The 57,671-nt window shown below is 53.9% G+C and carries 46 protein-coding genes (1 of these 46 cut by a window edge); 17 read left to right on the forward strand and 29 right to left on the reverse strand.

Annotated elements, in window-relative coordinates; translation table 11 throughout:
* Window positions 1-7: 7 nt before the first annotated feature.
* From OR573_15235 to OR573_15275, 9 genes are all read right to left on the reverse strand, one after another.
* Window positions 8-310, reverse strand: coding sequence for an urease subunit gamma (locus OR573_15235; protein ID XGA79812.1), 303 nt, complete (start codon window positions 308-310; stop codon window positions 8-10).
* A 27-nt stretch (window positions 311-337) separates the two neighbouring features.
* Window positions 338-1,228 carry an urease accessory protein UreD gene (locus tag OR573_15240; protein ID XGA79813.1) on the reverse strand — a complete coding sequence of 297 codons (891 nt, stop codon included), beginning with the start codon at window positions 1,226-1,228 and terminating at the stop codon, window positions 338-340.
* A gap of 284 nt (window positions 1,229-1,512) precedes the next feature.
* Window positions 1,513-3,195, reverse strand: coding sequence for a putative DNA binding domain-containing protein (locus OR573_15245; protein ID XGA79814.1), 1,683 nt, complete (start codon window positions 3,193-3,195; stop codon window positions 1,513-1,515).
* A 314-nt stretch (window positions 3,196-3,509) separates the two neighbouring features.
* The gene (gene urtE / locus OR573_15250; protein XGA79815.1) at window positions 3,510-4,217 is read right to left on the reverse strand and encodes an urea ABC transporter ATP-binding subunit UrtE; all 708 of its coding nucleotides are present in this window, start codon (window positions 4,215-4,217) and stop codon (window positions 3,510-3,512) included.
* Window positions 4,217-5,053: an urea ABC transporter ATP-binding protein UrtD gene (gene urtD / locus OR573_15255; GenBank protein XGA79816.1), complete on the reverse strand. Its 837-nt coding sequence runs from the start codon at window positions 5,051-5,053 to the stop codon at window positions 4,217-4,219. The genes urtE and urtD overlap by 1 nt, the downstream gene beginning before the upstream one ends.
* Window positions 5,050-6,186: an urea ABC transporter permease subunit UrtC gene (gene urtC, locus OR573_15260; GenBank protein XGA81766.1), complete on the reverse strand. Its 1,137-nt coding sequence runs from the start codon at window positions 6,184-6,186 to the stop codon at window positions 5,050-5,052. The genes urtD and urtC overlap by 4 nt, the downstream gene beginning before the upstream one ends.
* 12 nt (window positions 6,187-6,198) lie before the next feature.
* Window positions 6,199-7,806, reverse strand: a complete 1,608-nt coding sequence (gene urtB, locus OR573_15265; GenBank protein XGA79817.1) for an urea ABC transporter permease subunit UrtB — start codon at window positions 7,804-7,806, stop codon at window positions 6,199-6,201.
* 97 nt (window positions 7,807-7,903) lie between these two features.
* Window positions 7,904-9,184: an urea ABC transporter substrate-binding protein gene (gene urtA / locus OR573_15270; GenBank protein XGA81767.1), complete on the reverse strand. Its 1,281-nt coding sequence runs from the start codon at window positions 9,182-9,184 to the stop codon at window positions 7,904-7,906.
* A gap of 437 nt (window positions 9,185-9,621) precedes the next feature.
* On the reverse strand, window positions 9,622-10,548 hold the full coding sequence (locus tag OR573_15275) for a YihY/virulence factor BrkB family protein (GenBank protein XGA79818.1): 927 nt from the start codon (window positions 10,546-10,548) through the stop codon (window positions 9,622-9,624).
* A gap of 183 nt (window positions 10,549-10,731) precedes the next feature.
* Between OR573_15275 and OR573_15280 the strand changes: the two genes are divergently transcribed.
* Complete coding sequence (locus tag OR573_15280) at window positions 10,732-11,112, forward strand: hypothetical protein (GenBank protein XGA79819.1); 381 nt, start codon at window positions 10,732-10,734, stop codon at window positions 11,110-11,112.
* A gap of 30 nt (window positions 11,113-11,142) precedes the next feature.
* Here OR573_15280 and OR573_15285 read toward each other — a convergent pair whose 3' ends face one another.
* The 6 genes from OR573_15285 to OR573_15310 are packed head-to-tail and all read right to left on the reverse strand — an operon-like array spanning window position 11,143 to window position 17,059.
* Window positions 11,143-11,415: an amphi-Trp domain-containing protein gene (locus OR573_15285; protein ID XGA79820.1), complete on the reverse strand. Its 273-nt coding sequence runs from the start codon at window positions 11,413-11,415 to the stop codon at window positions 11,143-11,145.
* A 56-nt stretch (window positions 11,416-11,471) separates the two neighbouring features.
* Entirely contained in the window at window positions 11,472-12,806 is a 1,335-nt protein-coding gene (locus OR573_15290) for a metallophosphoesterase family protein (GenBank protein XGA79821.1), read from the reverse strand.
* A 15-nt stretch (window positions 12,807-12,821) separates the two neighbouring features.
* Window positions 12,822-13,505, reverse strand: coding sequence for a histidine phosphatase family protein (locus tag OR573_15295; protein ID XGA79822.1), 684 nt, complete (start codon window positions 13,503-13,505; stop codon window positions 12,822-12,824).
* Complete coding sequence (locus tag OR573_15300; GenBank protein ID XGA79823.1) at window positions 13,502-14,611, reverse strand: HprK-related kinase B; 1,110 nt, start codon at window positions 14,609-14,611, stop codon at window positions 13,502-13,504. The genes OR573_15295 and OR573_15300 overlap by 4 nt, the downstream gene beginning before the upstream one ends.
* Complete coding sequence (locus tag OR573_15305) at window positions 14,611-15,519, reverse strand: GAK system ATP-grasp enzyme (GenBank protein ID XGA79824.1); 909 nt, start codon at window positions 15,517-15,519, stop codon at window positions 14,611-14,613. The genes OR573_15300 and OR573_15305 overlap by 1 nt, the downstream gene beginning before the upstream one ends.
* Window positions 15,512-17,059, reverse strand: a complete 1,548-nt coding sequence (locus tag OR573_15310) for an aminoglycoside phosphotransferase family protein (GenBank protein ID XGA79825.1) — start codon at window positions 17,057-17,059, stop codon at window positions 15,512-15,514. The genes OR573_15305 and OR573_15310 overlap by 8 nt, the downstream gene beginning before the upstream one ends.
* Window positions 17,060-17,274: 215 nt before the next feature.
* On the opposite strand from OR573_15310, the gene OR573_15315 reads away from it, so the two are divergent.
* Entirely contained in the window at window positions 17,275-18,495 is a 1,221-nt protein-coding gene (locus tag OR573_15315; protein XGA79826.1) for a GAK system CofD-like protein, read from the forward strand.
* Window positions 18,496-18,553: 58 nt separating this feature from the next.
* Here OR573_15315 and putA read toward each other — a convergent pair whose 3' ends face one another.
* A complete protein-coding gene (putA, locus tag OR573_15320) occupies window positions 18,554-22,213 on the reverse strand; it encodes a bifunctional proline dehydrogenase/L-glutamate gamma-semialdehyde dehydrogenase PutA (protein ID XGA79827.1) in 3,660 nt (1,219 codons plus the stop codon).
* A gap of 227 nt (window positions 22,214-22,440) precedes the next feature.
* Between putA and OR573_15325 the strand changes: the two genes are divergently transcribed.
* A complete protein-coding gene (locus OR573_15325; GenBank protein XGA79828.1) occupies window positions 22,441-22,941 on the forward strand; it encodes a CIA30 family protein in 501 nt (166 codons plus the stop codon).
* Here the strand turns inward: OR573_15325 and OR573_15330 are convergent.
* The 3 genes from OR573_15330 to OR573_15340 all read right to left on the reverse strand — a co-directional run bounded on the left by OR573_15330 (window position 22,938) and on the right by OR573_15340 (window position 28,318).
* On the reverse strand, window positions 22,938-24,338 hold the full coding sequence (locus OR573_15330) for an MFS transporter (GenBank protein ID XGA79829.1): 1,401 nt from the start codon (window positions 24,336-24,338) through the stop codon (window positions 22,938-22,940). The two genes, OR573_15325 and OR573_15330, sit on opposite strands and share 4 nt — an antisense overlap.
* 215 nt (window positions 24,339-24,553) lie before the next feature.
* Window positions 24,554-25,465 carry a uroporphyrinogen-III C-methyltransferase gene (cobA, locus tag OR573_15335; protein ID XGA79830.1) on the reverse strand — a complete coding sequence of 304 codons (912 nt, stop codon included), beginning with the start codon at window positions 25,463-25,465 and terminating at the stop codon, window positions 24,554-24,556.
* Between the two features lie 177 nt (window positions 25,466-25,642).
* Window positions 25,643-28,318: a molybdopterin-dependent oxidoreductase gene (locus OR573_15340; protein XGA79831.1), complete on the reverse strand. Its 2,676-nt coding sequence runs from the start codon at window positions 28,316-28,318 to the stop codon at window positions 25,643-25,645.
* Window positions 28,319-28,814: 496 nt separating this feature from the next.
* On the opposite strand from OR573_15340, the gene OR573_15345 reads away from it, so the two are divergent.
* The 7 genes from OR573_15345 (at window position 28,815) to mgtE (ending at window position 38,169) form a co-directional block, all read left to right on the forward strand.
* Entirely contained in the window at window positions 28,815-30,053 is a 1,239-nt protein-coding gene (locus OR573_15345) for a nitrate- and nitrite sensing domain-containing protein (protein XGA79832.1), read from the forward strand.
* Window positions 30,054-30,324: 271 nt separating this feature from the next.
* Window positions 30,325-31,713, forward strand: a complete 1,389-nt coding sequence (locus OR573_15350; protein ID XGA81768.1) for a CmpA/NrtA family ABC transporter substrate-binding protein — start codon at window positions 30,325-30,327, stop codon at window positions 31,711-31,713.
* 33 nt (window positions 31,714-31,746) lie between these two features.
* Window positions 31,747-32,733 (forward strand): ABC transporter permease, encoded by a 987-nt coding sequence (locus tag OR573_15355; GenBank protein XGA79833.1) that lies wholly within the window; start codon window positions 31,747-31,749, stop codon window positions 32,731-32,733.
* Window positions 32,734-32,750: 17 nt separating this feature from the next.
* Window positions 32,751-33,608, forward strand: coding sequence for an ABC transporter ATP-binding protein (locus tag OR573_15360; GenBank protein ID XGA79834.1), 858 nt, complete (start codon window positions 32,751-32,753; stop codon window positions 33,606-33,608).
* Between the two features lie 26 nt (window positions 33,609-33,634).
* The gene (gene nirB / locus OR573_15365) at window positions 33,635-36,154 is read left to right on the forward strand and encodes a nitrite reductase large subunit NirB (protein ID XGA81769.1); all 2,520 of its coding nucleotides are present in this window, start codon (window positions 33,635-33,637) and stop codon (window positions 36,152-36,154) included.
* Window positions 36,151-36,501 carry a nitrite reductase small subunit NirD gene (nirD, locus tag OR573_15370; protein ID XGA79835.1) on the forward strand — a complete coding sequence of 117 codons (351 nt, stop codon included), beginning with the start codon at window positions 36,151-36,153 and terminating at the stop codon, window positions 36,499-36,501. Before nirB ends, nirD begins: the two co-directional genes overlap by 4 nt.
* A gap of 309 nt (window positions 36,502-36,810) precedes the next feature.
* Complete coding sequence (gene mgtE / locus OR573_15375) at window positions 36,811-38,169, forward strand: magnesium transporter (GenBank protein XGA79836.1); 1,359 nt, start codon at window positions 36,811-36,813, stop codon at window positions 38,167-38,169.
* A 13-nt stretch (window positions 38,170-38,182) separates the two neighbouring features.
* Here the strand turns inward: mgtE and OR573_15380 are convergent, their stop codons facing one another.
* Window positions 38,183-39,250, reverse strand: a complete 1,068-nt coding sequence (locus OR573_15380; GenBank protein ID XGA79837.1) for a transposase — start codon at window positions 39,248-39,250, stop codon at window positions 38,183-38,185.
* 21 nt (window positions 39,251-39,271) lie between these two features.
* On the opposite strand from OR573_15380, the gene tnpA reads away from it, so the two are divergent.
* Together tnpA and OR573_15390 are read left to right on the forward strand one after the other, a co-directional pair.
* Complete coding sequence (gene tnpA, locus OR573_15385) at window positions 39,272-39,697, forward strand: IS200/IS605 family transposase (protein ID XGA79838.1); 426 nt, start codon at window positions 39,272-39,274, stop codon at window positions 39,695-39,697.
* Window positions 39,698-39,776: 79 nt separating this feature from the next.
* Window positions 39,777-40,118 (forward strand): hypothetical protein, encoded by a 342-nt coding sequence (locus OR573_15390; GenBank protein XGA79839.1) that lies wholly within the window; start codon window positions 39,777-39,779, stop codon window positions 40,116-40,118.
* A 53-nt stretch (window positions 40,119-40,171) separates the two neighbouring features.
* Here the strand turns inward: OR573_15390 and OR573_15395 are convergent, their stop codons facing one another.
* From OR573_15395 to OR573_15420, 6 genes are all read right to left on the reverse strand, one after another.
* A complete protein-coding gene (locus OR573_15395; GenBank protein XGA79840.1) occupies window positions 40,172-40,363 on the reverse strand; it encodes a hypothetical protein in 192 nt (63 codons plus the stop codon).
* 581 nt (window positions 40,364-40,944) lie between these two features.
* Window positions 40,945-41,658, reverse strand: coding sequence for a Crp/Fnr family transcriptional regulator (locus OR573_15400; protein ID XGA79841.1), 714 nt, complete (start codon window positions 41,656-41,658; stop codon window positions 40,945-40,947).
* Between the two features lie 223 nt (window positions 41,659-41,881).
* Complete coding sequence (locus tag OR573_15405) at window positions 41,882-42,601, reverse strand: Crp/Fnr family transcriptional regulator (protein ID XGA79842.1); 720 nt, start codon at window positions 42,599-42,601, stop codon at window positions 41,882-41,884.
* A gap of 151 nt (window positions 42,602-42,752) precedes the next feature.
* Window positions 42,753-44,225 carry a diguanylate cyclase gene (locus tag OR573_15410; GenBank protein ID XGA79843.1) on the reverse strand — a complete coding sequence of 491 codons (1,473 nt, stop codon included), beginning with the start codon at window positions 44,223-44,225 and terminating at the stop codon, window positions 42,753-42,755.
* 230 nt (window positions 44,226-44,455) lie between these two features.
* Window positions 44,456-47,002 carry a PAS domain-containing protein gene (locus OR573_15415; GenBank protein XGA79844.1) on the reverse strand — a complete coding sequence of 849 codons (2,547 nt, stop codon included), beginning with the start codon at window positions 47,000-47,002 and terminating at the stop codon, window positions 44,456-44,458.
* Between the two features lie 33 nt (window positions 47,003-47,035).
* Window positions 47,036-47,641 carry a PAS domain-containing protein gene (locus OR573_15420; protein ID XGA79845.1) on the reverse strand — a complete coding sequence of 202 codons (606 nt, stop codon included), beginning with the start codon at window positions 47,639-47,641 and terminating at the stop codon, window positions 47,036-47,038.
* A 587-nt stretch (window positions 47,642-48,228) separates the two neighbouring features.
* On the opposite strand from OR573_15420, the gene OR573_15425 reads away from it, so the two are divergent.
* Both OR573_15425 and OR573_15430 read left to right on the forward strand, forming a co-directional pair.
* Complete coding sequence (locus OR573_15425; protein XGA79846.1) at window positions 48,229-49,278, forward strand: homocysteine S-methyltransferase family protein; 1,050 nt, start codon at window positions 48,229-48,231, stop codon at window positions 49,276-49,278.
* A gap of 196 nt (window positions 49,279-49,474) precedes the next feature.
* On the forward strand, window positions 49,475-50,143 hold the full coding sequence (locus tag OR573_15430) for a hypothetical protein (GenBank protein ID XGA79847.1): 669 nt from the start codon (window positions 49,475-49,477) through the stop codon (window positions 50,141-50,143).
* A gap of 146 nt (window positions 50,144-50,289) precedes the next feature.
* Here the strand turns inward: OR573_15430 and OR573_15435 are convergent, their stop codons facing one another.
* Window positions 50,290-50,520 carry a DUF465 domain-containing protein gene (locus tag OR573_15435; protein XGA79848.1) on the reverse strand — a complete coding sequence of 77 codons (231 nt, stop codon included), beginning with the start codon at window positions 50,518-50,520 and terminating at the stop codon, window positions 50,290-50,292.
* 375 nt (window positions 50,521-50,895) lie between these two features.
* The gene (locus tag OR573_15440) at window positions 50,896-51,615 is read right to left on the reverse strand and encodes a Crp/Fnr family transcriptional regulator (GenBank protein ID XGA79849.1); all 720 of its coding nucleotides are present in this window, start codon (window positions 51,613-51,615) and stop codon (window positions 50,896-50,898) included.
* 686 nt (window positions 51,616-52,301) lie between these two features.
* Here OR573_15440 and OR573_15445 point away from each other — a divergent pair.
* Together OR573_15445 and OR573_15450 are read left to right on the forward strand one after the other, a co-directional pair.
* The gene (locus OR573_15445) at window positions 52,302-54,131 is read left to right on the forward strand and encodes an EAL domain-containing protein (protein XGA79850.1); all 1,830 of its coding nucleotides are present in this window, start codon (window positions 52,302-52,304) and stop codon (window positions 54,129-54,131) included.
* 234 nt (window positions 54,132-54,365) lie between these two features.
* The gene (locus OR573_15450; GenBank protein ID XGA79851.1) at window positions 54,366-56,207 is read left to right on the forward strand and encodes an EAL domain-containing protein; all 1,842 of its coding nucleotides are present in this window, start codon (window positions 54,366-54,368) and stop codon (window positions 56,205-56,207) included.
* Window positions 56,208-56,250: 43 nt separating this feature from the next.
* On the opposite strand, the gene OR573_15455 is transcribed toward OR573_15450, so the two are convergent.
* Complete coding sequence (locus OR573_15455) at window positions 56,251-56,439, reverse strand: DUF1819 family protein (protein ID XGA79852.1); 189 nt, start codon at window positions 56,437-56,439, stop codon at window positions 56,251-56,253.
* Between the two features lie 427 nt (window positions 56,440-56,866).
* Here OR573_15455 and OR573_15460 point away from each other — a divergent pair, with 427 nt between their 5' ends.
* Window positions 56,867-57,671, forward strand: partial view of an AAA family ATPase gene (locus OR573_15460; protein ID XGA79853.1) — the 5' portion only. Its footprint extends 776 nt past the window's final position; only the first 805 of its 1,581 coding nucleotides appear in the window; it begins with the start codon at window positions 56,867-56,869; its stop codon lies off the right edge, out of view.

Genomic DNA, 57,671 nt, shown 5'->3' on the forward strand with positions numbered 1-57,671 from the left:
TTGATCATTAGCTAATCGGCGTGTGGACGGTGACCAGCTTGGTGCCATCCGGAAAGGTAGCTTCCACCTGAACCTCATCGACCATCTCAGCAACGCCTTCCATCACATCGTCACGGCTGAGAATCTCGCGGCCATAACTCATCAGGTCAGCAACGCTTCTGCCGTCGCGGGCACCTTCAATAATCTCAAAGCTGATCAGCGCCACGGCTTCCGGGTAGTTAAGCTTGAGGCCACGGGCACGGCGGCGCTCGGCAAGCTGGGCGGCTGAAAACAGCAGCAGCTTGTCTTTATCGCGTGGGGTCAATTCCATCGGGCATGTCTCCAGCAGTCCATCGGGTCAGGTTAACCAGATACGGGGTGTATGGGCGTCGCGCGCTATCCAGCGCGGGCGCAGCAGCTGCCAGGCCTGTTCGCACAGTGCCCAGGCTTCATTGCGGCAGTGCCCCAGGTAGCGCAGCAGCAGGACACCATGACGCACGGTGACCGCCCAGCGCGGGTTATCCGGCAAGGTGTTTCTGAGTTCATCAATTGCGCTACTCGCATCACTTACGCCCACCGCCCACAGGGTGGCCTGCACCGTCGCACCGCCTTGCCCCCAGCGCCCACTGAAACGCGGGTGAAGCGGGTCCAGGGGCTGGCGCTCCAGCCATAGCGGCTTGCCATCCAGGGTGAGGCGAAAATGCTGTTCAATGCGCCCGAAGGCATAGGGGAGCTGGCTGGCCGGGCGGCCCAGCGCCATGACTTCCCAACCCAGGCAGCGGGCGCTGCCCTGCAGGGCAATATGGGTGCGCTGGGTGCCTTTGGAGCCATCAAAGGCGATGGTTTCCTGGGGCAGCCATTCAAGAATGCCGCCATCCTCAACGTTAAGCGTTGTCTGCTGATGCCAGGCAACGCCCTGGCTGTCGGCCTTGTAAAGCTTGTTGGCGGCGGGGGTGGTCAGCAGCGCATGGGCACCGGGTTCGATATCCGCGCGTATGGTCAGGGCATCACCGCTGACCAGGCCCCCAGGGGGATGGAGGACATAGACATGACACGCCTGGGTGCGGCCTTCCGGATAAAAGGAGCGCTGAACCCGTAAAGGCCCCTGATGGCGCGCCTGCACTAAACGGGTGACCTCATCACGGTTAGCAAAGCGCAGCGCCAATGAAGCCGCCCAGTGGCGCTCGCTATCAAAACGATGCCCGGACGTTGGCAATGATGGCCCACCCGACACAGCCGCTATGCTCATAAAAGTCCCATCCGTTGAAGAATCTGACCAGAACAGAGCAACCGCTGTACCAAAACGCCCAATTAAACCTTTTTTATAATTTATTCAGCAAGTTAGAAACACACACTAGAACGCTTAGACATTGCTTACGCACCAATAAAGGGCAGCAAAAAATTGCCGACGCACCTTTTTGGTGAAATGCTGACTAATACTTTCTCTCTGCAAGCTCTCTGCAACTATTATTTTGAAAATATAAATAACAGTTTGATTTTTATAGCTTAATCATTAATCGTTAAGGTATTTCTCTATGTATCTCTTTGAAAGCTCTCTGTCAGGTGCCAGCTTGGCGCGGTATCAGAACCTTTATTGACAATAACGTTACGCCGTCTGAGCTTTGTCAACAAACTGCTAATTTTATTGTATTTTTGCTTGTCATTTAAGCCATCACTTAATTTATCAAGCAATAATTCATTTATCTCTGCTCGATTCGCCTGCCCAAACTTCTGGAGATAATCTTTCAGCAGTTTCGCGTAGAATTCATCATCTTGGGCACGGGTCTTGATGTACCCCACTTGTCCTGATGTCGCCCCAGCCACTTGAGCAGAAACATAGAAATTAGGCTTACGTCCCTCGATCAAACCCGCTCGTTTAAGGCGATTTATCGCATCATCGGCCACAGGTAATTTTTTTTGGATACGATCAAGCGCCAAGATATCGACTAATGCCAGGTCAGTTTTCTGGATCAGCAAACGGCTGTAGGATGTATCCACTACACTCCCGTATAGCCGCAGCTTCACAGCCCCCAACTCACTCAAGTCATAATCGGGCAGTGGCAGATACCGCTTGGCCTGACGGGCAAACATGTCGTGAATGCCGTAGCCCATCGTATCGATCATATTCAACTCGGCCATGGCCTGCGTTAGAAAGGGGTTACGGTAGCGCCTGGGAACTCGATGGCCCTCCAGATAATCACTTGGCTGCCCATCAAAAAAGTTGCCCTCGTTTTCAAACACCAAACGGTCTGCTTTCTCAACCACGACTACCCGCGCATGCCGAGTGTAATCCTGGTGCGCAATGCAGTTATGCAGGGCTTCGAGCACTATTTTTTGGTCGTACTTAGAGACCTCGACGGGCAGCAAGGCATCCTGCGGCAAAATCCGCAGCTGAATGTTACGGATGCGCTGATACAGTTGGGTGGTGGTAAGTAAAAAAGGTGGCGAGAAGTGTTCATAAGCACGCTCATGCCCTTCAAGCTTCCAGGTTAATTGAGCTGGATGGGGAGATAGCAAGGGGGCTGCTTCTTCCTTGCCCACGAGTAATAGTGCTGACCGAGTGATCTTGCCATCGACCGTTAGCTTGGCTCGATCCAGAAAGGTCGCGAGCGGCCACTCTTTCACTTCGTCATGCTCAAAACGGTTCGTATACTTCTTGGCAAACGATGCTCTGGCTTTGTCTACCGCGTCGACATCCAAATGTTCAATGGTTGCATTTGGAACAACTTGGGCAGACCAATCGGTGTTATCCGTCTGGCGGCGAATGGCATCGAGTTGGTCAAGCCCCAGGCTAGTCAAGCTTTCTCCGGCACGGGCATAGTAGTGACCTTGCCAGGCAATTGGCATACCCATCGGGGCCGCAGGAATTTTAAACAACACCACACGCCCTTCTGGTAGTACCAACTCATGAATGGCGCTGAATGTAATGCCAGGTTCGGTGCCATCCGCAATCTGCATCTTTAATTGCTCAAGCGTGCCCGATGCTTCGCGGTATTCTGAACCTACAACCGCATACGTTTTGTCGTCAACGCCAAAGATCAGCCAGGCGACATCGCTGTCGTTAAGGTTGGCAGCATTGGCAAGAGCTGAAAAATACTTCCCTAAATCTGAGGTAGAGAATCCTTTAACGCCACGCTTGAACTCGACCACCTCACCTTCCCAGCGCTCGATCAAGCCATAAAGCGTTTCCTTGAGTGCCTGCTCGTCTTTTACCATGGTTTACATCACCTTCACGTCCATGTTGGGAGATTGCTGCGCGAATATCTGCTCACGGTGATTTTGACACTTTCATTGGCGGAATCACCGTCACGCTGTTCAGATGAGTCCTGATAACCTTCGGTAGAATTACGACATTCATATTGGCAGGTGAGCTCTCGCACAGCACTATAAATTAAGTGGGTATAAATAACTTATACCATCCCAACATAAGTTGCCTGCAACAGGTTTAATACCTCAAGATTATCCCATTCGATAAACAGGTTTTGAGCTCTTCGTTAAAGTGACGCTACATCTGTATAACTTCGCAACGATCAAACCGTCAGGTGCTGCTTGATCAGTTCGTTGGACAGCTCGCCAATGTCACCTTTGGCCACCGGGCGGCCGCGATCCATGATCACGAAGCGGTCGGCGTATTTGCGTGCAAAGGGCAGCTTCTGTTCCACCAGCAGGACTGTCAGGCCGTCCTCCTTTATCAGCTGGCGGATCACCTGACCGATCTGGGCGACGATATTGGGTTGAATGCCTTCTCCGGGTTCATCAAGGATCAGCAGGCGCGGTTCAATCACCAGCGCGCGGCCAATCGCCAGCTGTTGCTGTTGACCGCCGGATAGATCACCACCACGGCGGTGCTTCATTTCCTTGAGCACCGGGAACAGCTCGTAGATGCGTTCGGGAATTTTCTTCTGGCCATCGCTGCGCGCGGCAAGGCCGGTGCGCAGGTTCTCTTCAACCGTCAGCAGCGGGAATATCTGCCGCCCCTGGGGGACAAAGCCAATGCCGAGCCGCGATCGCGCTTCAATGGCTTTTTTGGTCAGCTCGATTTCGCCGCTCTTCCCCTGGTAGCGCAGCTGGCCACTTTTGACCGCCACTTCACCCATAATGGCTTTCATCAGGGTGGTCTTGCCCACGCCGTTACGCCCCATCACGCAGGTGCATTGTCCAGCGGGCACTTCAAGATCCAGATCCCAGAGGGTGTGGCTTTCGCCATAAAACTGGTTGAGTTGTTCAATTGCCAGCATCAGGCCGCCTCCTCGTCGTCCACACCCAGATACACTTCCACCACTTTGGGGTCGCTGGATACCTGATCCATGCTGCCCTCGGCCAGCACACTGCCCTGGTGGAGCACCGTTACCTTGCGGGCAATCGAGCGCACAAAGCCCATATCGTGCTCGACCACCACCACCGACTGCTGGCCTGCCAGGCTGGTCAATAGCTCGGCGGTACGCTCCATTTCCTGCTCGGTCATCCCAGCCACGGGTTCATCCACCAGCAGCAGGCGCGGACGCTGCATCAGCAGCATGCCAATTTCCAGCCATTGCTTTTGGCCGTGGGAAAGAATCCCCGCGGGCCGATGGCGCAGCTCCATCAGCCCGACAGTGGTCAGCACTTCCTCGATACGGTCCTTGATCTCACCGCTTAGGCGCGCCGTCAGGGTAGGCAGGATACGCTTGTCGGCAGCCATCGCCAGCTCGAGATTTTCAAACACGCTGAGTGCTTCAAATACGGTAGGCTTCTGGAACTTGCGGCCGATGCCCAGGCTGGCGATATCCGGCTCGTTCATCTGCAGCAGGTTATGGCGGCTACCAAACCAGACGCTGCCCTGGTTGGGGCGCGTCTTGCCGGTGATAATATCCATCATGGTGGTCTTGCCCGCCCCGTTAGGGCCGATAATGCAGCGTAACTCGCCATCATCGATCGTCAGGTTGAGGTTATTGATGGCCTTGAAGCCATCAAAGCTGACGGTGACATCCTCCATATACAGAATCGGCCCATGGCGCACATCTACTGGCGACGTCTGAGGCGCCATAAAGTCAAACACCCTGTCCCGGGTGGTAAGCGATTGCAAAAAGCTCATGCGGCTGCCTCCTTGGGTGAGTGGTCGTCACCTTGCTTACGCTTGAGATAGCGGAATAACCCTGCCACGCCCTTGGGCAGGAAGACGGTGACCAGCACAAACATGGCCCCCAGGGCAAACAGCCAGGCATCCGGCATAACACCGGTAAACACCGTTTTGGCATAGTTGACCAACAATGCCCCGATCACAGCGCCATACAGGGTGGCCCGGCCCCCCAACGCTACCCAGAGAACAATCTCAATCGAGAAAATCGGCGAGAACTCGCTGGGGTTGATAATGCCCACCTGAGGCACATAGAGCGCCCCGGCCAGGCCCGCCAGCATGGCGGAGACCACAAACACAAACAGCTGGAAGCGTTCGACCCGATAGCCCAGAAAGCGCGTGCGTGCCTCGGCATCCCGGGTGGCCACACTGACCCGCCCCAGCTTGCTGGTGACAATCGCCCGGCACAGGATATAGCCCAGCGCCAGCGCCACCCCGGTGGCGATAAACAGACCCAGCCGGGTGGCATCGCTGCGCAGATCAAAACCCAGCAGCTCACGAAAATCAGTCAGGCCATTGTTGCCGCCAAACCCCATCTCGTTGCGGAAGAACGCCAGCATCAGCGCAAAGGTCAGCGCCTGGGTAATAATCGACAGGTAAACCCCGGTGACCCGGGAGCGAAAGGCCAGAAAGCCGAACACCAGCGCCAGCAGGCCAGGCGCCAACAGCACCATCAGAAACGCAAACCAGGCCATGTCAAAACCCAGCCAGTACCAGGGCAGGCTGTCCCAACTGAGAAATACCATGAAATCCGGCAGGATGGGGTCGCCATAGGTGCCGCGGTCGCCAATCTGGCGCATCAGGTACATGCCCATGGCGTAGCCCCCGATGGCAAAAAACGCCCCATGGCCGAGGCTGAGAATCCCCAGGTAGCCCCATACCAGATCCACCGACACCGCCAATAGCGCATAGCTCAAGTACTTGCCCAGCAGGTTGACGGTAAAGGCGCTGACGTAAAGCGGATGCCCCTCGGGCACCATGACGTGCAGCACAGTGACCAGAATCAGCGCCGCCAGCAATACGCCCAGAAACAGCTGTGTAGCGCGCTCAAAAAACGGGCGGGTCAGCCAGAACCGCTGTGCAGAATCCATCGCTTGCATTGCCTAGCCCTCCGCCGCGCGGCCCTTCTGGGGAAAGAGCCCCTTGGGTCGCTTTTGAATAAACAGGATGATGAATACCAGCACGATTATCTTGGCCAGTACCGCACCCGCCCAAGGCTCGATGACCTGATTGATCACACCCAGCGACATGCCTGCCACCAGGGTGCCCCACAGGTTACCGACCCCGCCAAACACCACCACCATGAAGGAATCAATAATGTAGTTCTGGCCGAGGTTGGGGCCGACATTAGTCAGCTGTGAAAGCGCCACACCGGCAAGCCCGGCCACGCCCGAACCCAGCGCGAAGGTCATGATATCGACGCGGGTGGCGCGAATGCCCATGGAACGTGCCATGGCACGGTTCTGGGTCACGGCGCGCACTTCAAGGCCCAGACGGGTGCGGCGCATGATCAGCATCAGGGCGGCAAACACCACCAGAGCAAAGCCCAGTACATAAAGACGGTTAAGGGTCAGCGAAAGCGCATCGTTGACCACCAGAGAGCCGCTCATCCATTCCGGGGTGATCACGGTACGGTTCTGCGGGGATATGACGGTGCGCACCAGCTGTTGAAGAATCAGGCTGATACCAAAGGTAGCCAGGAGGGTTTCCAGCGGGCGACCCTTGAGGAACTGGATCACCCCGCGCTCAATGGCGATACCCGCCAGGGCAGCCACCATAAAACCCGCGGGAATAGACAGGATCAGCGCCATGCCGGGCTGACCCGGCAGCAGCTGCTGCATCATCCAGGTGGTGTAGGCCCCCAGCATGATCAGCTCGCCATGCGCCATGTTGATGACCCCCATTACGCCGAAGGTAATCGCCAGGCCGATGGCCGCCAGCACCAGTACCGAGCCTAGCGACAGCCCGAAGTAAAGGGTTTCCAGGCCACGGTTGATTTTCAGGTTCTGCTCAATACTTGTCAGGGCGGCCCTGGCGGCTTCAGCCACCTGAGGGTCAGCGCTTTCAGCAGCACGGCCCAGAGCCACACGGGCGCGGGGATGAAGGCTTCCTGTCAGAGCTTCAACACCTGCCATTTCACCCTGCTCGGCACGATAAATGGCGACGGCCTGGGTTAAGCGGTTGCGGACATAGTCATCGTCCGCCTCGCTGATAAGTGGCGTCAGGGTATCGACCATGTCGCCATCCACTTCGCCGAGCAGACGATCAGCCGAGGTGCGCCGCCGTTCTACATTCGGCGAATAAAGATCCACCACGGCGATGGCACTGCGCAGCTGATTGCGCAAAGCATTGTTGATACCAACACGCTCCAGATCGCGGCGCGACATCTCGCCGAGTGATTCGCCGGTCAAGGCATCTTCAACCGGCCAATCGCGGCCGCGGTTATTGAGCACCACCACAAAGCGGCCCTCATCGGTGCGCTGCAGCTTGCCGTCAAGCAGTGCCTGCAGCCAGTCACGGGCGCGCTCGTCATCGCTTTGCAGGATGGCGATAATGGCATCGCTCTTGTCAGCAAAGGAATCCACATCCAGCGCCGTCAGCAAGGCCAGCGCTGCTTCATCATCGGTTTGAGGGGACTGCTGGGCCTGGGCGGGCAAGGTCACCGCCAGCAAGAGCACACAGCACAGCGCCCAGGAAAGAAATCGCCGCATAGGGTTTCTTCCTCAGAAAACAGGATAGGGAAAGGAGAAACAGTGGCTTTGCCCCGCACAGCGGCGGGGCAAGTCACACAGCAGGGTGGGTTAGAACTTACTCGTCGGCTTCCTCGCCACCGCCGCAGCTGCCTTCCACCACGTTGTAGTTACCGCAGACCAGAGGCTGGCGCCAGTCGCTGATCATGTCGCGGGAGCCCGGCAGGTAATCAGACCAGGCATCGCCAACCACGGTAGACGGTGTCTGCCAGACGATATCGAACTGGCCGTTATCCTGGATCTCACCAATCAGCACCGGCTTGGTAATATGATGGTTGGGCATCATGGCTGCATAGCCACCAGAGAGATTGGGCACCGTCACACCGATAATGGCTTCCTTGACCGCATCCACCTCAGCAGATCCCGCCTTGCGCACCGCTTCGGCCCACATGTTAAAGCCAATATAGTGGGCTTCCATGGGGTCATTGGTAACCGCCATTTCATCGCCGGTGTACTCGATCCATGCATCGATAAAATCGTAGTTGGCGTCGGTGTCTACGCTCATGAAGTAGTTCCAGGCGGCCAGATGACCTACCAGCGGAGCGGTATCAATACCGGAAAGCTCCTGCTCGCCCACTGAGAAGGCCACGACAGGAATATCACCTGCATCAATACCCTGGTTGGCCAGCTCACGGTAGAAGGGCACGTTGGCATCGCCATTGACCGTAGAAACCACTGCCGTACGCTTGCCTTCCTCACCAAAGCGGCGAATTTCGGCAACAATGTTCTGCCAGTCGGAATGGCCGAACGGCGTGTAGTTGACCATGATGTCGTCTTCGGCAATACCGTGCTCTTCCTGGAGATAGGCATTCAAGATACGGTTGGTGGTACGCGGATAGACATAGTCGGTGCCCACCAGAGCAAAACGCTCGATACCCACTTCATTGATCAGGTAATCCACCGCCGGAATCGCCTGCTGATTGGGCGCCGCGCCGGTGTAGAAGACGTTGCCAGAAGATTCTTCGCCTTCATACTGCACCGGGTAGAACAGCAGGCCATTGAGCTCTTCCACTACCGGCAGCACCGACTTGCGCGAGACTGACGTCCAGTTACCGAAGATGACATCGACTTCTTCCTGGGCCAGCAGCTCGCGGGCTTTCTCAGCAAACAGCGGCCAATCAGATGCCGGATCCACCACGACGGCCTCAAGTTCACGCCCCAGCAGGCCGCCCGCTTCATTCTGACGCTCGATGAGCATTTCAACGGTATCCTTGAGTACCGTTTCACTGATCGCCATGGTGCCAGACAGCGAGTGCAGAATACCCACCTTGATCGGGTCATCATCCTGGGCCAGCGCCTGGGTGCCCGTTGCGGCAATTGCAGCCGCCAGCAGCGTCATGGAAAGCTTACGCTTGACGCCTGAATAGCGGGGCGTGCCAGAAACAGCGTGAGAGTGAAGCTGATGAGAGTTCGAAACGGCCTGTGAAGACATGCAAAGCTCCTCGCCCTGAAAACAGGGCCTTGAAATGATGCACCCAGTACACGGATGCCGGCAAAGTCCTACAGACTGAGCAAGGAGCGCGCCACAATGGCTAAAATAGGTTAATTTACTGGCAATTCAAAACGTTACTTAATATGAAAAAACGCTGACAAGACGTTATCTACAAGCCAGGCAAGTAACACACTGCTTTTTAATGGTGCGTAGGTGGCAAGCACTGGTTTTGCGTTGCACCAAAATACAGCTCAGGAAAACTCTGATATTGCCAGAGGGGTACCTGACACCTTGAATGCCTTATGGTCTCTGACGGTCTCACCGCCCGCTGGGATTACCGCTGATTATTCAATCCGCGAGACCGCCTGATGGTCAGGGTCAAGATACCAAGGCAGGCCTACCCGGGAATTGCGCTCCAGTTCGGCGATAACCTGGGCGCCCAGCAGTAAGATGATAGCGCCGATTTCAAGGCTCAGCAGGACAATCACCAGAGTCGCCAGGGAGCCGTAAACGACGCTGACAAAGGAAAGGTTGGCAAAGTAGTAGACCAGCAAAAGCCGCACGGCTTCCCACAGTAAGGCGGCCACAAAACCGCCTACCACCGCCCGGCGCAGGGCAATCTGCACCACGGGAAGCACCTTGTAGATGGCACTGAACAGTAAAAAGACGCCAACAAAACTGCTCAGGTTAAGCACCGGTTCAGACAGCACGGCCAATGGCAGCTCACGCTCGAAAATCGCCAGCACCAGGGTATTCAGTGAACTGGCCAGGGTTACCACCAGCGTTAGCATCATCAGCCCCGCCCCCAGCACCAGAATAAAGGCATAAGGCAACATCACGGACACCCAGGCGCTGCGCTTGATGTGCGGGGTTTCGGGAGCATGAAAGATGATCGCCAGCGCATCTTCCAGCATGCGAAAAGCGAACGAGCTGAACAGCAGCAGCACCGGAAAGCCCAGAATGCCCATCACATCGCCGGAATCCAGCAGGCCGCGCACGGCCTCCAGCAGGACATCCGCGTGGGAGGGCGCAAGATGGCGCGCCTGAACATCCAAAACCCCGAGCAAATGCTGCTCATCCACCAGGTGAGTCAGCAACACCACCAAAACGGCAAACAAGGGCACAATGGAAAGCAGGATGTTATAGCCAACCCCACCGGCCAGCAGGATGCCGCGGTTCTTTATAAAGTGACGCAGCACACGCCAGGCAAAGTGTGCCAGCCGGGGCAACAACAAAAGGACGGCATTCAGCAACGGTGATTTTCGAATCATGGTTTGTCGTCCTCTTTAAACGCTTAACCCCATGATACGCTGATGTCCCTCGGCTCTGGCCAAGTCTTTCGCTCAACGTCTGTAAAAGCGTTTATCCTGGGTAGCGGCGTTTAAACGCCCCTTGCTGCAGCGCGGCGGCAAGGTAAACTGTGGGGTCTTTCACCCAAGGTTGGCCTTACCTCTATGTCCATGCAGATTTACCACTCGCCGATTCAACTTTATGACGTGGTGTTTGTGATCATCCCCCGCCTGGAACAGGCGCGTAACCTGGTGAATAGCACCCTGGATACGCTGATCGACAATGCCAGCCACCCCAACGATCTGCTGCGTTACCGGGAAATGCAGCGCAAGCTGATGCTGGAAATGCAGATGATCCATGCCAACCTGACCCATCTACTGGAGCGTTACCGCAGCGATGTCCAGGAGCTGCTACAAAGCCAGGGCGCTCAGGGCAACCGCGAAGCGCAGCTAGATGATATGGAGCAGGATGCCCTGGCTCGAGCGAAGGAAATCTACCAGAAGGTAGTCGAGTTTCAGACCGGACGGCGCAACGTGCCCTGGTAAACCATCAGAAGAAAACCAGCCGCAGGAGAATCAATTGCCCACCTTGATTTTCGGCGCTGTACTGGCGATAGCTTTTTCCTTGATGCGCCATTTGATCTTGACTTCAACTTCCTGCTTGTCGCCTTCATCGCTGGCACGCAGGGAAACCTGCAGCAGTTGCTGAGGCGACAGCACCAGATCATCTTCGCTTTCCTGAAATGCCAGATGGCCTTCATTGATGGCCTTGGCCAGAGTCACCAGCAGCTCCTGGGTGGCTTCCCGGTCAAGCAGCGAGTCATGGCTGAACTTGGTTTTAGACTTCATTGATGGCCCCCCGTTAAGGCTTTATCCATTTAACCCTTTTCCATTTAACTATTTTGTTATGACGCCTTGCCCGACCGCTTCCCCTTGCGTCCGGGGCTGAAGACCTTGGCCACCGGATAGTCGCCGCTCAACCCCACCAGGCCACGTTTTTTATCAATCAGCGTCGCCCCCACGCCTATTCCCTTGAGTCCTTCGCTTTTCCGCGAGTTGGTATCCAGGGTGATATCGGCCTCGATATGAATCAGGTCATTCTTGAGCGTGACCCGTTGGCCCCCATGTTGGTTGATATGCCCGTGCACCAGCACTTGAATACCGGCCTTTCTGGCCACTCGGGCGCCGTGCCGGGTCAGCGGCAGGTCAGCCTTGCGATACTTGGTTCTGAAGGTATTGGCCAGCGAGCCATAGTAGAAGCTGAACAGGTTCTGGCTCATCAGGTTCTTTTTGAACGCCCGGTTGGCATGCTTGATGCCGTGATTGGCCAGCAGTTCGGCCATTGCATCATCCAGACCTGCATGCAGAAACAGAAAGGAGCCGCGTTTTTTAACCAGCTGCATGCGGCGGAAAAACCAGCCAAACTCACCGGAGGGCTTGAGAAACAGTGAGCGGCATTTCATCGCTGCGGCATACACCTGCTGCAGTGAGAGCCCATTTTTGGCGCAATGACTCTCAAAGTTCTCGGCTTTCTTGTGCATCTTGCTGATTTCACGGTCGATGCCTTCTGGTGTCAGAAACCCCGCTGCATAGAAGGGAAAATTTTCAAACCAGGCATCACTGGGAAACAGCGCCTCTCGGCAAGCGTCTTCACTGGGTATGTCCCTGTCCCATTGGCTATCCGCCAGATACTGGTCAAAAACCTCCTTGAACAGCGGAATGACCTTCTTGCCCATACGCACAAACAGGTGCTGGCTGCCGGTATCGGTGTCGCGTTTCAGCGACAGCAGGCCCATCAGCAGGCGCAGGTCATGGTTACCCGCCAGCAGGGTGACATTGGCCTTGAGGCGGTAGAGGTGCGCCAGGCTGCGCAACAGCATCAGGTTGCTGGGCCCCTTGTCCAGGCAGTCACCGCCAACGATGATTTCTGCTTTCTTGCCGAAACGGGTCAGTTCATATTCACACAGCTGAGCACCGTCACGCTCGATGACTCCAGCGGCTAACAGGGACGCTTCAAATGCTTCAGCATCGGCGTGGGCATCGGAGATAAACACCACCGGTTTGGCGGGCCAGGTAAAGCGCTTTTTCTGCGCGCGGCGCTGAAAGGTGGCTAACGCATCATCATGGTTGACGGACGTCGGGTCATCCGGCCAGGGCGCCCACTCGGTTGGCAGCTGGCTCAGCACGGCATTGTGATAGGCCTGCCTGCTGACCTGTGGAATAAGGTTGAATGCTGTCATGGTCGCCATCATCTTCTAGTCGAGTGGGTCCGCCGCCTGACGGTGCTTCCAGTTGCCATAAAGCCGCCTCCAGCCGACGGCTTGTCTTTCAAAAACGACCGGATGACCGTGAAACATGCTCAACCGTTTAATATCGCCGAAAGAGATGACATTAAGATGATAACAGGCATGACGGATAGAGGCACCGTGGCCAACAACCAGCTGTATCTGGCCATCGGCAGCAGAAGGCAGCGCCTGCAAGTGCTGGGCAACCCGCTCGCCGGCTTCCAACAGTGACTCTGCCCCTTCAAAGGGCAACCTGAAGTGGCTGGCGGATTTCCAGCCTACTGGTAAAGGCGCCAGGCGTGGGTCCTGGGCGACAATACCTTCGATTTCACCAACGCTGAGATTGGCCACGGCCCCTACGCTGCGTTCACACAGGGCAGAAAAGCTGTTGACGGACGGCGACTCGGTAAAAAAAGAGGCGAGCTCCTGGCGGTAGATATCCGCCGTTTGCCAGGCTCTTAACAGCGTCGAACAGTGAATATCGCTACGTAACCACCACCCTGACCCGGCCAGCCAGTCGCCGAATGCACGGGCCTGCGCCCTGACCTCGGCTGTGCCTTCTGCTGTCAAGGGGTAGGGCTGCAGCGCACTGGGCGTTTTTGCCCGTTGGGCATAGTCACCGTGGCGAATCAGCGCCAGCCGCTGCACGTTCATGCCAAAAGCCCTTCTGCCTTGAGCAGTTCGATGGCGCGGTCAAAGTTCACTCCACCGTTCAGGCGTAACACCTTTACGCCGGCCAGCTGGTCGGCGTAAAGGCGACAGGAAGGCGCCTGCTCAGGGGGAAAGTGGCCATCGCCACTCTGAAAAAACGGCCCAGGGCTTTTACGCAAACCCTCCAGCGCCTCAGGCGTTTGCTCTATATCCACGCGGTTTAGCCCGGTGGGCGTAGTAGCCTCAAGCGACCAGTCCAGCAGTACCAGAGTACTCAGCTTGCCTGACAGTGTGGTTTTATCATCACCGTAAAGCGCTGGAATCAGCACGTCATATTTTTGCTCAATGCCCCAGAGTTGCGCAGTCGGCATCTGCCCATAGCGCTCGCGCTCAGCAGCGCTCAATAGCCCGGCAAGCCGCGCTGAACTGATCAGAGTGCCAGGGTTTACCCGAGGATGCTTGGCCACACCCAGCACCTCGGTGGCGCATCCTTCAGGCTGGGGCTTGAACAGGATACGATCATTGGACAGAAAGCGGGCGCCGGGGTTTTCCAGGGCTTTCAGCATCAGGGTCGATTTGCCACCGCCTGAGCTGGCGGCAATCGCTGTTGCCTGGCCATTGGCCGTAAAGGCTGAGGCATGCCCTAGAAAATAGCCGCAGCGCTGCTGCACATTGAGAAACTGGTTGTTGATAAAATTGACGACCTGAGAAAAATGCCGGGTCAGATCGCCCATGGCAAGCGGAGCGTCCAGGGTCTGGAGAAATACCATGCCGGTGCGGACTTTATGAATCCAGCGGCCCTCAGAGGTATCCCAGTAGGCTTCTTTCAGACCCAGCGGGCTGGGTTTGTTACGCTTGGCCGGCGTCCAGTTAATGCCTTGGGTGTTGGCTTGCTGATCAATCAGGAACACCGCTTGCACCGGCTGGCTCTCACTCGGAATACTCGCGGTCAGGCCTGAATAATACTGCTTGAGCAACTCAAGAATGCGCGGATTATCGGCCCATATCTGCAAGGTCAGCCCCTGAAAAGGCAGTAACAGGTGAACGGTACAGCTGGCCTTGAGGCTGGCCAGAGGCTGGCAGACAAGGGCATCAATTTTGAGTGTCATCAGGCAGGCTCCCGGTTATCAGCCTGCAGCTCGGCCAGTACGTGATCACACAGCGCCCCGGCAGCATCGAGGCCGCAGCCTTTGAGCGCGCCGCTGAAACCACCAAAAGCAGAGACTTCAAACACCACAGGCCCTTCATCGGTCAGGGCAATATCCACGGTGGTGAAGCTCAGTTCAAAACAGGCCTGTGCCTGGCGGCCAAGCGCAATCAGCTCAGGACTGGCATGATAGGCTTGGTACTTGCCCCCACTATGAATAGTGGTGTTCCAGGTATTGGCGCCGCTCACCCGGGCATAAGTACACAGGTATTCGCCGCCGATAAACACCATTCCCAGATCCTGGCCGCCCAGATTGACAAATTTCTGCAGGTAAAAAAGCCCGTGCCTGTCTCTGAAAGCATCCAGCTTGCGTCGGTTGGTTGCCTCATCGTTGGCCACATCCAGCACCACCATACCCCGCGCCTTGGTGGAATAAAGCGGCTTAAGAATCGCCTTGTCGAACTCTCTGATCGCCTCCAGCGCTTCATCGGTGTTTTCAGTCACTCGGGTGGGCGGCAGGCTGACATTGCCCGAGGCCAGCGCCGCTGTGCCTTCAAGGCGGTTGATCAGACGGCTTATCTGCCCTGGGCTGCTGAAACAGCGCACGCCATCGGCTTCCAGGCTGCCCAGCATGCGAATCCGGTCATCGGCGGCAGGTGAATAGGTCTCACTGACCTTTTTGATAATGACGCCATCCAGTTCGTTCAGCAGAATATCGCCGTAACGTAACTTGCCCGTTTCAAGTTCCAGCACCACCTCAGCCATATCCACCACGCAGCGAAAGCCGGTGCGCGCTTCCAGATGGTCAGCCAGGACATCGGTCGACCACTTTCCAGGCGTTCCGATGACGGCAATCCGCTTATCAATCATGAAAAATATCCTCAAGGGGCAGCTTGTAGGTATCGAGAGCGTGCGGATTCACCAGGGTAATCGCTTCCAGCAGATAGCCAGCTCTCAGCGCCAGCGCGCTGGCAAACTGCCTGTCATAAATAAAGCGTGTGGAGGTGGCAAACGAGCGCCCCAGGGCAATCGCCAGGCGCGCATCGAAGCTTGTGTCCTGGTGGCTCTTGGCAAACCGGCGAGCAAACTGATAAAGCTGGTGGATCAGGCCCATCAGCTCGGCTCTGGGCGCGGTATCCAGAATCGGCAGCCGATAGATCGACACCATCAGCACGGACAGATCCTGTACGTAATCCGAGTAAGACGCGCGGTGCAGGTCGATAAAATAGATGCGCTCCTTGAGATCGTCATAAATGATGTTATCGACGTTGAAATCGCCGTGAATCAGCACCGAAAACGGCGCCCGCAGCTGCTTCTCCAGGGTGCCGACATGATCAATCAGCTGATCAAAGCTCGGGCGCGTCAGCCCGCAGATAAACTGCCCTTCACTGAATAACCCCGGATGGGTATGGCGGCTTTCCGGCAGGCGTTTCCGCAACTGCTGCATGTAACCGGGCTGCGCCATTTCAGCGGTACGGGAACTTTTCCAGATTTTTCGCAGGGTTTTCTGCAGTTTGTCGATCAGCTGACGGGCGGCGTCCCATTGATGGTTGAGCAGCAGCGATTCAAGCGTATGTCCGGGCAGGTGTTCAATCACCATGGAACTCAGCTTATCGCCCTTTTCAACATGCTGGGAAAGCACCGTTGGCGCCACCTTGGGATACACCTGATTCCACTGATCCACCCCGGAGAGCTCTTCAATCACCTTCTTGCTCTGGCCTTCCTTGTAGACGGCCATGACTTCACCGGCGTCAGCATGCTCAGCCTTGAGGGTAGCAATCGTGCTGCCACTGCGGGTCAGCGCCAAGCGCTCAACGCTGAACCCGGCATCCTGATCCGCCATGGCATGGGCCGCCTTCTTGAGCTGCTTGTAGTTCTGCAATCGCACCGCAGGGCCGAAGTTGGCCGCCAGTAAGGCATCGGCCAGCTCTGATAACAGCTGCACCATGCGTCGGATCTGAAAATCCAGCACGGCACAGGCACCGGTACTGGAAGTCTCTGGCAGGCGGGCCAACAGCTTGGGAATCCGGCGCCCAATCTTGAGGCCTTGACGGGTGTTGGCGTTATCCAGCTTGATAGTCACCAGCTTGAGCGATTTACCAATCGAACGAATGACCTTGGCATAGCCCTTGAGATTGCTCTTGAGATCATCCTTGCGGTCGCCTTTCAGGTCTTTATTCGACAGCTTTTCCAGCGACCGGATATCCGTGACTTCCAGACAGGCGTGGCCCAGCTGGTCAAGCAGGCTGGCCAGACGCTCCAGGGATTTGGATTGCTGAAAACCGGCGCCGTCAACCTTGCGCCTTTGCACGTCAAGCGCCACCGCAAGCTCGACCTTCTCCAGCAAGGTGCTGCGGTAACCTTGACGGTCAATCAAACGCTTTGCGACGGCCCCTTTGGGTTGGGTCACATAAACTTCAACTAACTCAAAGTGATTTTCAACTTCGAATCGGAGAAAATAGAAATGCTCCAGAATGGATGCGTTGATAACCTGCCTCACCGTACAAGTGCCATGAATGGGAGGATGATACTATAAGTAACCTTGTCATTCCTGTGTGTTACATTTTTCTTAAATTTCAGTCAATTGCATCAGCAAGCTGAATAAAACGCCGGATAGGAAGCTGGATGAAGAAACGTCGCCGGGGTCACTCCTGCCTTGATATACCCCGAGACCCCGCCAGGGGGCAGGCGTTGCGCCTGGCCAGGTACCGTAAAGCCCCCGAACTTGGGCCCAAGCTGCTTTTCTTCAGCGGTGGCAGTGCCTTACGGCGTCTATCCGAGGTACTAACCGACTATACCCACAATTCCATTCACCTTGTTACCCCCTTTGATTCGGGCGGCAGCTCCGCTGAGCTGCGCCGCGCCTTTGCCATGCCCGCGGTAGGCGATCTGCGCGCGCGCCTGCTATCACTGGCGGATGATTCGGTGACCGGGCACCCGGATGTCGCCGCGCTTTTTTCCCATCGCTTGAACGGCTCGGGGCTTGAGCAGAACCTGCTGGATCTGGTCAACGCCAAGCATCCCTTGCTCAAGGCGATTGCCGAACCCATGCGCTCACTGATTCAAAGCTATCTCGCCGCCTTTTATCGCCAGATGCCAGCGGATTTCGACCTGGCTGGTGCCAGCGTGGGCAATCTGATCCTGACCGGTGGCTACCTGATCCACAACCGCTCGCTGGATCCGATTGCCTTTCTGTTTGGCCAGCTGATCAAGACACGCGGGACGGTGCGCACCACCAGCGACGTTGACCTGCAGCTGGAAGTCGAGCTTGAAAATGGCCGCACGATTACCGGGCAGCATAATTTTACCGGCAAGGAAACCGCCAGCATCGACTCCCCGATCCGCGCCATCAAACTCACCGGGGAAGCAGATGATATTGATACCCTGGATGCTTCCAGAGTCTGCAAGGAAACCCTGACGCTGATTGATTCCGCCGAGCTTCTGGTGTTTCCACCGGGTAGCTTTTACAGCAGTATTATCGCCAACCTGCTGCCCAAGGGCGTCACCAAGGCCTTGCACAAAAACCCTTCACCCAGGGTCTATGTACCCAGCCTGGGCACCGACCTGGAGACACTGGGCATGACGCTAGCGGATCAGGTTCAGGTGCTTGACCAGCACCTGGCCGGTACGCCAGCGACCAAGGCCACCTCCAGGCATAGCGGGCGATGTGCCATCGACTTTGTGCTTTTCGATTCCCGGTTGCTCAGCGTTTCGGACAAGCAGGTAGCACGGATCAGCGGTGAGATGGGCGTACAGTTGATTGACACCGACCTGGCTAACGATGCTCACGATACTCATCGCTATGACGACACCAAGCTCGCCCAGGCGCTGCTCGGGCTGACATAACGCTGCCCTGGCGGGCAGCGTCATCATCGGTCACCTGTACGGATTGCGACTGGCGGTTTTACTCTGCCGTCGCCAGCAGGCTGGCATTACCCCCGGCGGCAGTGGTGTCGATGCACAGATGGCGTTCCACCACATAGCGCTCTGGCGAGATTACCTGGGTTTCCAGTGGCACAATCGCGCCCTCGCGCTCGGCAAGCGCTATGCGCAGCTCGCGGGTCCAGTCGCTGGAACCGGCGGCAGCCACCACATCAACCCCATTGACATAGGTCAGCGTCTGCGCAGCGATCACGCCATCCAGCCCGACGACCGGCGCGCCCGCTTCCCTTAGGGGTTTGACCGCCTGGGCGGCACCAGGGGCAACGAGCACCACGGGAGAGCCTGCCCCCAACGCCTGCACCGCCTGGGCAACGGCAATATCCAGAGTCGGGCCAAGGCATAGCACCGGGCCTTTGGGATACATTGCCAGCCGGTTGCTTTCACCGGTGGGCCCAGGCAGCGTCTGCGGGGTCATATCCAGCGCCGCCGTTTCGGCCAACGCCTTACGAATAACACCGCTCTTGCCAGACAGCGCCTTGCGCAGCACTTCAACCCGGTCGCGGCGCGCCGCCCAGTTGCGCGCATCCAGCTCCTCAAGGGCGGATTGTAAGCTTTGCAGCGCTACGCGTTCACCTTCAGGGGCAGCGTGTTCCTCAGCCTTGGCGGTGCGCCGGAAGCGGGTAACATACAGCGGGCCGCCTGCCTTGGGGCCGGTGCCCGAAAGCCCTTCGCCACCAAAGGGCTGGGAGCCAACAATGGCACCAATCTGGTTGCGGTTGACGTAGATATTGCCCACATGAATGCGCTCGATGATTTGCTGTACACGGTCGTCAATGCGTGTATGCAGGCCAAAGGTCAGCCCGTAGCCTTTGTCATTGATGGCATCCACTACCTTATCGATATCCCGCGCCTTAAAGGTAGCCACATGCAGCACCGGCCCGAAGATTTCCCGTTCAAGGTCTTCAATGCCGCCGACTTCAACCACCGCCGGGGTCACAAAGGTGCCGACCTCTGGCGCAGGCAGGGTTTTCAGTACCTTGCCGGCTTTTTGCTTGGCGGCCACGTAATCACTGATCTCGGCCTGGGCGTCGGCATCAATGACCGGCGAGACATCCGTATCGGTATTCCAGGGGTCGCCAATGGTCAGGGCGTCCATAGCGCCATCCAGCATATTGAGCAGGCGCTCGCGGGCTTCTTCCTGAACGTAAAGCATACGCAACGCCGAACAGCGCTGACCCGCCGACTGGAAAGAAGAGATCAGGATATCGCGCACTGCCTGTTCGGTCAGCGCGGTGGAATCCACGATCATGGCATTTAGCCCGCCGGTCTCGGCGATCAGTATCGCATCCGGCCCGGCATTTTCGGCCAACGCCTTATGGATGATCTGGGCAACCGGGGTGGAACCGGTAAAGCACACCCCGGCAATCCGCGGGTCACTGGTCAGCGGCCCGCCCACTGTGGGGCCATCGCCGGGCAGCAGCTGCAGCGCCGCTTCCGGCAGGCCCGCTTCACGCATCAGTTCAACGGCCCGCGCGGCAATCAGTGGGGTCTGCTCGGCGGGCTTGGCCAGCACCGCATTACCGGCTGCCAGGGCGGCGGCAATCTGGCCGGTAAAGATGGCCAGCGGAAAGTTCCAGGGGCTGATGCACACAAAAATCCCTCTGGCATCGCCGGGCTCTTCGGCTTCCAGCCGCTCGCCTTCGTTGGCGTAATAGCGCAGGAAGTCCACCGCTTCACGCACCTCGGCAATACCATCAAACATCATCTTGCCCGCTTCCCGGGTGGTAATCACGGTCAACTCGGCAATGTGTTCCTCGTAAAGATCGGCAATCCGGCGCAGCACCTCGGCGCGCTTGGCTGCTGGCTGTGCCGACCACTCCCGGAAACCTTCTTCGGCGGCATCAAGGGCGCTGGCGACCTCTTCCGGCGTGGCTTCATACACCTGCCCGACCACTCGCGACGTATCCGCTGGCGATAACGCATCCCGGGCAGGCCCTTTGGGCGCCGGGCTGCCCGCCAGCATGGGCGCGGCTGTCCAGGTGGTGTCGGCAAAGCGTTCACGGGCATCAAGCAGCGGCAGGATGGAGGCGGGTTCGTTGATCCGGTAGCCGCGTGAATTCTTGCGATCCGGGGCAAACAGCTCGCCGGGCTGGCGGATCAAGGGGCTGGACACCGCCTCACCCAGCTGCTGCATGCCCGCAATCGGGTCCCTGGAGACTTCGCTGGGTGAGATGGATTCATCCACCACCTGATTCACAAACGACGAGTTGGCGCCGTTTTCCAGCAGGCGGCGCACCAGATAGGCCAGCAGATCACGGTGCGCTCCCACAGGGGCATAGATACGGCAGTGGGTGCCGTCTGTTTCCTTGACGATATGGTGCAGCGATTCGCCCATGCCGTGCAGGCGCTGGAATTCATAGCTGTCCTTGTCATCACCGGCCATGGCCACCACGGCCGCGCAGGTATGCGCATTGTGGGTGGCAAACTGCGGATAGATGCGGTCACGACGATCAAGCAGCATCTGGGCGCAGGCCATATAGCTGACATCAGTATTCACTTTGCGGGTAAACACCGGGAAGGTTTCAACGCCCATTTCCTGGGAGAGCTTGATTTCAGTATCCCAGTAGGCGCCCTTGACCAGCCGCACCATGATCTTGCGGTTGTAGCGCTCAGCCATGGCATGCAGGGTTTCGATCATCGGCGCGGCGCGGCGCCCGTAGGCCTGCACAACAACCCCGAAGCCGTCCCAGCCCTCCAGGCTATCATCGGCCATCAGCGCTTCGATAATATCCAGTGACAGGTCCAGCCGGTCCTGCTCTTCGGCATCAATATTAAAGCCGATATTGGCCTTGGCAGCCTGCTGTACCAGCTCTTTGGCACGCGGCAGCAGCTCGGCCATCACCGTCTCACGGTGGGTGTATTCATAGCGCGGATGCAGGGCTGAGAGCTTGACCGAGATGCCGGGGCTACCGCGCACGTCGCCCTTGGCCTGCTTGGCAATGGCGGTGATCGCTTTGGCATAAGCCTTATGGTAGCGAACCGCATCCTCATCGGTGCGCGCCGCTTCGCCGAGCATGTCATAAGAATAGGTATAGCCCTGCTTTTCCAGCTCACGAGCATTTTTCATGCCCTCTTCAATCGTCTGGCCCAGCACAAACTGGCGGCCCAGAATCTTCATCGACTGGCCTACCGCCGTGCGCACCACCGGCTCGCCCATCCGCCGCACCAGACCCCGCAGCGCCCGCGTCGGGCCCTTGGGGTCGTCATCCAGTACCTTACCGGTCAGCATCAACGCCCAGGTGGAGGCATTGACCATCGAAGACGATGACTTGCCCAGGTGTGCGCCCCAGTCGGACGGTTCAATCTTGTCGTGAATCAGATCATCAATGGTTTCTGCATCCGGCACCCGCAGCAGGGCTTCCGCCAGGCACATCAGGCCGACGCCTTCAGAAGTTGAAAGCCCGTATTCGGCCAGGAAGGCCTCCATCATGGAGGGAGACCTTTCCTTGCGTACCCGCGCGACGTAGCTGGCGCCCGCTTCCGCGACCTTTTTACGTGCGTCCTCTGAGAGTTTGATACGCTCGACAAGCTCGCCAAGCACCTTGGCTTCTGCAGCGGCGTAGTTGGCACGAATGCGCGCACGCTGCTTGCTGACAGTGGCATCCGGGGTTAGCTCATTCATGGTTGATTCCTTCTGGCTGCTCAAGAACCTGGGTGCATGTAGTGGTTCGGCAGCATTGTGATTGTTAAATCATCATGCAGAAAAAGCCTGTTGAAGTTCTCAACGCTAGGCAATGTTGTTTTACCCAACCTTTGTTTTAACTCATCCTGCTTACTCAATCAGAGTGGCGCCTTTTAACCAAAAGCGCCAGATTTGGGCTTTATGTAGCCCACATCAAAGGAGCCATCATGACGCTTATATTTGAGACAGCAGATGAACAACAGCGCTGGTTTGCAGTAGATGACGGGGTCATGGGCGGCGTTTCGCACAGTACGTTCAGCGTAAGCGAAAGCTGCGGCTGGTTTCACGGAAAGGTGTCATTGGATAACGGCGGTGGGTTTGCCTCGGTGCGCCGCCAGCCTGACGAATTTGAAGCACGTCTCACCCAGGCGGCCGGTATCCGCCTGACGGTAAAGGGCGACGGCCGCCCCTATCAGCTGCGCCTGAAAAGCAAACTGTTAAGTGACGCCTGCGCTTACCGGGTGATCATGACGCCACAAGCCGATGAATGGGCAACCCTGAACTTTCCCTGGCAGGCCTTTGAAGCCATCAGGCGGGGCAGTCTGCTCAGCGACGCCCCGCCATTGGAGGCCGCCAGCATTACCCAACTCGGCTTTCTGATCGCCGACCGAACCGCTGGGCCCTTCTGCCTGGGCGTCCAGCGGCTGGAACCCTCAGGTCATCTTTAACGGCTGTCCGGCTTATCAGACTGAGACTCGGATTCCGACTCTGTTTCCAGCTCAGACTCTTCTTCTGAGTCTTCCTCCTGAACAGGATCGGGGTCCGGGTCCAACGGTGCCCCTTCTTCATCCACCAGCTGATGATCATAGGCGGCCTGGAGACCCGTATCCTCAGGCTGCGGCTCTTCCGCTTCTTGAGTATCGGCTACCGCTTCCTCGCTCTCGGTGATGCTTTCTGTCCAATCTGCAAAGTAGTCGATATGCCCCGGGTACACCGGCGACAGCACCGCCGCCAGAATGCCAATCGAGGCGAAAATCGAAAACGCTTCGGCATAACCGACACTTTCCACCAGCATACCCACGACGGGAGACCCGGCTGCCTGCCCCAGCGCACAGGCCATAAAGGGCAGCACAGGCCCTACTGATAAGCGCCCCGGCAAAAGGCGGATACCGGTCATCAGGTACAGGCCGGTCAGGCTCATATAAGCCATGCCAAACACCAACGCTGAAAATATCGCCAGGCTAAGATTTCCCGGGCTGGCCGCTAGCAGCACCAAGCTGGATGACAGCATCATCAGCATCAGGGCCTGAGTGATGGGTGGATTGTTACGGTCGGCCAGGTCACTGATGACAGCGCCGCCCAGGCCGGCAAGGCCAGCGGCAAACCATAGCCAACCGGTGTGATTAGCAGCCAGGGCGCCCAGGTTGACCGCCAGATCCGGCGCAAACAGCCAGTAGGGTGACGAGACAAATCCCATGGCAAAGGCAAAGAGAGTCAGCCGGATCAGACGTGACCACTGCAGCCGCGTTAAGGTAGGCGGCGGCGCGGCGTTAGCGGGAACGACTCTTGAAACAGAAGGAATGAAGTACCAGGCTGCGACCACCCCCAGAACCGCCAGAAAGGCAAAGCCTTCATAGGTAACCCGCCAGGCATCTGCCAGGAAGACCACGGTGGGTACCGCCACCATGATGCCAACGCTGGTACCCGCGTTCATTATCGAACTGACCCGCCCGTGCATGCTGCGGCTGACTACAGACTGCATGGCTGCCGACAGAGCAGGCATCATCAAACCGGTGCAGATACCGCAAACAAACACACCTGTGCCCAGCATGATGGCATCCGAGGACTCGCTGACCAGCCCCAGCCCCACCACGCCCAAGAGGCCTGACAGCACTGCCAGATAACGCGCCCCCATGAGATTGGCTGCAAGCGGCGCCACGGCAGTCGCCAGTACAAAGCTGATAAACGGCAATGCACCGATAACACCCACTTGGTAGGCAGATAGCTCAAGCTCTGCACTGATTGAGGGCACGAAAAGCCCGAATGCAAAGCGCGCCAGACCGTAGCTGATGGCTACCAGTGCCGCACCGAATAAGGCAAATCCCATGCTCGACAAGGCTCTCATTGCGAGTGCTCCTTTCGGTGATCGTAATACCAAGTCGCATTCTCTCAGCGACATTCGCAATGAGCAATGCAAGAATAATTCAAGCCGCCAGCCGGAATCATTACGCCAACCAATGGTCAGTCGTACACGTTAGTTATCAGCAATTTTCAGGCCAACTTCTCACAGATAGACGCTCTTTGAATTCAAACATTTTACGAAAGCATAGGACGGCAAGGTCAGCAAGTCGTCATTAACAGAGGATTAACGTTGTTATTAGCAGCGGGACTTTCTGCTACAAGCCCTACTACACTGCCTACGATTATAATGCACGGTGATGGCAACGGTTGAGCAGAGAGCGTTTGGGGCATATCAACGAGTGTGCCCACCAGCGATTGCTGATCAGGTCGACTGGCGTTCGCCACCAGCATGATGGGCCAATGATCAGGCAATCCAGCCTCCCGTAACCCCTCGCAAATCGCTTCGACCTTGGAGAGCCCCATGTAAAACACCAGTGTCTCGTCGCGTTGGGCAAGTGCTGACCAGTCCGGCGTACCTTCCTCACGACAAAGCTGTGCGGTCACAAAGCGGATCTGCTGAGCATGCCCTCTGTCAGTCAGTGGTATACCCATACAAGCAGCAGCTGAGGAGGCGGCCGTAATGCCGGGCACAATCGTGGCCGACAGCTGTGCTGCAGCTAATGCCTCAAGTTCTTCACCCATACGACCAAAAACCGCGGGGTCGCCTCCTTTCAAACGTACCACTGACTTGCCCTCACGGGCCAGTTTGACCATCAGAGCGCCTATTTCAGGCTGGGGAACGCTATGCAGCCCCCTTGCCTTGCCTACGTAATAACGCTCGCAACCAACAGGAATCAGCGCGAGTACGTCATCACCCACTAAACGGTCATACACGATTGCATCTGCCTGACCTATAAGCCGCGCAGCCTTGAGTGTTAACAACTCAACATCACCACTTCCGGCCCCTATGAGATACACATGACCCGGCTGAGAGCTATTCTGTATAGCCAATGGTTTATTTTTAATATCGTTGCCACGCCTTGCTTCCAAAAAGCTAGAACCTACGAGATTCATGAGCCGTGGTAATGAATGGCACCATTTCAGCAGTGAGAATTTATTTAATACACGCATGAAAGCGCTCCTTTTTAAACCTTGATTTAATCAGCAATACTGGTGGACAACCCTTTAACGAGAAAAACTCTCATTTAATCTTGATTCTGTAACAAAAAGCCCCTACTCCACTTTCGGCAAGCCAGAGAAGGACTTTACAACAGGTCATTACAGCAACAGTCGTCAGGCAGTGAAGGCTTAAACCAGTTCTGTGATGGCATTATGAGCTTCCTGTTGAATAAGCGACCTGACTTCCGGTAAGCAGGAACCGCAATTGGTGCCACAGGAGAGAGTTTTACCAAGAAGCTCTGGCGTATCCTGACCGTCAGATATGGCTTTTATGATCTGGTTAGCGGAGACTTGAAAACAACTACAAATGAGCTGGTTATCTGTTTGCGCACCAGAAAGTGTAAAAATAGCGTGCCTTGCTTCGAGTGAAAGGTTTTGACTGGCGAAATGCTGATCGATTGCTTTAACTTCCAACTGGGGGCGCTCCCTGCTGACGACCAGCATCCAGGCAAACTGCCCCTGATCAAAACCGGCGGCCCGAAAAGCGCCTTCTTGGGAGCTTTCCAATTGCATTTGCGGGCGCTGCCCTAAAGTCACTTCACACCAGGCACTCCAATCCTTAATGCTTTGGCAACCCGCAAAGACATAGCTGTGACTGTTGGCCAGGGATTGTTCAGCCAGATAATCTGCCTGCAAAGGCTTGTGTAATGGTTGGGCAATCAGAAGCTGGGCCTGCCAGGCAACTTGCAACGCTTCAAGTTGCACACGGCCCTGCTTGAATTCAGGTTGCCCGGATACAGGATCACAGAACTGCTCAATCAACTGATTGCACAGCCCCTTGTCAGTGAACTGGCGGTTCCAATGTATGGGAATAAAAATTTCACCATGCCTTTGGCCATGATTGAACCGTACACGCCCCAGATAATCACCTTGAGGATGACTCAACCTGGCTAATCCTTGATCTTTCAGGCCAACTTGAGCGGCATCATCAGGGTGAACTTCAATAAAAGGTTCGTTTCTGTGTTGCATTAAAGCAGGTGAGCGCCCTGTACGTGCCATGGTATGCCACTGATCACGGATGCGGCCGGTGTTCAAACGAAAAGGATAAGTTGGATTCAGTTTATGTTCAGGCGGCCTGGATTGAATACCTATAAACTGTGCACGCTGGCTGGCAGTGAAAAATTTTCCGTGCACAAAAAGACGTTCAGTGCCTAAAGGGTTGGCAGCATTAACAGGCCACTGCACAGGCTTCAGGCCGTCATAGGCCAAATCTGTCAGATGCTGCAATCCACTGATATCAAAACAACGTTGGCCTTGGTTTTTGAAACCAGACAAAGCGGCGTGCTCACGAAAGATATCTGCAGGCGAAGAGTAATCAAAAGCCTGGCCATGACCCAGGGCTTGTGCGATCTGGCAGATAATTTGCCAGTCATGACGTGCTTCGCCGGGAGCAGGCAAAAAGCCACGCTGGCGAGAAATTCGCCTTTCTGAATTAGTCACCGTACCGTTTTTTTCAGACCAGGTAGTGGCTGGTAAAACGATATTCGCCAGCTCCAGTGTATCTGTTGAGGCGGCTGACTCTGAAATGATGACCAGCTCACATTTTTCCAGCGCTTCACGGACAAACTGACTATCAGGCAGGCTAACCAAGGGGTTAGTACCCTGAATCCAAACCGCTTTGATTTCACCAGAATGAATGGCTCTAAAAAGATCCAGAGCTTTATAACCTTCCTGTCGAGTCATTCTGGGTGCCCGCCAGAACTCTTCTACAAGCGCCACTTCCTGATCAGAAAATCCCATATGAGCCGCCAGCTGATTGGCCAGGCCACCAACCTCTCTCCCCCCCATGGCATTAGGTTGTCCCGTAAGGGAAAAAGGTGTGCTACCTGGTTTGCCGATTCGCCCCGTCGCCAGATGGCAATTAATCAGCGCATTCACCTTATCAGTACCACTGCTGGACTGGTTCAAACCTTGGGAAAAAAGACTGACCGTTTTAGGCGTCTCTGCAAACCAGTGAAAAAAAGTCAGCAGCTGGTGCTCAGGAACATCCAGCTGGCTTACAACCGCTTTGATATCCCCTGCTTCCGAGAGGGCCGTCAAAAGGCTGCCCGAAAAGTGGTCAGTGGAACGGCGGATAAACTCCTGGTCCACGTATTCATGTTCAGATAGATAAACCAGTAGCGCATTGAAAAGCAGAGCATCGGTGCCTGGTTTTAAAGCCAAGTGAAGGTCGGCCTGGTCACAGGTGGCGGTTAGGCGTGGATCGATGACGACCACCTTGAGTTCTGGGCGTTCCTGTCTAGCGGCTTGAATGCGCTGATAAAGCACCGGATGGTTCCAGGCTGTGTTCGACCCGACCAACACCAACAAGTCAGCCAGTTCAATATCTTCATAACAGCCAGGCACAGCATCTGCCCCGAAAGCCCGTTTGTGGCCAGCAACGGTGGAAGCCATGCAGAGTCGGGAGTTGGTATCTACATGGCTGCTGCCAATAAAACCTTTCATGAGCTTATTGGCGACATAATAATCCTCTGTCAGCAACTGACCTGACAGGTAAAAAGCCAGACTTTTTGAACCATAGCGATCAATAATACTTTGTAGCTCTTGAGCAGTCGCTTCGATGGCTTTATCCCAGCTGACCCTTTCTCCCGCAATTCGTGGATATAAAAGACGCCCTTGATGGCCACCTGTTTCCGATAACTTACTGCCTTTAATACAAAGGCGCCCCAGATTTGCCGGGTGCGACGCATCACCGGAAGTAGCAACCAGGCTATCATTTTTAGCGTTAACAGTGGCCTTCACGCCACAACCAACACCACAATAAGGACAAGTTGTGAAAACGCAACTCGTTGCATGCTTGTTCATTTTCGATAGTCCCAAAAAAAAGCCTGCAATCCCTAAATTTGTTTAGGGATTGCAGGCTGCGTTGCCTGAAAAGTTTCTTGTTGAATCGTTATGACGCTGATACATACAATGTTATAAGAAAAGCAATTTTCATGCCAAAAATTTATGTCTTTAAAAACAGTTATTTATATATTGACGATACTTGGCACCAAAGAGAACCTGCACTTTTGTAAGGCAACCGCGGTGGCTTTGCTCTTTTTTAGGGACGGTGAACCGACGTTGACCAGTGAAAAACCAGTTATCTGGCTTGAAATTTATCTGCATCGTGCTGCGAATTACGATGTTGCCTACGCCTCCATGCAGCTCTCTTTACCCTTACTCATTGATTTACAAATATATTATCGCCAACCAAAAAATTATAAATTTTCTAATTTAGCAAGACAAATAACGATAAGGAACAAAACTTGCTACTCACCTGAAGAAGATTCAAGTAACCAGACAAGGTGGGTAATAACGAATGACCAGCACACGTAACCGTCTAGCCAAAAACTACTTGTTGGCTGCTAAACATTGTGAAATACATGGCCTTGAATATCTGGAAGTGACCTGTGAGCTGGTAGCTTATGTCAGCCAACTGATTCATGCACTGCAAAAAGAGCGTGGGCTTTCTAATGTACTTCTTGCGTCACAAGGGAGTCATTTTGGTGATCAGCGCATCGAACAAGTCCAGAATTCACGGGAAAAGGAAAGCCAGCTGGATCAGTTCTTACAGGAATTGAACCCGCAAAAATGCCACGACAATGGACGGGTTAGACAGTTTATTCGCATTGCCGCTGTTCTTCAGGAATTGGACCAGCTGCCTTGCCTACGCCAGAAGATTCTTGAGCAGCACTTACAACCTGAAGAATCAACTGAAGCCTTCACTCATTTGATAGGTGGTTTATTGTCGATTGTTTTTGAGGCAGCAGACGCTTCAGCTGACCCTGAAATCACTCGCCACCTGGTCGCCATGTTCAATTTTATGCAGGGTAAGGAGCTGGCAGGGCAGGAAAGGGCCTGGGGTGCCAGTGGTTTTGCAACGGGTCATTTTACTGAAGAAAACCAACAGCGCCTCTGTCATCTTGTTGAACGTCAGGAAAAATGCTTTGAGCTCTTTGAGCAGTTCGCAGATCAGCATTCACTCCAGGCCTGGCAGCAGCTCTTTGAAGCTACTGCACATAAAGAGTTGTTGCGCTTGCGACAAGTCGTCAAAAAATCAGGCAAGAATGAAGGAATTCCATCCAGCTTCAGCGAAGTCTGGTATGAAGTTGCGACTGGCCGTATTGATGCCATGAAAATCATAGAAGACCAACTGGCTACGGCCCTCAAAAAACTTTCTGAACGTCGTATCCAAAGAGCCAGGGTCGATCTTAAGAACCATCAGGAGTTCCTGGATCAACTGGCCCAAGAGCCGACAGACGCGCCTTCCTCTTTATGGGTGGAAGGTCAGATGAGTGGAGTAGGACGCTCACTCTGTGAATTGGTACAAATTCAGGCCCAGCATCTGCAACGGGTACAGGATCAGCTACAGGAAGCGCGCCAAGCCCTGGAGGAACGCAAGTTGGTGGAACGTGCCAAAGGCTTATTGATGCAGCATCGTCGCGTCACAGAAGAGCAGGCCTATCGCCAGTTACGTAAAGCCGCAATGGAACAAAATCGACGCCTGGTTGAAGTGGCGGAAAGAGTCATCACCACGGTTGAGTTACTTCAAGGCTAAAAGTAAAAAATGCGCTCTTATGTTTCATTTCAAAACCAGTGTGCACTGCAACAGCGCTTAAAGAGCCATAGCCCTGCAAGGCGAGATAGAGCACTTTTTTATTTTAAGTCGATGATTTTTAATAAAAATAATTTTATTATGTTTTTCTGGCATGAATCATGCTTAACATCTGACTGACAATTTATAAATGGATAACGGCGTCCACTTCCCTACTGCTCAAAAGCAGCTACTGGAAGTGACGCCGTTTTTTTATGTTTACGAGGTACAGATAATGAAAAAAGCTGCTCAATCCCAGAGCTTGATTGGCCTAGGTCTTGCCAAGGCAACGCTTCTTAGTGGTGTCCTGATCTCTGGATCAGCAATGGCACTAGGCCTTCCTGAAAAAGAAGATCTGACGTTTGGTTTCATTAAACTGACTGATATGGCTCCCCTGGCCATTGCCTATGAAAAGGGTTTCTTTGAAGATGAAGGGCTTTATGTGCAGTTGGAAGCTCAGTCTAACTGGCGAGTTCTGCTGGATGGGGTCATTGAAGGCCGGTTGGATGGCGCTCATATGCTGGCTGGCCAACCGTTGGGAGCAACGGTGGGTTTTGGCACTGAAGCCCATATCGTTACTGCCTTCACCATGGATCTGAACGGCAATGCCTGTACCGTTTCCAATGATGTTTGGGAAATGATGCGCCCCAACCTGCCAACAGATGATGAAGGCAAGCCTATTCATCCGATCAGCGCTGAGCATCTGCAACCCGTGATTGAAGAATATAATTTTATGGGTGAAAACTTCAATCTGGGCATGGTTTTCCCAGTTTCTACCCACAACTATGAATTGCGTTATTGGTTGGCTGCTGGCGGAATTAATCCAGGCCTCTATGCTCCCCAGCGTGGAGATACCTCAGGCACCCAAGGAGCTGGTGTACAAATCTCAGTCACACCTCCCCCGCAAATGCCCTCAACGTTGGATGCAGGCACCATTCACGGCTACTGTGTTGGAGAACCCTGGAACCAACAAGCGGTATTTCGTGATATCGGTGTTCCGGTTATTACAGACTATGATATTCGCAATAATATAGCTGAAAAGGTGTTTGGCGTCAGTAATGAGTGGGCTGAGGAATACCCCAATACTCACTTGCGTGTTGTCAAAGCCCTGATTCGTGCTGGCCACTGGTTAGATAAAAATGATAACGCTAATCGCGAAGAAGCCGCTCAGATTATCTCCAATAGCTACTATGTCGGAGCTGATTATGAAGTGATTGCCAACAGTATGACCGGTGTCTTTGAGTTTGAAAAAGGCGATGTGCGCCCTGCCCCGGATTACAATGTCTTTTTCCGCTACAACGCCACTTACCCCTATTATTCCGATGCCATCTGGTACCTGACCCAGATGCGCCGCTGGGGGCAGTTGCCTGAAGCCAAGTCGGATGACTGGTATGCGGAAACAGCCCAAAAGGTTTTCCTGCCGGAAGTTTACGAGGAAGCCGCTGCATCACTAATTGCGGATGGCCTTTTTCAGCCTGAAGATTTTCCCGATTTTGAGCAAGAAGATGGCTTTAGATCTATTGATCACACCACATTTATTGATGGCATCAAGTTTGATGCGCATCAACCTAACGAGTATTTAAACCAATTCTCAATTGGCCTTAAAAACGATGACACCCCTTAAATTTAATTCATTTAAGGTAAGAGGGTTAATATCATGGGTGCAGTTCTATTTAAATTAAAGCAAGTTAGCCCTACAGCATGGAATAGTGAAAAGCTACGCGAAGTCCTGCTGGGCAGCCTTTTCCCGATCCTAGGTTTGGCCATCTTTTTGTCACTCTGGCATGTAGGCGCACAGCAGATCAACACCTCCCTGGGTACTTTCCCTAGCCCGGTAGAGGTAGCTGAGCAGTGGTCCAATTTGGTGGATGAACATCAGCAAGAGGGCCAGCGTGAGCGGGCATTCTATGAGCGTCAGGAAGAAAGAAACGCCGCCATTCTTCAAGAGAACCCGGATGCAGAGGTACGCTGGCGGGAATTCCGGGGTCGCCCCACTTTCTTTGACCAGATTGCAACTAGTCTCTGGACTGTTTTAAGTGGTTTTTTCCTGGCAACACTGATAGCTATTCCGTTGGGCATAGTTATTGGGCTTAACAAGCATACCTACAATGCTATCAACCCGGTTATTCAAATTTTCAAACCTGTTTCACCCTTGGCTTGGCTGCCACTGGTAACTCTGGTTGTTAGTGCTCTCTATGCTACTGAAGATCCGATGTTTTCACGCTCTTTTCTGGTTTCAATGATCACTGTGACGCTTTGCTCACTTTGGCCAACGCTGATCAATACTTCAGTGGGTGTGGGTAGTGTTAATCAGGACTTGAAAAATGTCAGCAAGGTTTTGAGGCTGGGTTGGCTGACTTATGTCATCAAGGTGGTCATACCCTCCGCTATACCCATGATGTTTACCGGTTTACGCCTTTCACTCGGGATTGCCTGGATGGTGTTGATTGCAGCAGAAATGCTCGCACAGAACCCCGGGCTTGGAAAGTTTGTTTGGGATGAGTTTCAAAATGGCTCTTCCAGCTCTCTTGGCCGTATTTGTGTCGCTGTACTGGTGATCGGTGTGATCGGGTTTCTCTTGGATCGGGGCATGCTGCTCATTCAGAGATGGGTTAACTGGGACAAGAGCGCCATTACACGCTGATCTATAGGTAATCAATCATGAACGATAAACATTTAGTACTCACTCAGGCAGGCATGGAATTTCCCACACCTAAAGGGCCTTTCTGTGCGTTAAAAAACGTTGATCTGAAAATTTCCAAAGGCGAGTTTGTTAGCATTATCGGTCACTCTGGATGTGGAAAATCTACGGTTTTGAATATGGTTGCCGGTTTACATTGCGCAACTTCTGGCGGCGTTCTGTTAAATGGACGTGAAGTCAATGAACCGGGCCCTGAGCGCGCCGTCGTATTCCAGAATCATTCTTTGTTGCCCTGGATGAGCTGTTATCAGAATGTAGAGTTGGCGGTTAAACAGGTATTCAAGGGCAAAAAAAACCGTGCTGAGATGAAGGAGTGGATACAGCACAATCTTGCTTTAGTGCAGATGACAGATGCCATGCATAAACGACCCGATGAAATATCTGGCGGCATGAAACAGCGAGTCGGTATTGCCAGGGCCTTGGCAATGGAGCCTCAGGTTCTGCTGATGGATGAGCCCTTTGGCGCTCTTGACGCATTAACCCGTGCTCATTTGCAAGATTCTGTTATGGAAATCCATGCCAACCTGAAGAATACCGTCATCATGATTACTCATGATGTCGACGAAGCTGTTTTGCTTTCAGATCGCATTGTCATGATGACCAATGGCCCGGCTGCCACTATTGGTGAAATTCTGGATGTTGACCTGGCACGGCCAAGAGACCGTATCAAAATGGCTGACAACCCAAAATATAACCACTGCCGACATGAAGTACTGCGCTTCCTTTATGAAAAACAGCGGAAGGTAGAAGACTTGCTATCAGCAAAGAAAAATCGCGCAGTAGAAAGCACAACCAAGAAAGAAAAAAAGCTTGCGTAACTTTGCTGATTGAGGAGATTAGACTTATGAAAAAGCAACTGTTGGTCATTGGTAATGGCATGGTGGGTCAGCATTTCATTGAGCAATTCCTGAATGCTGTAAATAGAGGCAGCTGGGATATTAGAGTCTTGGGGGAAGAACCTCATGCGGCCTATGACCGAGTGCATTTATCAGAATACTTTGACCGAGGGCAGGCTGAAGACCTGCTCTTGGCTGACCCGGCCTTCTATCAGGGTAACAATGTTCAACTGCTCCTGAATGAGCAAGCCCTTAGTGTTGACCCTGGGGCCAAGAAGGTCACCACTAATAAAGGGACATATGATTATGACCAGCTGGTGCTGGCGACTGGTTCTTATCCTTTTGTCCCCCCGATTGAAGGCAAGGATCAAGAACACTGTTTGGTCTATCGCACCCTGGATGACATGGATGCCATCAGAGCGAGTGCAGAAGGGAAAACACGGGGTGTTGTTGTCGGTGGTGGCTTGCTGGGTCTGGAAGCCGCCCACGCCTTACAAAAGCTTGGGTTAGAAGCATCCGTCGTCGAGTTTGCTGCCCGCTTGATGCCAGTACAATTGGATGCTGAAGCTGGAAAACTCCTGCGTCAAAAAATTGAAGATCTTGGTGTCAATGTTCACACAGAAAAAGCGACTCAGCTCATCCGTCCGGGTGATGAACATCGCCTGTGTATGGAATTCAGCGATGGAAGCAAGCTGGAAACCGATCTGATCGTATTTTCAGCGGGTATACGTCCGCAGGATGCTCTGGGCCGTGAAGCGGGTCTTGAGCTGGGTGAAAGGGGCGGGATTCTGGTTGATAATTCCTGTCGAACCAGTGATCCCAGCATCTATGCTATTGGTGAATGTGCCATCTGGAATAATCAGCATTTTGGTTTGGTCGCACCGGGTTATCAAATGGCACGCACTGCGGCGGCGGCTATCAATGGTGACTCTTCGGTGACCTTTACCGGTGCAGATATGTCGACCAAACTGAAGCTTTTGGGTGTGGATGTGGGGTCGATTGGCGATGCCCATGAATCAACAGCTGGTGCCCAAACCTATCGTTATCTAAACGAAATAGATGGCATCTACTATAAACTGGTGGTATCAGGGGATCATAAAAAACTTTTAGGCGCTATTCTCGTGGGTGATAATGCGCCCTATGACACTCTGCTGCAATATGCATTGAATGGGATAGATCTACCAGAGCAACCGGAAGCCTTGATTCTGCCCAGTAATGCCGGTGGTCCTCCTGCTTTGGGGGCCGATGCTCTTCCGGATGAAGCCAACATCTGTTCGTGCCACAATGTCACCAAAGGCGATATTCGTGAAGCCATGAATGATGGCATCATGAACCTTGCTGACCTCAAGGCTGGAACCAAAGCCAGCACAGGCTGCGGTGGCTGTGCCGCCATGCTGAAAACCGTCTTTGAAAATGAGCTGGAAAGTCGAGGCGTCAGTGTGGATCGTTCCCTGTGTGAGCACTTTTCTTACACCCGCCAAGAACTCTTCCATCTGATTCAGGTAGAGGAGATTCGTAGCTTTGATGAACTTCTGGCAAAACATGGCAAGGGCGGTGGCTGCGAAATCTGCAAACCCACGGTTGCTTCAATTCTAGCCAGTTGCTGGAATGAGCATGTGCATGAAGAGCCGCATGTTTCCTTGCAGGATACCAATGATACCTTCATGGCCAATATGCAGAAAAATGGTACCTATTCAGTAGTGCCCAGAATTCCCGGCGGCGAAATCACTCCCGAGATGTTGATTAAGATTGGTGAAGTGGGTAAGAAATATCAGCTCTATACCAAAATCACCGGTGGCCAACGGATCGACCTTTTCGGTGCCACTCTGGATGAACTACCCTTGATCTGGGAAGAGTTGATAGCCGCTGGTTTTGAAACCGGGCATGCCTACGGCAAATCCTTGAGAACGGTTAAATCCTGCGTCGGCAATACTTGGTGCCGCTATGGTGTTCAGGACAGTGTTAGCATGGCGATCTTCCTGGAGAATCGTTATAAGGGTTTGCGCTCGCCGCATAAAATCAAAATGGCGGTTTCAGGGTGCACGCGTGAGTGTGCCGAAGCTCAAAGCAAAGATATCGGTGTCATTGCCACTGAAAACGGCTGGAATCTTTTTGTTTGCGGTAATGGTGGCATGCGTCCACGCCATGCTGACCTATTTGCCACAGACCTGAGTGATGAGCAACTGATAGCCACTATTGATCGGGTATTGATGCTTTACGTGCGCACAGGTGATCGCTTGCAACGGACCTCTGTCTGGCTGGAAAACATGGAAGGTGGCCTCAATTACCTGAAAGAAGTGATTCTGGAAGACAGTTTGGGGTTGGGCGCTGACCTGGAAGCTCAAATGCAACAGGTCGTCGATACCTATCAATGTGAGTGGAAAACAGCCATTGAGGATCCCAACAAGCGCAAACGCTTTCGCAGCTACGTAAATGCCGATGAGCCGCGACGTGCCCGTATTCAGCTGGTGGAAGAAAGAGGCCAACTGATTCCGGCTCGAGATATTACTGGCGAGGTGGTTGCATGAACATCGCTCAAATGAATACAGCCCAATGGCATCCGGTTTGCCATCTCGAAGATCTGGTCGCCAACTCAGGAATCGTAGCCTGGCTGGATACTCAATCGGCTGCTCTTTTCTGGTTACCGGATCAAGAGCCTTCCCTCTATGTACTCGCCCACTATGACCCTCTTGCCAAAGCTGAAGTGCTGGCACATGGGCTGGTCTGTGAAAGCCAGGGGGAATGGTCGGTTGCGTCTCCCCTCTACAAGCAGCACTATCGGCTAAGTGATGGCCAATGCTTGGAAAATGCAGGCGTCAAGGTTAGCACTTGGCCGGTTCGAATCATTAACAAGGGCATAGAGATTTATTACTAATACCTCCATTACTCATCAAGTTTAAAATAAAATTTAATGCTCGGACAATAGATGCCCCCTTCCGAGCATAGTTATTCATGAAAGCAACCCACGATCTTGCAAAAAACATTCAGCACTAATATGTTAAAACGCTGTCTTAGGGCCTGTTGATTCCAGCAGGCCCAAATTTTATTGCGCTTCCCAATGTATGCCGGCCATCCACCACATCTAGCTTTCATGCTGCCCACCGAAAAGCCACAGCATTCACTACTCGGTACATAATATATAATACGCTGACTGGAAAACCACTTCTCTTACAAGGATGCTTCTATGCGTGAAGACGAGCCGTATAACCAGACAGAAGAGCAGCTCCTGCAGCTTCAGCAGCTGCTGGATACCTCGGATGGGGCTGGCATAGATGACCTGCTGGCGGATATGGACGTGCTGGACATTGCGCGCACCCTTGAGTCCTTTCCGGGCAAGACACGCGACCTGCTCTGGGAGTTTGTTCCCGAAGACGTGGTCGGCGAAGTGCTGGCCGAAGTGGATGAAGATATTCGCGCTGATTACATCGAGCCTTTATCCGCTGACGACATCGGCCAGATTGTCAAAGGCCTGGATGCCCAGGAAGTTGCTGAGGTACTTGATGTTGCAGACGACGACATCAAGACCAGCGTCTATGCCAGCCTGGATGAAGGCATTCGCGCCCAGGTTGAGTACCTGCATACCTATGAAGAAGATGTGGTCGGGCGTTACATGGATCCCGAAACGGTCAACGTCAAGCAAGGCGTGTCGCTTGAGGCCGTGCAACGCTATATCCGCATCCATCACCTGCTTGATGATGAATCCCAGCAGGTCATGGTGACTGACAAGGACAAACGTTTACTCGGCACCCTGACCCTGATTGACCTGATCAAACAGCCGCAGGATGCCGTGATTGATGACTATATGGACGAGCCTTTCACCTTGAACGACCAGATGAGAGTGAGTGAAGCGGCCTCGATATTACGTTCCAAAGAGCTGGCCTTTGTGCCTGTCTGCAATAAGGAAGGCATTCTCGTCGGCCAGCTGAACGTGGCTGATGTGCTGGAAATTACTCAGGACGATGCGGATATGACCTTAAAGCATATGTCCGGCGTCAGCGATGAGGAAGAAGTTTTCACCCCCATCATGCGCAGTGCCAAAAGCCGTGGTATCTGGCTGGGCATCAACCTGCTGACGGCTTTTCTGGCAGCGGCAGTGATTGGCCAGTTTACCGAGGTACTGGATCAGATTGTCGCATTGGCCATTCTTATGCCGGTGGTGGCCAGTATGGGCGGCATTGCGGGTAGTCAGACGCTGACGGTGGTGATCCGCGGTCTGGCACTTGGCCAGCTGGCAGGCAACAACAAGCGTTGGCTATACAACAAGGAAATGTGGGTAGGCATGATTAATGGCCTGATATGGGCACTCGTCGTCGGCGCTATTTCCCAGCTCTGGTTTGATAATCCCATGGTTACCCTGGTTATCACCCTGGCCATTTTTATCAATATGAGCGTATCCAACCTGGCCGGCGTCTTGATTCCCCTGGTGTTGAAGCGTTTAAAAATCGACCCTGCTTTATCCGGCGCGGTGATATTGACCACTGTGACCGATGTCGTTGGCTTTCTGTCCTTTCTGGGCCTGGCAACGCTGATCATCCTGAATTGACGTCCTCCCCCGCCTAAAGTCGGGGGATTCCAACGGCTTGAGGGCAACGTCCTGCCCCGAGACGCAGGATATTTCGGGCTGCATTCACATCCCGGTCATGCGAGGCACCACACTCGCTGCATATCCAGTCTCTTATTCCAAGACCTGCGATACCTTTCGGCCTTTCCTTGGGCAGTGCGCCACAATTCGAGCAGGTCTGGGTGGTGTAGGCTTCATTGACTTCTTTGAAGACGGTGCCTGCGTGATCGCATTTGTATTCCAGCATCGTCTTCAACTGATGCCAGCCAGCGTCCAGCACTGACTTGGCCATATGGGTTTTTGCCAACTTTGAGGCGCTGACATTACCTACGACGATAGTGCCGTACTGGCGGGTCAATTTGCGGCTGAACTTGTGGTTGGCATCCTTGCGACGATTCTTGATCTTGGCATGGATCGTTTTCACACGCCGCTTGTTCCCCGCTCTCTGGGCGGCTGCCAGTTTGGCTTCCAAGCCGCGATAGAAGCGTCCTGCCTCCAGCTTTTGGCCGTCGCTGCATGTCGCGGTATCTTTAAGGCCAAGATCAATGCCAACCTCGCCCTGGGCCTTATTAGGCGGAATATCCACCTCAACCACGACATTAAAGTACCAGCGGCCACGGGCATCTTCATTGAAACTGCCTGAACGGAATTTGTAGTGGCTAAGGCCGTAGCTATCCCAGACCTTGAAGTAGGTGCCATTGTGGAACACCTGACCGTTTTTCCACTTCGCCGCGCCGGTATTCACTGGAATCCAGCCGAGTGAGCGACGAACACCGCCGGACTTGCGCCACGCCAACCGCGACTTCTTGAACTGTTTGCGGCGTGTTGTGTATTCACGGGCGACTTCCTGCAACGTTTGACTGTGCAGACCCAGGTCCTTACCTGCACCTCTGGTGTAGGGGTGCATATCGTAGGCTGATAGAAACAGACCTCGCTCACGAATCGCTCGTGAACTCAGTTCGTTAAGGTAGTTCCAGACAAAGTTCACGCGGCGTGCCATACGATTGAGTTGGTCGACGTGCTTGTCTTTGACTCGAACCTTGAGGGTCTTGGTCTGTTTCATGCTTTGGAGTATAGTTGGCCTATGAACACTAAACAAGAATTACGCACGGGCAGGCACTGCGTTTTTATGATTCACGCCCACTTGGTCTTTGTGACAAAATTCCGTGGCAGAATCTTTAACGCTGAACACCTCGATTCCCTCGAAGCGCTTTTTCGGCGGGTATGCGCTGACTTCGAAACAGCGTTGGTGGAATTTAATGGCGAGACGGATCACGTTCACCTGCTGGTGAACTACCCGCCAAAAATGGCGCTATCCAAGCTGGTGAACAGCCTGAAAGGCGTATCAAGCAGGCGTATGAAGCTATTGCACCCTGAGCTGGCGAAATCGGCATACCTGAAAAACGCCCTATGGAGCCCCAGTTACTTTGCAGGAAGTGTCGGTGGGGCGCCTATATCAGTAGTCCGTCAATACATTGAGGAACAAAACCGCCCCAATAAGTCGCCCTAACGGGCGACGCACTCTACATCCCCGCACTAGAAGTACGGGGTTTTCCGCGCAAATCTGATAAAGAAAGGGGGGGGGCAAAATGCCGACTGATAGCGATCTTAACCTTCGCCTACGTAGGCATCTCGAAGGGCTTGCGCCCGAGGCGTTACCCCTTACCTACCAGCAGGCCGCTGAGGCACTTGACCTGTCACCGCCGCGCACCATTCGGCGCGTGGCGTTGGCGCTTGAAGCGCTGATGCATGAAGACGTCGCCGCCGGGCGGCCGATGCTGGCAACCCTGGTGGTCAGTCGCCGTGGGGGCCTGCCTGGCGCCGGTTTTTTTGAACTCGCTGTGGCCTTGGAACGCTTTCCCGCCAATCCGGCAGAACATAAGGTAGCCTACCAGGATGAATTTGCAGCTGTGCTTGCTCAGCGGGCGTGACGACCTCTCTCCCCGTTGGAGTCTTGGCTAATCAGGCGCGCTTTTATCCTCCATCAGCCCGGTTTTCTGGCACTGAAATCAGGATACACGTTCACCACTTCAAACTCGCCACCATGCTCACACGACAATGCATCGGCAATGCCTCCCGCATTCACCCAGGCACTTTCCGAGTTAAAAGCCTCTATAACCTTCACCACTGCCTGCTTGGTGCTGGACTGCTCGATTATGACGCGATAACGGTTCATTGGTTAACCTCGACAATGAAGTAAAAATCACGGGCATCCGCATGCGCCTCGTCTGGCAGCATATCACCATCGCTCATATTTTTTCAGCCCGCTCACTTATGGCGCGATGAAGGGTTGCGGAGGCAGTTTCTATCCCGAATAGGGGGGTGCGTTAAGCTTACCTATCAGGGCCAAACACCTCCATGCAGTCAGTGTTCATTCCTTGCGTCTATTGCCCCAGATGAGCCGCTGGCAAGTCTGCGTATCCAGCCTCTTTGAGTTGGCCTTTCAGCGTTTCAATTCGGTAAGCTTCGCCGAAGGCTCTAGCCTCTGCTCGATCAACGTCCTGAGCGTGCTTTTGAGCGGCTTCATCGTCACCTTTTCTTAGTGCATCACGATATGCGGCGAGGCTAGCATTTGCGTGTTTCTGGGCATTCTCGTAGGCATCTTGAGCTTGCCTGATAGCGTCACTCAGTTGTTTTATTTGGCAAGGCATCTGTGGCTCTTCCTATTAGTGATGATCGATTGCTTGCTACCCATGGCGATCACAAACTCCACCTCTGTCTGTTCTGCCAAGCATCGAATCTCAACAACGTGGATAATCAGGCGTTTTGCTCCAGTATTTGGCCATAGCTCTTGCAATCGGCGGCATAACAACAGCAGGAAGCCTCTTCGAGACCAGCACGATCCTGCACCCTGACCAGACCGCGTTGATAAGTGATTAGGCCACGCGCCTGAAGCCCCAGCGCAGCCCTGGTGACACTGGCACGACGTACGCCCAGCATCATGGAGAGCCCCTCGTGAGTGAGATGTAATGGCCTTCCGCAGGTTTTGTCGTGGGCCATTAACAACCAGCGCGCCATGCGCGCTTCTAATACATGAAAATTGATGCAGGCTGCAGACTGGAGTGTCTGAATCATAATAACGTTGAGATAGTGCTTCATCAGTTTCTCAAGGGCAGGACTGCCAGCCAGATGCTTTTGAAAAGTAGCCGCCGGTATTTGCAACGCCAGCCCCGCTTCCTGGACAAGCACCTGCAATGTGCTTTTCTGTTCGTCCAGCATTAAAGGGATCCCTAGCATGCCTTCATGACCAACCATGGATACGGCCAGTCGACCGCCACTTTCCAGCCTCACAATCAGGGAAACAGCACATCCGAGAGGGAAAAATGCATGCGAAAAGGCGTCCTCTGGCTCGACCAGTATCTGAGCAAAGGTCATTTCGACGGTCTCACAGTCAGCGAGAAAACGCTGCCTGTCTTTGTCAGGCAGTCTATCGAGCAGTTGGTTGGTCGGTGGAAACGAGGAAGTATCCATGTACTTGCTCCTGACGCTAAAACACAGGCCATCGGCACATGGAAGAAAAAGCAGAGTGTCATTCCGATGTCATAGAGGCATCAGGAAAGAAAACATTTATCTGTCCTGTCGATGGTCTCTAACACAGTCATAATGTGCTGTTCTCTTCGTCGTCTCTGTTCGGTACCGCACATAAGAAGACAAACGCTATCGAGAAAATTAAACACACGCTAAGGAAGCACCTTCAGACAATAGATGAGTCAGGTAGTAAACGGGCATATTCCTGTTTGACGATCTTATAGCACTCACATGCCCGGTCTTCCAGTCCGGACTTGTCTAAAATGGTGATACGGCCGCGCTGGTAGGCAATCAGGCCAGCTTTTTGCAGCTTTCCGGCCGACTCGGTGACGCCTTCTCGACGAACGCCCAGCATGTTGGCGATCAGTTCCTGGGTCATGCGCAGTTCATTAGTCGGCAAACGGTCCAGGCTCAGCAACAGCCAACGACACAGCTGCTTATCCAGGCTGTGATGCCGATTACAAACGGCTGTCTGTGCCATCTGAGTCAGCAGTGCCTGAGTATAACGCAACAGTAAACCTTGCATTGGACCTCCCCGAGAGAACTCATCCTTGAGCCGTTGTCCCTTGAGGCGATAGGCTGTCCCAGCACTCTGCACAATGGCACGGGTTGGGGTGGTTTCACCGCCCATGAACAATGAGATGCCGACGATTCCCTCGAACCCGACAACGGCAATTTCCGTCGAGTCGCCTGCTTCCATGACACATAGCAGTGAGACGATGGAATCCGTGGGGAAATAGACATGCTGCATTGGCTGACCTGACTCGGCCAACGACGCACCGTGTTTTAACTCGACTCGCTCAAGATCAGGCACCAGGCGCTGGTATTCCGATGCTGTCAGGGCAGCCAGTAGATGATTCTGACCCGGTTCATGTGTCGACGGCATCAAGGTGACCCCTATATTCTATAAGCGATGCGAGGCAGCTGCTTTAAAAAGCCGACATTAATACAAAAAAAGAACCCCTACTCTGTGCGCTAACGCACAGAAAGGCGGTGATTATTTCTTATGTGTTAAAACTATACCATTGGTGTCAGCGTTAAGCGTCAGAATCCTTGCTATTGACCAAGACCCTGTTACGACCTGTTTCCTTGGCCTCATAGAGGGCTCTGTCCGCACGCTTCAGCAACGTGTTAGGTGTATCCCCACGCTGGAAATTGGTAACGCCCAGGCTAATGGTGATGCTACCCACTTCAGGAAAAGGCTCGTCTGCAATACAGCAACGAAGGCGTTCCGCCATTCCGACGGTTTCGGTGAGATTGGTTTCCGGAAGGAGGACCACGATTTCCTCGCCCCCCCAACGGGCGAGAAAGTCAGCCTCCCGTATTTGTCTGGCCAACCGCGCGCTCAGGTCTACCAGCACTTGATCACCAATGTCGTGTCCATAAATGTCATTGACTCTCTTGAAATGATCTACATCAATCATCACCAGAGCAGTTTCAGACACATAGCGGGCGTAGCGAGCCAGCGCGCGCTCCATCTCCACATCAAAGCGCTGCCGATTATAGAGTCCGGTGAGGGAATCGGTGGTCGCCTCCCGCTCCAAGGACGCTTCCAGCTGCTTTTGCCTGGTAATGTCCAGCCCTATGCCCAGCAGGTAAGATTTACCGTTCAGCTCCACCCGCAAGCCACTTAACAAATATGGGGTGTCGCCCTTTACGGTGCACAGCTTGCTTTCAAGCATCGCGCTGCCTTCCGAAAAAGTCTTAGCAATGGCTGTACCAATAGGAGCTCTTTCTTCTTGTGGGACAAGCACGCAGATATCCATGCCACCAAGCTCCGCGGGACTACGCCCTGTCACCGTCTCCATCCGATCATTCCATTGAACCAAATGACCTTTTCCATCATGAATGTAGAAGATCCCTGGCAAGCTGGCCAGAATCGACTCCGAAAGATCCTTCTCGCGTCGAAGCTGGTCTTCAAGATTCCGGCGCTTGGAAATATCCTGTAGAAAAGTGGATCTTTGGTGTATATCCCCGGTGGCATCCCGATGAACAATAGTCACCTGGGAAACGGGGGTCTCTTTTCCCTCCCGATCCAGCACGGCTGCCTCCTCTCTCCAGGAGCCTTCTTTCGCAGCGGTATTCAGCCCCACGTTTGCGCTCTTTTCTGCCGCCCAGCACGGATAAACTTTCTTGCGATCGCTAATGTCACGCACTAGCGCCTGCACCAAGGCCCCATTGTCCATGTCAATTCGACTCAACAAGACCTCAGTAGGGAAATCAACACCGTCCCATGTGCGGTGGCGCCATTCAAAAAAGGCACACCCTTGGCTCATGACTTCATCAAGGTGATCTGCCGCGGCCTCCCTGCTGAGACGGCCATCAGGCTGGTAAAGAGGGGAAAGATCGGCGGGATGGAAAGTCACGAAGGTGTTCACATCAGGCACTCGAAACATCGTCAGGGTCGCAGAGTTACAGTCCTGAAAACGGTCTTCCGCAAACAGCATGATGGCATCGCGGGATTGCTCAAACGCCAACTGATATTTTTCTTGTTGCCGAGCCGTGTCCATTTGGGACATCTCCAAACCGTTACGATATGCCGTGGTTACCCATTTATAACCAAACCTAGTGCATGTTGTCCCAAGGAGAGATGGTAACTCTGTGCGCTATCGAACATAGCTATCGCTACAGGCAAAGACACCCATAAATTTAAATGTTTTATGCAACCTTCAAGGTCTGACCAAATGATTTTAATCATGGACTGGGATACAGCGCCGTGAGGTTATCGACGCCAACCAATTCAGGCCTGGGGGGAATCCCTCAATGCCGATTCCAGTTGCTTGGTCTCGGTAATATTAACCAGGGTGATAACCACTCCATCAATCATATTATCCAGCCTGCGGTAGGGAATGATTCTGACCGAAAACCAGCGGTCATCGTCGGAGGCGACCTGCTTTTCACTGACTGACAGGGTATCGAGTGTTTTCCGGGCGTCTTCCTGAAGCTCCGGATAGCGAAGGCTGGTGCTCAGATCGCTTAATGGACGGCCTACGTCGCTTTCACGCAGGCTGAAAATATCGGTTGTCCGCTCCGTGTAGCGCCGTACATTCAACGCTTGATCCAGGAAAAGAATCGCAATCTCGATGCTATTGAGCACGTTCTGCATGTCGCTCTGAGCAAGCACGAGATCATCCACCTTAGTTTCCAGCTCGGCATTAATGGTCTGCAACTCCTCGTTCATGGACTGCATTTCTTCTTTAGACGTGGTCAGTTCCTCATTAGCTGACTGCAACTCTTCATTAGTGGATTGAAGCTTTTCGTTGGTTGCCTGCAACTCTTCCAGCGTTTTTTCCCCCCGCTGTCGCAGGGTTCTGATTTCCTTTTGATACTGCTGGATCTGCACCTCCTGATCCGAGGAGGTGGTCGATACAGGCTCTCGGTTTTCAGAGGTCACAAAGGCAGGTGCATCGCGGAACACAACGAGGGTTTTGCCTTTGAGGGCATCGGGTTCATCCAGGATATGAATAGTCACATCAACGGCCTGGGTATCCGAACCGGCCCGGACTAATAAGCCGGTAAGCTCCACCGGTCCGGCTGAACCAGATGCCTGCTTGAGGCCGTGATAGATGGGTTCACGTAGCCCTTCACGTGCCATTGCATGGATGTTCAAAGTAGCTTTTCCGGCTGCGGGCTCCAGATACTTTCCGGTGCGTCCGCTGATATAAACAATATCGGCATCTTCATTGAGCACCACAGCGGCCGGTGCAAAGAGCTGCAGCAGTACATTGTCCACGGCAGATTGTAGGTTACTGATCGTGTTCTGCTGGGGAACCTCATTGGATGGCACGGATTGCTCCTTGTGCAGGATAGACATCGGTGGATAAGATTTTAACAGGAAGTCAGAGTGACGGTTGGGCTGGAAAGGTTTACGTCGGAAAAGACGCACTCTGGACTTTAACGGTTCAAACAGCTGGGTCAGCCGACCGATGGTTTCCGAGCTACCCAGCATCAACAGGCCGCCAGGACGCAGGCTGTAATGAAACAGGGGGAGTATCCGTCTCTGAAGCGTCAGGTCGAAGTAGATCAGTAAATTGCGGCACGCAATCAGATCCAGTCTGGTAAAGGGCGGGTCTAGAATAACATCGTGGGAAGCGAACATTACTTTGTCCCGCACCCATGGTTGCACCTGATAATAATGCTCATGTCGGGAGAAAAAGCGGGCCAGCCGTTCTTCTGATATAGTGTTTTCAATATCGAGTGGATATTGCCCTCGACGGGCTGTGGTAATAGCGTCCGGACTGATGTCGGAGGCAAATACCTTGAGGTTCAGTTCTGCGCCAGGTTGAATTCGTTCCAGCGATTCAGTGAACGCCATTACCAGTGAATAAGCTTCCTCTCCGGTCGAGCAACCCACTACCCAGGCACGCAGTGGGTGCTCTGACGTGTAATTGATGACCAGTTCCGGCAAGCCTTTTTCAATCAGATAATCCCAGGCTTCAGTATCCCGGAAGAACTGGGTAACGCCGATCAGCAGTTCCTGGAACAATAACTGAACTTCGTGACGGTTGTTTTCCAGGAAGCGAGTATAGTCCGTCAGTTCCGAAATCCCGTGGATCGCCATCCGACGTTCGATCCGACGATTGAGCGTGGTGGGCTTGTACAAGGAAAAGTCGTGTCGGGTTTGTGCCTGCAGCAGGCTGATAAGTGGATCCAGACGCTCCAATGATTTGTTTGGGCCCTGTATGGAATCAAAGCGTTCATGCACGGTATCCGGCTCATCCGGCTCCGGAACACGCCGGACATACGCCAGTATCCGTCCTGGCAACTCATCGCTGGGTGCCACGATATCGTCGCAGCCCGCCTCTATCGCGCTCTTTGGCATGGCATCAAACTGGGCTGACTCCGGGCTCTGCACCGCTGATAGCCCGCCGGTTGCCTTGATGGCCTGTAAGCCCAGAGTGCCATCCGAGCCCATGCCGGATAAGACGACGGCAATGGCCCGCTCATTTTCGGCACTGGCCAAGGATGAAAACAGCACGTTGATGGGCAAGCGGTGGCCCCGGGGCTCCACAGGCTTAGCCAGTTTCAGGACACCTTTGTGTACCCTCAGTTCCCGGCTCGGCGGAATCACGTAAACGGCATTGGCCTGGATTGTCATGTTTTGCTGTGCTTCATGCACCGGCATGTCGGTAGAGCGCTGCAAAAGCTCTACGAGCAACGACTTCTCGGCCGGAGCTAGATGCTGCACCACCACAAAAGCCATGCCGGTATCGCATGGCGTATTATGGAAAAAGTCTTCCAAGGGTGCCAAACCGCCAGCGGAAGCGCCAATACCAATAATACGCATCAAAACCTCCCGAAGTATATGGCGGAGTACCTTTCAGAAGGCATTAGCTTCAGTCAGAATCAACAGGATGCTGTTACTGGACTCGGAAAATCTTGCACTGATAGCGATCCGCCGATGATCCGGCAATTCCCATGAGCCATTCATCAGGTTGTCGGCCTCTGGTGTGCGTTCCCTGATATTGCTGAACAGACTGCGCACAGCACTTTCCTGGCCCGGCGCCAGTATCCTATCCAGCGTAAGACCGGCCAATGCCTGTTGAGGTTTGCCAAAAAGCACACCCGCAGCTTGATTGCCTTCAATGATCTCGCCGTCAGCAGCGACAACCAGGTAAGCGGCAGGCGCCTGTTCATAAAGTGACCGGTAATACGCGAACTCCTCACTAACTTCCTGGTCGTTGGCCTGCAACTGCTCATAAAGCAGATCAAGCTCAACCTGATAGGTCTGAAGTTCATGCAGCAATTTAAGGGCATCACCCGCGGATTCAGGGTTACTGGCACGCTCGTACAATAGGTTGAGCGCATCAATGCTGAGGCTGCCCCCGCTATTGCGCGGAGTCGCGCCCTGCTCAATCAGATATTTAGCACTTTGGCGCAGCCGTTCATGGCTGTTGGCATGCGGGTAGTCGTGTTTGTTGGCCATTTGCCCTCTTTAGAGTGTTTCCTTATAAGCGCGCCCTGAAGCAGACGCCTAAATTATGACAGTGAGATCTACTGTCTATTGAGAAAAGACGCCTGACCGGCAGGCATCGGATAAATTTATTAAGCAGTCTTCTTATATAGTAGCTTTTATGTATGCATTATCGCATCGAAGATAAGCGGAGCGGGGCCAAGTGTACATAAAAATATAGTGGCGGATCGTTCACCTTTGGCGCCTCAGGGTTTTAAAACGGGTTGGAATTGATGGAGCCAGCTGTGATTTGAACGATCAATTGTCACTGCGCGAGGGATGAAGAATCTCTACTCAACCTGCTAAAAGAACGTGGTGTGTTTACGCCACAGCTCAGCACTCTACAGGCCGAGGAACGAGAAACCGATAGTAAAGCGCACTCTGCTCACAAACTGCCATCACAGGCCTGCCCTTCCCAACTATTTATAATTTTCCACACCAAAACAAGTAAGATGAATTTTACTCATAGTAAAAGGGTAAAACCTTCATTGGTCACGGCTGATATTGGGCTGCCAGAATGATGCCTCGACAACCCCGGAACACCCCAGAGGCATTTCTTCATGGCGAACGACCTTATTACTCAGCGACTCGATCAAGGGCCACTTATCTGTGCGGAAGGCTTTCTGTTTGAGCTGGAGCGGCGCGGCTATCTTTCAGCGGGCGAGTTTGTGCCTGAAGTGGCACTGCTGCGCCCGGACGCATTGGAAGTCCTGCACCGTGATTTCCAGCATGCCGGTTCCGATATCGTTCAGGCCTTCACCTACAACGGCCACCGGGAAAAACTGCGCGTAATTGGCAAGGAAGACAAGCTGGAGCCACTCAACCGCGCAGCGCTGCGAATTGCCCGCAAAGTCGCCGATGAGCAGGAAGGTAACCTGATGGCCGGCAACATTTCCAACAGCAATATCTGGAACCCTGAAGACCCGGCTTCTCAGCAGAGCGTGCGCGCCATGTTTGATGAAATGGTGCAATGGGCCGTGGAAGAAGGCGCTGATTTTGTCATCGGCGAGACCTTCTATTACGCCGGCGAAGCCCAGGCCGCCCTCGAAGCTATTCAGGCAAAAGGGTTACCTGCGGTGATCACCCTGGCCCCCATGGCCGAAAACCGCATGATGGACGGGCCGGGCATTGTGGAAACCTGCGTGGCACTTGAACAGAACGGTGCCAGCGTGGTGGGCCTGAACTGTTTCAGAGGCCCCGATACCATGCTGCCCTGGATCCAGCAGATTCGCGACGCCGTTTCCTGCCACGTGGCCGCACTGCCGGTGACCTTCCGCACCACCGCGCAGGAACCGACCTTTTTTAACCTGTCTGATCATCAGGGGTGCAGCTGCCCATCACCCCACGGGCGCCCCTTCCCGACCGCCCTGGACCCGCTGTTCTGCAACCGCTATGAGCTGGGCGCCTTTGCCCGTGATGCCTATGCCAGCGGCGTCAATTATCTTGGGGTCTGCTGCGGTGCGGCACCCATGCACATACGTGAAGTAGCCATGGTGGTTGGCCGGGAGCCCGAGGCCGCCCTGTTTGCCGAGCGCATGCAGAATCACTTCATGTACGGCAACCACGACCGCCTACCGTCCCACATTGCCGCCCTTGGCGACAAGGCTTGATAAGTTAACTTAGTCCTACAGCACTGGGCTTTTTTGAACGACTAATAAAGTTTTCACGCTGACGACCGATATAAAAAAGATAAGCTTTGATTTAATCGCCTTGAATGGCAAGAGGTCATTTTTAACTCAGGGCGCCTCAGCCGAGCGGATCAGTGGTGGGCGTTTCTGAAATTTCATCCAGGATAAGGAGGACGATATGAACACTTTCGTTCAGGGTTTAGTAGCCGGAATGGTAATAACCATGGTGAGCGGCCCGGGGCATACTCAGGAAGTGGACGATCTGGACAGCCTTAAACCACAGCATTACAGCGCCGGAGTGACCGGAGCGGTTACCGCCAAGGCCGTGGGCCTCGACGCGGCCAATGGTGACGCCCAGGTCAGCGACGATCAGGTCAAAAGCGGCGAGATGAGCGAGCGTCTGATCTACACCTATGACACCTACTACAAACCCGATAGCGAGACCGACGGACCCTATGAAATAACCATGAGCTTGGGATCAGACTATGCCACTATTGAAGGCGAAGAGAACTCTCAGGTGGTTATTGGCCTGCATTTCAGCGATGCGATTAAACCGGGCACCTACGAGGTAACTGACGGGTTACTTGATGTCGGCCCCAATTCTGTGCCGGTTTCAGTACTGGTGGCGGCCTCGTCGCAAGAGCGCAGACAGCCGCTCGTGTTCAGTTGGAAGGTGGAAGGCACCGTGGCGCTGGAAACCATCAGTCGCGAACAGGCAACAGGGCGTTTTGAATTCAGCGCCTACGGCATGAACCGAAAAGGTCAGATCACCGACGACACAATCGCCGCCAAAGGTGCGTTCAAATCCGTGCCCTATACACCGCAAGACTCTCTGCCGGACGATTGACAGTAATCGCCATTACCACCGCCACAAAGCCCTCTGAATCAAAAGATTAAAGTCGATTGAAAATTAATGAACATTGAGCTTTAGGGCCTCTACCTAAGAGGCCCTGTTTCAGCCACCCGAGAATGTCAGCAGCCACCGAGCAGTAATCACAGGTAGGCAGCTATCTTATCTTTAAGTAACAGACGCTGTTTACGGTTTTTTTCTTCGATATGCGTAGCGACGGGTTCAACCTCTGTTTCCATGCGATGAATCTCGCGATTCACTTCATGATAATCCTCTATCAGCTTGGCAAAGTGCGTATCAGACTGTTTCAGCTCGTGGATACGCTCTGCATGCTCAGGAAATTCCTCTGCAAGCTCATGTGGTGTGTGGCTCATTCTAAAACCTCGTTTGGGAATTATTAAAATATCTAAAGCTCTCTAATATTTACCGTAACAGCCGTGTCGGTTGCCCGCCAAACCTTTTTGCCGAGCAGCCCAAGGTCGCGAATCAGTTACAATTGCTCAACCCGGCTCCCACACAAAGCTGGATGCGTCAGCATAGGGTTATCACACCATCCCACAGACGGGCGGCTACTACTTCCTCTCCCGCCCCCGACGGTTTGGTAAAAGCCGAACGTGAGCGGCTCGGCCTAACGCTTGACCATGACACCGACATTGCCAGCCTGCCATTGCCACTTCCAGCCGACTGTCGTGATCGATCACCACAATCAGCGAAATAAAGCTATCGTGATGGCTTTGAAGTGCGGTCATTCAAACCACCTCTGGATGATTGAGCAAGCGATCGTACTCGCGTTTGACCACCGCGTAGCATTCGCAGACGCGCGCTTCGAGCCCGGGCCGGTCGGTCACGGTGATGTGTCCACGGTTGTAGGAAATCAAGCCAGCTCTTTGCAGTTTACCCGCCGACTCGGTGACCCCTTCCCGGCGCACGCCCAGCATGTTGGCGATCAATTCCTGGGTCATGACCAGTTGGTCGCCTGGTAGGCGGTCGAGGCTGAGCAGAAGCCAGCGGCATAGCTGCTGGTCGACGCTGTGGTGGCGGTTGCATACCGCCGTCTGCGCCATTTGCGTCAACAAGGCTTGGGTATAGCGCAAGAGTAGTCGCTGCATGGGGCCAGCGCGGTAGAACTCGTTTTTGAGCAGATGGCCCTTGAGGCAGTAGGCCGTTCCTGCACTCTGAACGATCGCGCGGCTGGGGGTGGTTTCGCCGCCCATGAACAGCGATACGCCGACGACCCCTTCATGCCCCACCACGGCAATTTCCGTCGAGGCGCCATCCTCCATCACGCACAGCAGCGAGACGATAGAGTTTATCGGAAAGTAGACATGACTCATCTGCTGGCCGGACTCGCACAGCGACTGGCCTAGGGTCAGCGTTACCTCCTCAAAATGCGGTAACAGTCTTTCAAGTTCGTCTTCCGGCAGCAGGCCAAGCAGCACGTTTTGCTGTAGAAGAGTTAGCTCCAGCATTGATGATTTATCCTTGTCGCTTTGTGTCGCACAAATTCTGATCGCAATGCTCACTAGTCGTTAATGATGTCAGGTACTAAATGCGGGTATCTCAAACTCACAGCTATACACAATCCAAGTATAGAACGATATAAGGCAAATTCTGTACGCTAACACACATAAGCGTGCGTGGATCCATACGGAAACCGCTACCGGGAGCGTCAAATTAGCCTGTTGAGTGGTGCGAAAAATTAATCCCTTACATGTTCGCCAACGCACAGTCGGCGGCGGATTTACTGACTAGTATGAACGTAAGTGTAGCAACGGAGATGCCTAAACAGGACGTTGCACTTTGCGCTGCAGGAATCGTAGCGCCACCCTCCAAAATAATCACTTTCGCCCACTGTCTCTAGTATTCGTTTATGCAAGCTAACCCTGCTCCAATTCTCAGGCCTTCCCTCGATAACTACATTGAAAACGAAAACAGTACTTTGTGTACGGTTGCATACAGAAACGTCGCGCTTGATGCCCTTAAGGTCACGATAAGATGTCAATATCGTCAAGGTTCACGTATCGGTTTCGGAATTTTGACGGGCACAGGCAGCGGATAATCAGGAGAAAAGTCCATAGTAGATGCGAGCTTGCAGATGATAATAAAGCACGTCGTGTCATCAAGCGCCCCTATTGAAGGGCAGAGGAGCGTTATCATGGGATCCACTAAATGCGATAGCGGCGATGCTCAGGGTGATGATGAAAGTGCTGAAAATAAGCACATTGAGGACGCGTACGCACGCCTGCGCAAGGCCGAAGCCGCCCTGGAGACCGCGACAGAATGGGCTCAGGTCACCTTGAATTCGATCGGTGACGCTGTGGTTACCACTGATCTGGAGTCGCACGTCACCTATCTGAATCGAGTGGCGGAGTCATTAACGGGCTGGGCAAGCCACGATGCCATCGGCAAGCCACTGGATCAGGTGTTGATGCTTATCAATGGCCAGACGCTGGAGACCGCCATTAACCCGGCAAAGCGAGCCATGGAGGAGAACCGAACCGTCGGGCTGGCCATGGATTGTATGCTGATCCGCAAGGACGGCAGCCAGTTGTTGATCGAAGATTCAGCGGCGCCCATCCACGACCGGGAATGTTTCCTTCAAGGCGCGGTGATTGTCTTTCATGATGCCTGCCATTCGCCCACTCATTCCTCCAAGCTGGCTTACCAGGCGCAGCACGATGCTCTCACCGAGCTGCCCAACCGTGTGCTGCTCTCGGAGCGCCTTTCCCGCGCGATGGGTCTGGCAAAACGCCATCATCAGCAGGTCGGGCTGCTGTACCTGGACCTTGATGCGTTCAAAGCGATTAACGATTCACTCGGTCATGCCATCGGCGATTTTCTTCTTCAGTCGGTGGCGGAGCGCCTCAGCCAAAGTGTTCGTAATACCGATACGATATGTCGCCAAGGGGGCGATGAGTTCGTGGTGCTGCTGAGCGACATTGAAAAGCCCCAAGACGCCGTCAGCGTGGCGGAGAAAATTCTTGTTGCGCTAGCCGAGCCTTTCCACATCTGCCATAACGAGCTGCATATTACCGCAAGCATAGGGATCAGTCTTTACCCTGATCACGGCAGTGATGAGCCCACCTTGCTCAATAATGCCGACACGGCGATGTATCACGCCAAGAAAAAAGGTCGCAACAAGCACCAGCTGTTCAGTGCTGACATGAACGTCCAAAAGACGCAAAGCAGTCATCTGGAATCCCAACTGTACCTGGCGCTGAAGACAGACGCGCTGTTTCTCGACTTCCAACCTCGGATAGACCTCGCCACCGGCACGATGGCGAGCGCCGAAGCGTTAATACGTTGGCACAACCCGACGCTGGGGCTCATGCAGCCTTCAGCTTTTCTGCCCGCGGCGGAAGCCCGCGGGCTGATAGTACTTATCGGTTACTGGGTACTGAGCGACGCCTGCCGCCGGTTGCAGGCGTGGCGGCGGGAAGGGGGCGATATCGTGCCCATCGCAGTGAATATGTCCGCGATGCAGCTGCGCGACAAGTCACTACCTGCCCAGGTGGCGGAGATATTGAACCAGACGGAGCTGGATGCTCATTTTCTAGAGATTGAGGTATCCGAAAGCAGCCTTGTGCACCTTCATAACGACGACTCAGTATCAACACTAGTCGAGTTGAGCCGCATGGGGATACGCATTGCCATTGACGACTTCGGTGACGGGCGTGTCAGCCTGAAGCAGCTGCAATGTTATCCCATCAATACGGTCAACCTTGCGCCCTGTTTTGTGCATGACATGCTCAATAACCCCGAAGACGCCGTGTTCATCAAGGCGCTGATCAATTTTGGCCAGAACCTTTCCATGCGCGTTAATGCTAAGGGCGTGGAAACTCTGGCGCAGTTGAACCATCTTAAATCACAAGGCTGCGATGGTGCCCAGGGGTTCTGGTTGAGCAAGCCGCTGTCGGCAAACAATTTCCGCGTATTGCTCGGCCCTGATCGGCCCGACCTGCATCGCTCCTCGTCATTATTATAGGCTCGAATTGCCTCAACACCTGACTGCCTTAAGTATTTTTTCCCATCACGCCAGGTACATCAACATAGAAAACAAACCACTCTGTACGGTAGAGAACATACATCGAGGTAATTAATGCGATAGCGTACATAGAAGCTTTGTTTACCGGCAATAAGCCGGTTCGACCAGTAAAGCTCTTGTTCTTGAATAGAACATTGGTGCCCAAGGCATCGTACACTACCTAAAGAGAGGGTCATGAAACAATCCAGCGTCATCGCCGCGCCGCTCATGAATGAAAGCCAACCCTTTAACGAGGAGGCGCGGCTGGCTGAACTTCGCACTCTCAACATCCTGGACACCCCACCAAATAAGTATTTTGATCGCTACACGAAGCTCATCGCGGAGATTTTCAACGTACCTATGGTCGCCATATCCCTGATCGACGAGAACCGTCAATGGTTCAAATCCTCTGTCGGGATAGGGGTGTCTGAAACACCCCGCGAAAAATCGTTCTGCACCCATTTTCTTGATAGGAACGTACTCGAAGTCCCCGATACTGTGGAAAATAGCTTCTTCTGCGATCACCCCATCGTGGTGGGCAGCCCTTTTATTCGCTTTTACATGGGTATTGTCCTGCGTGGCCCCACCGGCCAGCCTTTGGGTACCCTATACATAATGGACACCCAGTCTCGCTATCTCTCACGTGAGCAGTATTCCTGGCTAGAGACATTCAGCCTTCTAGTCCAAGAATTGATCAACCACAACCATGCTGCTCCGGGCGACTCCGACGAGAAGGGTACAGAGATCAGCCATCACGATAAGGTCACTGGCCTCCCCGACACGAAGCTGTTCAGCAATACTCTCAAACACCTGATTCACCTGTCGCAAGAGGAAGAAAAGCATCTCGCCATCTTGCACCTACGCCTTAATAAGGTCGACGAGATCAAACAGGTCCATGGACAACCTACCTGCAACGCCTTCCTGCGCTGCTTCGCTGATCGTTTGATCGCCGACGACACTAAGGTGCTAGCCGCCGGCCACTTGAGTCAAAGCCAGTTTGGTGCAGTGATACACCTGTCATCGTTGTACAACCTTTTTGACGTGATCACTCCCATCGCCAATAAGTTGACTAGCTCCATGGAGCTGGAAGAGATGATGATTCGGCCCGATATCGATATCGGTATCAGCTTGTCTCCGCTGGATGGTCAGACGCCTAACGACTTGATGGAAAGGGCAAGAACCTCTATGGATGGCCCGAAATCCCATGCAGGAATGTATATTTTCAGTCACGAGGTAGAGAAAACGGCGCTGCGCCGACACACCATCGCGCAACATCTAGAAGTTGCACTCCACAATAAGGAACTGATCAAGCATTATCAGCCTTTGATAACCGTCGACGGTAGCCGTATCGTGGGTTTTGAGGCGCTGGCACGCTGGCATAATCCTGAACTTGGCCACGTGAGCCCCGCGGACTTCGTACCTATTGCCGAGCAAGACCCTCGGTTGTCACGTCAATTGACGGAATGGTCGCTCACGATGGTCTGTGGGGAAGTGCCCAAATGGCCTTTCCGGCCCGGTGATCCGTCCCTGAGGATCGCTGTCAACATTCCTCCCGGTCAGTTCCATGAACCCGGGTTCGTTGATCGCGTACTGGGTACCCTGGAGGAGCATCACCTGGCCCCCGAGCGTCTGACACTGGAGCTCACCGAGGAGAGCATCCTGGCCAACGTCGACAAGTCTATTCAGGCCATGTGTGAGTTCCGCAGCCATGGCATCACCATTGCTCTGGATGACTTCGGTACCGGCTATTCGTCACTGAGTAAGCTCAAGGACTTGCCGCTCGACATTCTCAAGATCGACAAGAGCTTCATCGATAACATTACCCATGATGCGCGCGCTGCCAATCTTGTCGGTGGTATCATCCACATTGCCCATGGCTTGGGTTTGAAGGTCGTTGCCGAAGGGGTCGAACACGAGCAACAGCGCGCCATATTGCAGGCCTTCGGGTGCGATGTGGTTCAAGGTTACTTATTCAGCCGGCCAGTGCTGCCCGATGGCGCCGTAGAGTTACTTAAAAACTGGCCACACGCGTCATAAGGGCGCCAAGGGCTGATGGCATCGTTCGGTGTCTGAAGAGGGCTTAGCAGTAGCAAATTGATGGTTTATCCCAAGCTAACAACCCAGCCTCCCATAGCATTCTGAACAGGACCTGCCGCAATTTATCGCGTGTTGAAGCGCTGGCGTTATCCAGTTCATCGTGCCATTCCGATTGACGGTTATGACGGTTATAGAAAGCACCGAAATCCTCAAAACTGAGGCTCAGTTTCATCGCGACAAACCGTTCGTGTAGCACTTCCACCGCAAAAGCAGGGTTCGAGCCTGAGACCCTCGGCTTCGGGGGCCGTTTCCAATCAGCTGCGCAGCGCAAAGACACTGGTGGAGAAGCGACGCAAAAACTTAAAAAAACACAACATAACAGCCAGTTACAGCCAATATGATATGCGTGACATGTTTTTTGGGCACACCGCTTAACACCGATACATCTACGTTTTGATCCGCCAGGCTGGCACAAGCGTGATTTTCAGATGTCCCTTTTTTGGACATTTTTGACCCTCGGCCATTCAGCACAACGCCGTCTGGATTATCCAACAGATGGATAAAGAGCCTTCTTCATTCCCTCAATTCAGCGGCATGTTAGACTGGCTACCATCGCATCATTCGTTGTTTTTCTCTGCCCTGCATTCCGGGAGGCCTGTATGCCAGTCACGCACCGTCAGACACTACCCATTGGCATCCAGTCCTTCGAAAAGTTACGCAAGGGCCATTATTACTACGTTGATAAAACGCCCTTGATTCACCACATCGCAGAAACGGGCGGTTATTACTTCCTTTCCCGTCCTCGCCGGTTTGGTAAAAGCCTGCTGCTGGATACCCTTGGCTGCCTGTTCGAAGGCCGAGAGGCACTGTTTGAAGGGCTTTATATCCACGACAAATGGAACTGGCAAACCCACTGCCCAGTGGTACGCATCAGCTTCTCTAATGGCGTGGTTAACAGCCGCGAAGACCTGGACGCGAACATTCGTTTTCAACTGCAGCAGCAGCGCAACCGTCTAGGGATTGATTCCGCACCACCAGAAAGGATAGCTGACGATTTTGCCAGCCTGCTTGAAAGTACTCACCGTGCCCATGACCAACGCGTTACCGTACTCATCGACGAATACGACAAGCCGATTCTGGATAACCTGCTCAACCCTGAGCTGGCCCGCGAACTGCGCGAGGGGCTGAAAAATCTCTACAGCGTGCTCAAGGACGCCGACCCGCACCTGCATTTCGTGCTGCTGACGGGCGTCTCCAAATTCAGCAAGGTCAGCCTGTTTTCAGGGCTTAACAACCTTAGGGATATTACCCTTTCTCCCGACTATGCCGCCATTTGCGGTTATACCGATCACGATATCGATACGGTGTTTGCACCAGAGCTCCCCGGCCTTGACCGCGAAGAGATCCGCCGCTGGTATAACGGCTACCGTTGGGGAGGGCAAGACGTCTCGAGTGTTTACAACC

Origin of the sequence: Halomonas sp. CH40 (genome assembly GCA_041875495.1) — a bacterium.
In the GTDB taxonomy this organism is placed as follows: Bacteria; Pseudomonadota; Gammaproteobacteria; order Pseudomonadales; family Halomonadaceae; genus Vreelandella.

Bases quoted from the DNA above. Each gene is read 5' to 3' on its own strand.
- OR573_15435 (XGA79848.1), bottom strand. From the start codon at position 50,520: ATGAGCCACACACCACATGAGCTTGCAGAGGAATTTCCTGAGCATGCA.
- OR573_15245 (XGA79814.1), bottom strand. From the start codon at position 3,195: ATGGTAAAAGACGAGCAGGCACTCAAGGAAACGCTTTATGGCTTGATC.
- tnpA (XGA79838.1), top strand. From the start codon at position 39,272: ATGAACACTAAACAAGAATTACGCACGGGCAGGCACTGCGTTTTTATG.
- OR573_15325 (XGA79828.1), top strand. From the start codon at position 22,441: ATGACGCTTATATTTGAGACAGCAGATGAACAACAGCGCTGGTTTGCA.
- OR573_15280 (XGA79819.1), top strand. From the start codon at position 10,732: ATGTCCATGCAGATTTACCACTCGCCGATTCAACTTTATGACGTGGTG.
- OR573_15355 (XGA79833.1), top strand. From the start codon at position 31,747: ATGGGTGCAGTTCTATTTAAATTAAAGCAAGTTAGCCCTACAGCATGG.
- OR573_15350 (XGA81768.1), top strand. From the start codon at position 30,325: ATGAAAAAAGCTGCTCAATCCCAGAGCTTGATTGGCCTAGGTCTTGCC.
- OR573_15275 (XGA79818.1), bottom strand. From the start codon at position 10,548: ATGATTCGAAAATCACCGTTGCTGAATGCCGTCCTTTTGTTGTTGCCC.
- OR573_15390 (XGA79839.1), top strand. From the start codon at position 39,777: ATGCCGACTGATAGCGATCTTAACCTTCGCCTACGTAGGCATCTCGAA.
- mgtE (XGA79836.1), top strand. From the start codon at position 36,811: ATGCGTGAAGACGAGCCGTATAACCAGACAGAAGAGCAGCTCCTGCAG.
- OR573_15360 (XGA79834.1), top strand. From the start codon at position 32,751: ATGAACGATAAACATTTAGTACTCACTCAGGCAGGCATGGAATTTCCC.
- OR573_15440 (XGA79849.1), bottom strand. From the start codon at position 51,615: ATGCTGGAGCTAACTCTTCTACAGCAAAACGTGCTGCTTGGCCTGCTG.
- OR573_15445 (XGA79850.1), top strand. From the start codon at position 52,302: ATGGGATCCACTAAATGCGATAGCGGCGATGCTCAGGGTGATGATGAA.
- putA (XGA79827.1), bottom strand. From the start codon at position 22,213: ATGAATGAGCTAACCCCGGATGCCACTGTCAGCAAGCAGCGTGCGCGC.
- OR573_15380 (XGA79837.1), bottom strand. From the start codon at position 39,250: ATGAAACAGACCAAGACCCTCAAGGTTCGAGTCAAAGACAAGCACGTC.
- OR573_15345 (XGA79832.1), top strand. From the start codon at position 28,815: ATGACCAGCACACGTAACCGTCTAGCCAAAAACTACTTGTTGGCTGCT.
- OR573_15405 (XGA79842.1), bottom strand. From the start codon at position 42,601: ATGCCGTCGACACATGAACCGGGTCAGAATCATCTACTGGCTGCCCTG.
- OR573_15295 (XGA79822.1), bottom strand. From the start codon at position 13,505: ATGAACGTGCAGCGGCTGGCGCTGATTCGCCACGGTGACTATGCCCAA.
- urtD (XGA79816.1), bottom strand. From the start codon at position 5,053: ATGAGCTTTTTGCAATCGCTTACCACCCGGGACAGGGTGTTTGACTTT.
- urtC (XGA81766.1), bottom strand. From the start codon at position 6,186: ATGGATTCTGCACAGCGGTTCTGGCTGACCCGCCCGTTTTTTGAGCGC.
- OR573_15330 (XGA79829.1), bottom strand. From the start codon at position 24,338: ATGAGAGCCTTGTCGAGCATGGGATTTGCCTTATTCGGTGCGGCACTG.
- OR573_15305 (XGA79824.1), bottom strand. From the start codon at position 15,519: ATGATTGATAAGCGGATTGCCGTCATCGGAACGCCTGGAAAGTGGTCG.
- OR573_15415 (XGA79844.1), bottom strand. From the start codon at position 47,002: ATGCGTATTATTGGTATTGGCGCTTCCGCTGGCGGTTTGGCACCCTTG.
- OR573_15430 (XGA79847.1), top strand. From the start codon at position 49,475: ATGAACACTTTCGTTCAGGGTTTAGTAGCCGGAATGGTAATAACCATG.
- nirB (XGA81769.1), top strand. From the start codon at position 33,635: ATGAAAAAGCAACTGTTGGTCATTGGTAATGGCATGGTGGGTCAGCAT.
- nirD (XGA79835.1), top strand. From the start codon at position 36,151: ATGAACATCGCTCAAATGAATACAGCCCAATGGCATCCGGTTTGCCAT.
- OR573_15420 (XGA79845.1), bottom strand. From the start codon at position 47,641: ATGGCCAACAAACACGACTACCCGCATGCCAACAGCCATGAACGGCTG.
- OR573_15450 (XGA79851.1), top strand. From the start codon at position 54,366: ATGAAACAATCCAGCGTCATCGCCGCGCCGCTCATGAATGAAAGCCAA.
- OR573_15395 (XGA79840.1), bottom strand. From the start codon at position 40,363: ATGAACCGTTATCGCGTCATAATCGAGCAGTCCAGCACCAAGCAGGCA.
- urtE (XGA79815.1), bottom strand. From the start codon at position 4,217: ATGCTGGCAATTGAACAACTCAACCAGTTTTATGGCGAAAGCCACACC.
- OR573_15300 (XGA79823.1), bottom strand. From the start codon at position 14,611: ATGACACTCAAAATTGATGCCCTTGTCTGCCAGCCTCTGGCCAGCCTC.
- OR573_15455 (XGA79852.1), bottom strand. From the start codon at position 56,439: ATGAAACTGAGCCTCAGTTTTGAGGATTTCGGTGCTTTCTATAACCGT.
- OR573_15315 (XGA79826.1), top strand. From the start codon at position 17,275: ATGAAGAAACGTCGCCGGGGTCACTCCTGCCTTGATATACCCCGAGAC.
- OR573_15340 (XGA79831.1), bottom strand. From the start codon at position 28,318: ATGAACAAGCATGCAACGAGTTGCGTTTTCACAACTTGTCCTTATTGT.
- OR573_15240 (XGA79813.1), bottom strand. From the start codon at position 1,228: ATGAGCATAGCGGCTGTGTCGGGTGGGCCATCATTGCCAACGTCCGGG.
- cobA (XGA79830.1), bottom strand. From the start codon at position 25,465: ATGCGTGTATTAAATAAATTCTCACTGCTGAAATGGTGCCATTCATTA.
- OR573_15290 (XGA79821.1), bottom strand. From the start codon at position 12,806: ATGACAGCATTCAACCTTATTCCACAGGTCAGCAGGCAGGCCTATCAC.
- OR573_15410 (XGA79843.1), bottom strand. From the start codon at position 44,225: ATGGACACGGCTCGGCAACAAGAAAAATATCAGTTGGCGTTTGAGCAA.
- OR573_15400 (XGA79841.1), bottom strand. From the start codon at position 41,658: ATGGATACTTCCTCGTTTCCACCGACCAACCAACTGCTCGATAGACTG.
- OR573_15235 (XGA79812.1), bottom strand. From the start codon at position 310: ATGGAATTGACCCCACGCGATAAAGACAAGCTGCTGCTGTTTTCAGCC.
- urtB (XGA79817.1), bottom strand. From the start codon at position 7,806: ATGCGGCGATTTCTTTCCTGGGCGCTGTGCTGTGTGCTCTTGCTGGCG.
- OR573_15425 (XGA79846.1), top strand. From the start codon at position 48,229: ATGGCGAACGACCTTATTACTCAGCGACTCGATCAAGGGCCACTTATC.
- urtA (XGA81767.1), bottom strand. From the start codon at position 9,184: ATGACGCTGCTGGCGGCTGCAATTGCCGCAACGGGCACCCAGGCGCTG.
- OR573_15285 (XGA79820.1), bottom strand. From the start codon at position 11,415: ATGAAGTCTAAAACCAAGTTCAGCCATGACTCGCTGCTTGACCGGGAA.